Here is a 57,671-nt window from a genome sequence, read left to right as displayed (position 1 = left end):
TCCAGGTCGAGAACCCATATGTTGGCGCGGCGGTTCGAATCATGATCCGCCAGAAAATAGATTTTATGCCCGAACCACATGGGCTGTGTCGCCGTGCCGGACCAGTCCGTGACCTGCGCCATCCTGTGGCTGTTCAGGTCATAGGTGAACACATTCTGGGCCAGGCCGCCGTCATAACGCTTCCAGGTCCGGAAATCCCGCAGGATGCGGGTCAGGGCGACCGTATGCCCATCCGGCCCGTAGGTCATGAAACCACTGCGATCCAGCGGCAGCGGTGTGGGCAGGCCTCCGGTCAAAGGGACGGTGAACGGACGGTTGATCCACGAATTCCAGGCCAGGGCGCGTGAGGAAAATACGATCGAGCGCGAATCCGGCGTCCATGTCATGACCATGTTGTCCGGCGCCCAGCGATCGGGCGCCTTCGCCGCAATATCCGAATGGAAGGTCAGTCGTCGGGCCGGACCGCCGCCGGACGGCATGACGTAGACGTCCTGATTGCCCTGATAGCTTGCGGTGAACGCGATCCACTGTCCGTCCGGCGAATATCGCGGCAGAAAATCGTCTCCCGGATCGGCCGTCAGACGACGCGCCGCGCCGCCTTTGCGCGACACCTCCCAGAGGTTGCCATGCGCGACGAAAACCACCGTGTCGCCGTGCAGGTTCGGATAACGCATGAACGTGTGCAGCCCGTCCATTTCGCGAAGCGCCGTCTGTGCCCGAACCTGAGCCACGGGCATGCTGGCGGCTCCTATCAACGAGAGACCCGTCATCAGAATGGCCTGTCGAATCGGTCGGGAAATATCTCTCATGTCTTGTCCTGAATGGCGCTGGATGCTGACCTTATCATGGCGCACCGAAAGCGGATCGCGCCCTAACGTTTCCAAGAGAAGAGCGGTCGTCAAGCGGGAGCCTTGCAGGCAGAGCGCCCTTTCCGTCCGATGGCGGAGAGGCTATGTGCCCAGAAACATCGTCAGCACAGGATTTTGCGTCACATGTCCGATACGCCGCCCGATCGCCTCAGCGCCAGCCCTGACAGCCCGTTCTTCAACGAAGGCGTTCTCGAACGCGGCATTGGCGTCCGCTTCAAGGATGAAGAGCGCTTCAACGTCGAGGAATACTGCATCAGCGAAGGCTGGGTGCGCATGGCGGTCGGCCGCACCCTCGATCGCAAGGGGCGTCCCATGACCATCAAGGTGACCGGTCCGGTCGAAGTCTGGTTCAAGGACGAAGAAAAACCAGCCTGAAAGCGAGAGCAGCCCGCTTCGAGGATCATGCATGGCGCCGATTCGCATCATTATCGATACCGACCCCGGTCAGGACGATGCGGTGGCGCTCCTGCTGGCCCTCGCCTCGCCGGATGAACTGACGGTCGAAGCCGTCACGACCGTGGGCGGCAATACGGGTATCGAGAACACCACACGCAATGCCGCCGCGATCCTCGAACTGGCCGGGCGGTCGGATATCCCCCTCTATCGCGGATGCGATATCCCGCTGGTCCGGCCTCCCCTGCGGGCAGAACACGTGCATGGCGAGAGCGGCCTCGATGGCGCGGCGCTCCCTCCGCCGTCGAAACAGGCGGAAGCCACCCATGCCGTGGACTTCCTGACCGATTATCTGCGTGCTCAGCCGCAGGGCGCGATCACACTCGTGACGCTCGCCCCCATGACCAATATCGCGCTGGCCCTGCGCAAGGCGCCCGACATCGCGCCGCGCATCGCACGCATCGTCTCGATGATCGGCGCCTGTTTCGAGGGCGGCAACATCACGCCAAACGCGGAATTCAATGCCTTCGTCGACCCTGAAGCCGCGAAAATCGTGTTCGGCGCAGGCATTCCCATGGTCGTTCTGCCCCTCGACGTCACACATCAGATGGCCGCGACCGCGGCGCGCCTCGCCGCCATCCGCGCCGTCGACAATGCCGCCGCACGCTGCGTCGCGGGCATGCTGGGGTTTTCGGAACGGTTCGATCTCAAGAAGTTCGAATCTGACGGCGCGCCCCTTCACGATCCCTGCACGATCGGCTGGTTGCTGCGCCCGGACCTCTTCCAGGGGCGTGAGGTCAATATCTGCGTCGAGACGCAGGGGGAGTTCTGCGCCGGGACCACGATCGTGGATTACTGGCGCGTGACAGGACGAGCGCCCAACGCACTCTATCTCCGCGACGGGAACGCGGACGGGTTTTACGCGCTCCTGACCGAGCGGCTCGCGCGCCTGGGCTAACTCTTCCCAAGTTATGCAAATTTAGCATATCTAAAATCACAAACGGTCATATTCCCGGCATTCCTCCAAGATGTTTATGGTGAAAGCCATTCCCAAAAAGCAGAGCCGGAACCCGCGTCCATGCCTCAATCGGACATCGCCATGCTTATCGAGACGATCGCGCTGGACATGCGGTCGGCTCCGGAGCGTGGCGTCCTGCCAACGTATATTCCGCCGCTCGCAGACGTGGATCCGGACAAATTCGGCATTGCCGTACTCGAAGCCAACGGCCGCATGCATCTCACCGGAGATGCCAATGAACCCTTCTCGATCCAGAGCATTTCCAAGGTCTATGCGCTCACCATGGCGCTCGAAACCATCGGAGCACCGATCTGGTCCCGCGTGCGGCAGGAACCTTCCGGCAATCCCTTCAATTCGATCATGCAGCTTGAAAGCGAGCGCGGCATACCCCGCAACCCGTTCATCAATGCGGGCGCTCTCGTGATATCCGATATCCTGCTTTCGCATTTCGGCGCCGCCGACGCCCGCCGCGCGTTTCTCGCTTTCGTTCGCTCTCTCGTCGCCAAAACCAGTGGCGTCAGATATGACGAATCCCTGGCCCGGCAGGAATATGAAACCGGCTTTCGCAATGCGGCCCTCGCCAACGACATGCGCAATTTCGGGAATATTCAAAATCTGATCCCGAGCGTGCTTCGCCAGTATTTTCATCAATGCGCCATCACCATGACCTGCCGCCAACTCGCCGAAAGCGGGCGTTTTCTGATGATGGGCGGACGGGTCGCCACGGAAACCGCACAGTCCGTTTCCGCCCGGACGACCCAGACCGTGCTCGCGCTGATGATGCTATGCGGCCATTATGACGGGTCGGGATCTTTCGCCGTTCAGGTCGGCCTGCCGGGCAAATCAGGCGTCGGCGGGGGCATTCTCGCAATCGTCCCGGGCATCGCCTCGATCGCCGTATGGTCGCCCGGTCTGAACGCGCAGGGGAACTCTCTTCTCGGCACCGCCGCTCTGACACGCCTCGTCCACGCCACGGGATGGTCCGTCTTCACGCCTCCTCGGCACGAAGCATGATTTCGCATGCGCCGCGCCGCCATATGTCAATCATGCCATTTTCGATTAAACATGCCGGTCGAACGGCCCGTTCGGCGGACGGGCACCAATAACATGCGAGGGTTATCCCTCCTCAACCGACGGCGCGGACCATGACAAAGCCCATTTCGACCGACGCTCCCACATTTCGCGAGGCCATGTCCCTGCTGGCCAGCGCGGTGACGATCATCACAACGGATGGACCTGGCGGCCGTCACGGCTTCACGGCTTCAGCCGTGTGCAGCGTGTCCGACACCCCGCCGACGCTGCTGGTCTGCATCAATCGCGATGGCAAGACGCATCCTCATGTCATGGCGCATGGGCGCATCGCAATCAACGTTCTGGCGGAATCGCACGATTCCCTCTCCAACCAGTTCGCTGACAGCCGGCTGGATATGACCGCCCGCTTCGCGACAGGCGACTGGCAAACGGGCACGACCGGCCTGCCCATCCTGCGGGACGCATTGGCAACACTGGAATGTCGGATCAGCGAAACCCGCGACATCGGCACGCATACGGTCGTTTTCGCGGAAGTCGATGTCGTCACGCTCCCCAAAACGGCGAACCGGGGCCTCGTCTGGTTCCGACGGGGTTACGTTCCGGTCTGACACTCATATTGCCACTGTCGATCTATCGTTTTTCAGGCATCTCTCCTGAAAAACGGAAGGAGCTGGCGGCACCGTCCACTGTCCCCCCCCCCCCCGCTGATCATGCGTGCTTTACAGAGGGCCAGGCTCCAGGTTCGATTCGGCTCCGAAATCCAGAAATCATACGTCTTCGAGTCCATCGAAATCAGACGCCACGCGTGTCAAAGCCGTGCTCGCCTGCGCGAAACGCTCGACCCAGTCCGGCGCCAGTCCATCGTCGGTGATGACATGCGTCATGTCCTCCAGACGCCCTACCCGGAAGGTCGCATGCTGGCCAAATTTCGAGCTGTCCATCAGCAGGCAACGCTGGGTGGCCTGTCGGATCATCGCCGCATTCAGACTGGCCTCGTCACTATCCGGCGTCGCGATGCTCCCGTCAGGCTGGACCGCGCTGGCGCCCAGGAAAAGCCTGTCGAACCAAAGTCCTTCGATGCTTCGTTCCGCTAACGGACCAACGATGCTCCGGTTCTCGTTGCGGATACGCCCGGCGATCAGCGTGATCTGAAGCTGTGGCGTGTCGAGCAGGGTCTGCACGATGGCGATGCTGTTGGTAAAAACATTGAGCTGCATGGGATCGAGACGAAGACGCCGGGCCAACTGGAGCACCGTCGTGCCGGAATCCATGAAAACGGACTCATGCGGATGCAGTCCTTCGAAAGCGGCCTCGGCAATCGCACGCTTGAGGCCCAGGCGATGGCTTTCACGCGCCTCGAAGGCAATTTCCATGCCTCCCGAATGCACGATCTCGGCGCCGCCATGAGTACGGCGCACATAACCCTGCTCTTCGAGGCGCTGCAGATCCCTCCGGATCGTCACGACGGAACTATCCACGATCTTTGCCAACTCGTTCACGCCCGTCATGCCGTGGCGATAAAGATAATGACGAATCTGAGTCAGACGGTCGGGCTGCATCGTTCCTCCGGGGCTCGTTCCTGCATCCTTATCCTATCGCAACACGAGACCCGTGCCTATGAAGCTCTCTGGAAGGTCAATCATAATGAATATAAATTTTGTCCGGTTTTGATCGTTTTGCTTGATGAATATTTATGATCACGCTTTACTTTCCGCGCCATCCCCTCGCCGACCGACTTCACGGGCCGAGGTCGGCTGCTTCCCTTGCCGGAGAACGCTCAACAATGTTCCGATTCGTTCGCTTTCCCGTCACGCTTCTGTTGTGCTCGGCAACGTTCCTGAGTGTCGCGGCTCTCGATGCGGCAACCCCTGCCTACGCCCGGGCCGCGGAAAACACCGTTCTGGCACCCGCGGCCACGGAAACGGTTCTCAACGGCGATACGCAGCATTTCGGGAACAATGTCGCCCGGCTGACATGGACGATCGACGGCGCGCACGTCAAAAACGCAAGTTTCACGGACGTGGTCCATGACCGCACCATCCCGCTCTTCGCCCTGTTCAGCATCAATCTGAGCCATGGAGAAAAGATCCCGAGCAGTGTTCTCACGCTGACGGCTCGCCCCCAGGAGGGGCTCCTTCCGGCGCAGAAGAGCGCGGCGCGTGGCGCGGAACGCCTGGACGGACATTTCGTGACAGCCCGGTTCACCGATCCCAAGGGACGCTTCGCCGTGCTCTGGCGCGTCGAACAGCGGACCGGCTCGCCCTATCTTCGCCAGAGCATCACGTTGACTCCATCAGGCACTCCATCCGGCACCGCGCTTTCCATCAAGAACGTCGCATTGCTCGAAGCCCATACGGATGTCGGCGAGGTGCTCGGAGACGTTCAGGGGTCGCCCGTCGGCATCCAGGACGTCTATTTCGGAATCGAAAGCCCCTTAGCCGACAGCCTCGTCTTCAACGGCCGCAGCCGCCTCAGCCTGACCCAGGCCCTCCCGATCGAACCAGGTCATGACCTCACCGTCTCGGCCGTCGCGGGCGTATCGCGACATGGACAGATGCGTCGCGACTTCCAGATCTATCTCGAACGCGAGCGCACCCATCCCTATCGTCCGTTTCTCAACTACAATTCGTGGTACGATATCGGCTATTTCACGCCTTACACGCAGAAAGACGCGGAAAATCGCATCAGGACCATCGGGGACGAGCTGGTACGCAAGCGCGGCGTCCAGATCGACTCCTTTCTGTTCGACGATGGCTGGGACGATCGCAGCGGCAACTGGCGGTTCAGCCATGATTTTCCCCAGGGTTTTCGTCCCCTTTGCGCATTGGCCGCGTCGTTCGGCGCGGCTCCGGGCGTCTGGCTTTCGCCTTGGGGCGGCTACAGCACGCCCAAGGAAATCCGCGTCGCCAACGGACAGAAGCTCGGCCTCGAGACGCGCGACGGCGGCTTCGATCTTTCGGGACCGAAATATTACGCGGTCTTTCACAAGGCCGTGCTCGACATGCTGCATAACGACTGCATCAACCAGTTCAAATTCGACGGCACAGGAAACGCGGACCAGGTCGCGCCCGGCAGTGTCTTCAACAGCGACTTCGACGCTGCCATCCATCTGATCGCCGACATCTACAAGGCCAAGCCCGATACGTTCATCAACCTGACCACTGGCACCTATCCATCACCCTTCTGGCTGCGCACGGCGGACTCCATCTGGCGCGGGGGCGAAGACGACATGCTGCGCGGCGTGGGCACGAAGCGTCAGCGCTGGATCACCTATCGCGATTCCGATACCTATCGGAACATCGTGGTCAAGGCGCCGCTCTTTCCCATCAACTCGCTCATGCTGCACGGCATCATCTACGCCCAGAAGAATCAGCGCCTGAACGATGACCCCGGTCATGATTTCCCCGATGAAGTCCATTCCTTCTTCGCAACCGGCACAGATGAACAGGAACTCTACGTCACACCGGACCTCCTGAAAGACGCGGACTGGGATGTCATCGCGTCAACCGCCAGATGGGCGCGCGCCAACGCCGAAATTCTCAAGGACAGCCATTGGGTGGGAGGTGATCCGGGGCGGCTCGAACCCTACGGCTGGGCCGCATGGACGCCGCAGAGAGCCTTCCTGACGCTGCGCAATCCCGATCAGGTGTCCCGCACCATCCTGATCGAGCCACGTCGCGTGCTGGAACTGCCCGACGACGCGCCCACACATTATGGCGTGCGCACGTTGTGGGCGAAATCGGCGGCTCCCACAGCGTTCGATGCCGACCAGCCGGTCGTCATCCGTCTCGCCCCCTTCGAGGTCATGACACTTGAACTCACGCCCTGACCCACGCCGATCCGCCGTCGCCATTCTGACGGTCGTCCTCGCGATACTGCCGATCCGTCTCTCGACGGCCCATGCCGGGCCGCCGATGGGGTGGAACAGCTGGAACCATTTCTCGGACAAAGTGACCGAAACCGACATCCGCAAGGCCGCGGACGCGCTTGTCACGAGCGGCATGGCGGCCGCGGGCTATCGGTACGTCATCATCGACGACGGCTGGCAGGGCACGCGCGACGCCTCGGGAGTCCTGCATTCCAATCCTCGCAGCTTTCCCAACATGAAAGCTCTGGCCGATTACGTCCATGCCAGGGGCCTCAAATTCGGGATATACAGTTCGCCGGGTCCGAAAACCTGCGCGGGTTTTACGGGCAGCAGCGGTCATGAAACCGAAGACGCCCGCCAGTTCGCGGCTTGGGGCGTCGATTATCTGAAATACGATCTCTGCTCGCTGCGCGGCGCGCTCAATGGACGGCCGCTGGCCATCCAGAAAGAAGCGAGCATCGTCGCCTTTCAGCGCATGCACGAAGCTCTGGACGCCACCGGCCGTCCCATCGTCTATGCTCTGAGCACGTATGGATGGAACCGCGTATGGGAGTGGGGCGCGTCCGTGGGCGCCTCGACCTGGCGCACCACGACCGATATCGGCCCCTCCTACACAAGCATGATCTTCAACGCGCTCGGCACGCAGGCGATCCCGCCCCTGGACGACACGGATCACTGGAACGATCCGGACATGCTGGAGATCGGCAATGACGGTTTCGACGCGTCGGGCGAGGCACGGACCCATATGACGCTCTGGGCCATGCTGGCCGCGCCGCTGATCGCGGGAAACGACCTTTCCGCCCTGCGTCCCGAAACCCGCGAGATCCTGACCAACCGCGATCTCATCAAGGTCGATCAGGACCGGGGCAGCCGCGCCGGACGGATGATCCGCTGGGATGGCGCGATCCAGACCTGGCGACGCGACCTGAGCGACGGCAGCACCGTCATGGCCCTGGTCAACACCCTCGACCACGAGATCGACGACCGGGCGAACGACGTGCTTGCGCCGGATGTCTTGCAGCGGAAAGCGCGCGATCTCTGGACGCACCGCGACGTCGCACCCTTTTCAGGTCAGGAAAGCCTGACGATCGGCATGCGTGACGTTCTCGTTTTGCGATTCGCGCCGAAATAAGCATTTCGGGCCAGCAGCGTTCGGCGCTACGAACCGCCCGGATTCTTGCCGTAAATCACCTGCGTCGCGGGCGTCACGGAGCCCGGCGTGGACTGGGACGCGCTCGCGGAACTTCTGTCGTCCGGCGCATGATCGGTGCCATCTCCCATACCGCCGATCTGTAGTCCGGCAGGAATGGCGCTCGGCATGTACGGCGGCGCGTGATGATGACTCCGCCCCGGCGGCCCGCGCACCACCAGATCCGCTCGCGGCGGCCCGAGCATACCCCCGCCGTCGTCGCCGCCACAAGCTACGAGCGGTAGTGTCGAAACCAGCAGAAGCGTAACGTGGTGAACCCGAGCGAGCATGATGGAACAGACTACCAAGCCATGCCACGCCGCAGCAACCCGCCCCCTGAATCGCAATCGATAATTGACGCGTGCCGCCGGTTGCGACATCCACCGTCCTTCCGGACGTCCGATCAGCAAAGGAGTTCCCACGGCGTGTTCGAAGGCTCACTGGACTCTTCCGCCGCACGACGCCGCGCCTGGCTCGACAGTCTCTTTGTCGATCACGCCATTTTTCGTCTCCCATGGACGAATCTTGCGACCGTTGTGCCCGGCCGCGTCTATCGCTGCAATCACCCCACCCCGGCTCGCCTCGCGCGGCTGAAATCCAGGCTGGGATTGCAGACACTGGTCAATCTGCGCGGTCATCGTCGCTGCGGGTCCGACGCCCTGTCACGCCGCGCCGCGGAGGATCTGGGCCTGGCGCATGTCGACATGGCTTTTGAAAGCCGCGGCGCGCCGCATCGAGACCGCATCATCCGCTTCGAGGGCCTTTATCACGCGATAAAGACCCCCATGCTCATGCACTGCAAATCGGGAGCCGACCGGGCGGGTCTCGCATCCGGGCTGGTCGTGATGTTCGAGGGCGGCACGACGGCGGAAGCGCTCCGTCAGCTCCATTGGCGTTTCGGGCATTTCAACCGTGCGCGGACCGGGATTCTGGACGCGTTTTTCCTGCGTTACCGTGCTCAGGGAGAAGGTCGCCTGCCATTCATGGACTGGGTGCGAGACGAATACGACGAAACGGCATTGAAGCGCGACTTCGTCGCGGGCCGCTTGTCTTCTTTCGTCACGGACAAGGTTTTGCGACGCGAATAAACCCGAAGCCCGAGGTCCGACGCACCCTATATTGCCTTCATCATCCGGAGGCGGGATAGTCAGCCGCATTGACGCGACCATCGCCAGGAAAGATCAATCATATCATGAGTCCAAGCATGCCTCTTCTCTCGCCTCGCCGTCTTGGGGCCGTCGCCCTTGCGCTCGGCCTGACTCTTCCGGCGGCCGATGCATTTCTCCATCAGGCACGCGCGCAGGCCGTCATTACCGGTGTGCAGACCACCACGGCCACCGTCGAAACCGTCGACCATGACACTGGCACCGTGCTGCTGCGCGACGCGCATGATAACCTGATCACGGTCACGGTACCGAAAGGGACGGCGAACCTGCCCCGCCTTCAGGCCGGTGATCAACTCGGGCTGCGCTTCTTCCAGACCATGGACGCCGCCATCGCCCGTCCCGATAGTCCCATGCCGATTTCGACGCTTCAGACGAGCAAGGGCTATGTCCACCGCCATCCTCATGGAACATTGATCTCGTTCCTTCGGCAGCGGGTCACGATCGTCGCGATCGATCTCCAGACATCGACCGTGACATTCACGACGGCCGACAAGAACACCCGCACCGTGACCCTTCATACCAAGGCCATGCAGGCACTCCTGCCCGGTCTGAAAAGCGGCGATGAAGTGGACGTCACCACAATGGACGCGATCTCGTTCGTCGTCATGAACCGCACCAATACGTCGTCCGTATCCGTGACGGAGCAGAAGGGTGGTGTTACGGCGCCGAAGTAGACGGTCGCACGACCCCGAAGGGCATGGGTCTCCCACGCCCTTCGCGTTCAGTGCGCTAGAGCACCGGGCCGATCATCGCCAGCGTGTTGTTCAGCAGCACGCGATGGCGCGGCCAGGCGATGACTTCGTCGAGCGTGATTTCGATCGACGCGTCGATGTAACTCCTTTGGCGCGCGCAGACTGTTTCCGCGAAATCGCGATCCGCCAGCAGAATATTGTTCTCGAAATTGAGGTCGAAACTGCGCCGATCCAGATTGGCGGAACCCACGAGCGTCATGCCACCATCGACGGTCAGCGCTTTCGTATGGAGCAATCCGTGCGGATATTCGAAGATGCGCACACCGGCTTCCAGCAGCCCCCGATAATAACTGCGGCTCGCACCCGCCACGATCCAGGAATCGTTGCGCCGGGGCACCGTCAGGATCGTGCGCACCCCGCGCCGGGCCGCGGACGTCAACGCGAACTGTATCGGCTCGTCCGGCACGTAATAGGGTGTGGTGATTGTCAGTTCGTGTGCCGCCGCGTTCATCAGCGACACGAATGTTTCAGGCATCGCGCCATAACGCAAGGCCGCGCTCGAACCGATGACCTGCGCGACGAAACCCGGACCTGTGGGGACGACGGCTTTTTCGAGGAGAGGGCTCAGATCCTCATCCGTATGCGCCATCCAGTCGGTCGCAAACAGATGCTGGTTCTGCAAAACGACGGGGCCTTTGAAACGCACCATCAGATCAACCCATGGCGCATATTTGGCCTTCACGCGGAAAGCCGGGTCCGCGCAGTTCTGGCTGCCCGTATAGGTCACGACGTTATCGATCACGACGATCTTGCGGTGATTGCGCATATCCATCCGTCCGCGCAGGGGACGAAGAAAAATATTGCCGAGCGGCAATGAACGCACGACCTGCACGCCTGCCTCCTTCATGTCGCGCCAGTGCGGACTGTGAATAAGGCGTCGGGAACCCAGATCATCGGCCATGACACGACAGGTGACCCCGCGTCGCGCCGCCCGCTTCAGGGCTTCGACGATTTTAAGCCCGTTATTGTCTGCCAGCCAGATATAAAAGCTGACATGCACATGGTCGGTCGCCTGGTCCATGTCGGCCGCCATGGTCTGGATCGCGAGATCCGACGTTTCCATCAGGACGGCCGTGTTGTTCCCGACGGGCGGATAGCCGCTGGCCGACTGCCCCACCCGAAAGAGCGGGGCCAGTCTCGGCGGAACGGAAAACGTGGTTTCGGCGTCTACCAGCGCCTCCGAACGCTTGCCTGGCACCGGCAGAAGGCGCATCGCGTCGCGAATGCGTGCGACGCGGCGACTACCGAGATTGGCTTCCCCGAGAAGAATATACGCCAGGGTTCCCAAAAGCGGCAGCGCCGCGATGATCGCCACCCACGCGACCCGGGAAGCAGGCTGACGATGCCGTCGGAGCAAGGCCCGTACAATGAAGGTCACCTGCAAAGCGACGGTTGCAACCGCCAGAAGCTCCCGCCAGTGCATGACTCTCCTTTCCCGAAGATGACTTCGCGGAAAACGCGACGCGCGAAACTAGCGAAGGCTGTCCGGTGCGATATCGGCAGGACGAGGCACCAGTCGGAAACGCAACCGCTTCACGGACGCACCCAGATGGGCACCGTTCGTAACAAGATGCAGGTGAAGATGAACGCCGAACTGATTTTCGAGAATCGCCTCGCCGACGCCTGGTCCCGCGGCGGCATCGACACTGGCCGTCCAGTAGGTACCGTCGAAATCGCTGAGGTGAGACAGATTGGTGACCTCACCGACACCTTTGATATCGAGATAACCGAGGGAGCCGATACCGCCCCCTCCAACATGGAAATCATAGGTCCTGCCGTTGAAGCTGAGGGTGCCCTTGCCCCACTCATATCCGAAGCCGCCGCCGATTTCGCGCAGCTGAAATGACACGGTCGGCGCCAGGACGGAAGCGGCAACCGCCGCCGACTCGTCTGCGCGAGCATTGCCGAGCATGGCGCTGGCAATCAGGCCCGCAGCCGCCCCAAAACGCACGATGCGATACGCCATCATCCCGGCCCCCCAAAACGACAAAACAAAACAGCAGGTCGGCAGAACGCATGAATCGCTGATACGTTCAGTCGCATTCACGCCACACATGTCGCGCGAAACGCCTGCTGAAAATATCCTGTTCCGACGACATTGCCATGATCCTGCCTTCTGGGAGAACAGGATACAACAGCCAATCCGCCGGGGACCTCTTCGCAGAGATTTCTTTGCCAGCATAACAGGAGATCCGGAACGCCAGACCGGGGTGACATATAAAAAAAGCCCGGACGCGTCGCGACCGGGCTTTTCGTATCGAAACGACAGCGGCCGGGAACCCCGGCCCGATGCCTCAGCGCTTGGAGAACTGGAAGGAACGGCGAGCCTTGGCGCGACCGTATTTCTTACGCTCGACCACGCGGCTGTCACGGGTCAGGAAGCCCGCAACCTTCAGAATGCCGCGCAGTTCGGGCTCGTAATGGGTCAGCGCACGGGAGATGCCGTGACGGACGGCACCGGCCTGACCGGACAGTCCGCCACCCTTGACCGTGCAATACACGTCAAAGCTGTTGTAGCGATCCGTAATCAGGAACGGCTGGGTGATCAGCATACGCAGCACGGGGCGCGCGAAATACTCACCGACGGAACGACCGTTCACGATGATGTCGCCCTTGCCAGGCTTGATCCATACACGTGCCACGGCGTCCTTGCGACGGCCTGTGGCATAGGAACGGCCCTGCGCGTCGCGCTTGACTTCGTGAACCGGCTTGTCGTGCGTCGCGGGTGCGATCGCTGCCAGATCCTGCAGGGTGCCCGTGCGCTCTTGAGTTTCAGACATAGATCTCAGGCCCCGATCGGAGAGATGGTGTTCTTGCGGTTCATGGCGGCGACATCCAGCTTGACCGGCTGCTGACCGTCATGCGGGTGCTTGTCGCCGGCATAGACATACAGATGCTTCATCTGCTGACGCTGCAGCGGCCCGCGCGTGATCATGCGCTCGACAGCCTTCTCGACGACGCTGCCCGGGTTCTTGCCTTCGAGACGCTGCGTGATCGTGCGCTCCTTGATCCCGCCGGGATGACCCGTGTGATAATGGAAGAGCTTCTGGCCGACCTTGTTGCCGGTCAGCGCGATTTTTTCCGCATTGATGACGACGATGTTATCGCCACAATCGACATGCGGAGTGTACTGCGGCTTGTGCTTGCCGCGGAGGCGATGGGCGATGATCGTGGCGAGGCGCCCGAGAACGAGGCCTTCGGCATCGATCAGCACCCAGCCTTTCGTCACCTCGGCAGGCTTCAACGAAAGTGTGGTCTTCATGTTTGGCAATTCCAGCAACGAGTGTTGGCGTGTGGCGGCGGGTTATGCTCGTCGGGCGGCGACCCGTCAAGCATTTTTTGCACGTGATGAGGGCTGATTTTCGGCGGCTTTCCGGGAGTTTTTCGTGTGCGGTATATAAATACCACACGCCGCCACCGAACTTGCCCTCCTCTTTCATAATGCTACCATGCAGTCCGTTCATTTTTCATCGTACCGTTCGAGGACGCCCATCGTGAAAAGACCCCTGCTGACGTGCAGCCTCGTGATTGCTCTGGGGATCCTGGGCACTGTCGGTGTCCGTCATGAAGCTCGCATCCAACTCGATCGCGCGATATCGCGCTTCCGGGCGACCCTGCCGCCCGATGCGTCCTTCACGTACAGCTCGGCCACGCCGCATATCCTGACCCGCGGCGCCGAGTTCAGGAACGTCCGTTACATGGAAAACGGCACTGTCCTGACCGCCGCTACGCTTTATGCCCGCTCCGTCTCGGGAAACGGTGTCACGGGCACGCATCTCGGCGTCCTGCGCACGACCTCCCTGACCGTAAGCCGCAACGGCAGCAACGTGATCATCGACGACGCCCGCGTTGCTGATCTCAATCTGCCTCCAGCCCGGAACGAAGGCCCTGACGGTGAACTGTCGGTTCTATGGCTGATGCATTTCCGCAACGCAGCGATCGCTCACCTCAATCTTCAGACGGCCACTCCGGCCTGCAATGCGACCATCGCCGATATTTCAGTGGAAAATTACGGTCTGCACGAAGGATCGGATTATGCGATGAACAGCGCAGCACTTCATTGCGCTCTTCCACCCCGGACGCCGCGCCCCGGCGCACCCCCCGTGAAGCAGGCGCCGCTCGACGTCCGCCTGTCCCAGATCGGCGGTCGCAATGTCGACCTCGCCCTGACTGTGCAGCAACTCTCCGCAATCCTGACGAAGAAGGCGGAATTCGCGCCGGTCATGGACTCGTCCAAGGAGCCTGCGAAAAGCTCCATGACCGTCAGCGGTCTTGATTTCCGGCAGGGGGTCGCCGCGTTCGCGATCGCCTCCGCCAATATCGAATCCCGGCTTGAGGGCCACGAAAGCCGGGCGCACATGACGGTGCCGGATTTCCGACTTCTGATAAACGGCAAACCAGCCATGGCTCTTCTTGGCGGCGGCCTCGTCGGCTTCACGGCGGATGCCGTGAGCGACAACCGCACCGGCGCCTCCCGTAGCACTTACGACGTGACGCTGGGTTCCTACGGCAAGTTCTCCTTCCTCGTTGACCTCGTAAACGCCCCTCATGATGGTGAAAGCGCGGACCCTTCCCACCAGAATACAGCCATTGCGAAAATGACCTTCGCCTATACGGATGCGTCGTTGATCGAACGCGCTTTTCGTCAGTATGCGGAAAAGACGGGGACTCCCGAGGATCAACTCCGACAGCGCGCGACGCTGCTCCTGACGCTCACGGGCAGTCAGTATGCGGCGCTCCAACCCCTCGGAGACTATATCCAGTCGCCTTCCGGACGCGCCTTCACGCTCTCCTTTCAGCCGCCCTCGCCTCTCAAGATCGTCGATCTGGCGACGAAGATCAGTCTCCCGGATGCCGCGCTATACCTGCAACCTCCGATCCTGACGTCCTCAGTCCAATAAGCTCCCGCCTTCCTTCACCCATGTCATCGACCGTTCATGTCATCGGCGCCAACGGCCGGTCCGGTGCGGCCCTTTGCCGCGCCCTGATCAGGGAGGGGCGGACCGTCATCCCCATCGTGCGACGGGCCGGGAACCTTCCTGACGATATCGCCCGGACATGCCCGCCGCCCCGGCTGATCAACCTCGAGGACGAGACGGCCGCCATCCGGATCGCCTTGCAGGACGCGCGATGTATCGTCAACACCGCCCATGCCCGCCACACCGTGGCCATTCTCGCCGCTGCCCCTCCTCCCGCCATACTGATCGGCCTCGGCAGCACGCGTAAATTCAGTCGATGGTCGGATGTCCATGGCCATGGCGTCATCGCGGGAGAGCAGGCCCTTATGTCATGCGGCCGCGCGGGCATCATGCTGCATCCGACCATGATTTATGGTGCGTCCGGAGAAGACAACGTGCAGCGCCTAGCCCGACTGTTGCGATTTCTGCCGGTTGTGCCTCTGCCGGAAAAGGGCCGCGCGCTCGTGCAGCCGATCTACCAGGAAGACGTCACCCGCTCTCTCCTCGCCGCCGTCAGAAAAGCCATCGCCGGAGAACTCACGACGCCGCGTTCGATCGTCATCGCAGGCCCCGCGGCGATGCCCTACCGAGCCTTCGTCGCAGCCGTTTCAAAGGCCGCGGGACTTCGAGACCGTCGGGTTCTTTCCGTTCCGGCGGGCGTCCTGATGACCCTGGCGCCGATGACGGCGCATATGCCTTTCCTGCCCGATATCCGACGCGACGAGATCCGCCGTCTGCTGGAAGACAAGGCCTTCGACGTCACCCCTATGCGTCAAGAGCTGGGTGTCGCGCCCCTGTCGCTCGAAGACGGTCTTTCACGGCTTTTCAGGAGCCGATTTTTCGGGTCGCGACTTTTCCGGCATCGCGGCCACGCATAAATCCGCGCCGCCCGCAGCGCTCACATCTCCCGGCAATGACCAGTGCGCATCGCATCGTGCTTCGTAAAGCTCGTCGTCGCCGGTCTCGAGAACACAGCCGGTATCACGCTTCTTGGCCGTCCAGCGCGCTGGAGCGCCGCACACATGACAACGCGCCTGAAGACGCACACAGCAATCGGCGGCAGAGATCAGGCGTTGCGTGATCCCGAACGGCTCGCGGCGATAGTCGGTATCGAGGCTCCCGACGGCAAGATGTACCCCCTGCGCCCGCGCGTCGAGAATATCGGCGACGATATCGCCCTCATAAAACGGCGCCCCCAGAAACTGGGCTTCATCAACGACGACATGGGCATATTCGGTCGCATCCGCGGGCCAGGAAGCGATTGCACGCGCTGTCAGGGACACCCCCTCACGGCTATGAAGACATCCGCCCGAACGCGTATCGAAAACCGGTGTCAGCCGCAGCGTTCCGGCGTGGGCTTTCGCTTCAGCAATAAGATGCGCGGACTTCCCCGCGAACATGGGACCCACAAACACGACCAGGCTTCCGCGCGACATGAACACTCCTTCACAATCCTCGCGAAAAAAGCACGTTCCCGCCTTTGTGGCGACGGGTTTTCCGACTTGCCGCACCCGTGCTCACCGTGCTCCCTAGAGACCATGAAAATTCCCTCACTGGATCGCCATCTGCGCCTGCCCCTTGTGCTGGCGCTCATCATGGTCGGTGTGTTCGTCATCAACAGGATCGCGGTCAACCGCGATCACGGTTTCAGGGATTACGGCGAGCAATGCGGGATCTGCCACCATGGCGGCCGTGGACAGGTCTCGGAAACGCCGCCCCTTTTCGGTCGGATCGACCAGATCGCCAGCACGCCCGAAGGCAAGCATTACATCATTGATGTGCTGCTCAATGGCGTCAGTGGCCCCATTACCGCCAACGGGGAACATTTCGACTGGGCGATGCCCTCGTTTCGCCGTCTCAGCGACGAACAGATCGCCGGTATCCTGACCTGGGTCGCCGCACAGGGCGGCAGGAACGCAACGCGCAACACGCCCGTTTTCGAAGCTCAGGATATCGCACGGCAGCGCCTGCCAATGCATTCGGCGGTGCAGGTACGCGCCGAACGCGAAGCCCTCGATCAGAAATATGCGCTGCCCTGACCCGGCGGCGGGATCGGTTCAGGGCTGAATCGGTTCAGTGCACGAGATATCGGTCCGGTCGATGGAACGCGATCATGACCCCGCTAAGCGCCGCCGCGCTGATCGCGGAGAGAAGCACCTGTCGCCAGGGCAAGGCCACGAGAGACGTCAGGAGAATGACGGCATCGATTGCAAGCTGGGTACGACCGGCATTGAGTCCATGCGCTTTCTGAAGCCAGAGCGTGACCACGCCCGTCCCGCCGACACCGGCCTGATGCCGGGCCAGCGATAATATTCCCATGCCGATGATCGTTCCGCCAAACACGGCGGCGAAGAGCGGGTCGATGAAACTCAGGCCGATGATATGAGGCATGACAAGGGCCAGCAACGTAATCGAGATGCTGGCGATCGTGGTTTTCAGGGCGAAAACATGGCCCATGGCCCGAAACGCGAAAAGCAGGAACGGCACGTTAATGACCGAAAACAGCATGCCCGGCGAAAGCGGCACCACATAGGACAGCAGCAGCGAGATCCCGGCCACCCCACCGGTCACGAGACCGGCCCTGTGGAGACAGACAAGCCCGACGACGATCATCGAACAGCCGATGAGAAAGGCGTAAACGTCCTCGCCCCAGGTATGGCGAGGACCTGAAGGCCGGGCCTCGACGGACTGGATCAATTTCTCACTCATGGATGGGTTGGCTGCACTCGAAATCAGGGGCGTTGCTGATCCGATACCATAAACGCATCGGGCGCAACCATTGCGCCCTCATGATGATGTCACACCCTCGAAGATTTCCGCGACCATGCCAAAACCTTCATTCTGGCAGCAGCTTCAGTCGCGCCGGGATGACATGGCTTCATTTCGCAACGCTTTGTTGCAACTGACTCTCATGCGCATTATCATAACCTGAATTTCACTTCCAGGAAAGGGATTCCGGTGCCCCGCTTCACACGCGCTTTCATTACGCCACTCTCCATTGCCGGGACGCTGCTCGTCGCCACGCAGGCCCATGGATCTTCGTCACCGGAGTCCGATGAACGCGCAGACCATAAACGTCAGGGAAAACCGGAGCATCACAAACGCGCAGTCGACAAACACAAGGACGCAGCCGAAGGAACAGAGCATCTCACCGTCGTGGGACATGGCTTCAACATCATGCATCAGCCAGTCGGCCTCTCCCGGATGCCGCAGGACGTGATGCACACGCCGCAGAACATCAACGTCGTGCCTCAGGCGCTCATGCAGCAGCAAAACGTCAAATCCCTCGACGAAGCGCTGCGCAACGTCCCCGGCGTCACCACCTCCATCGGCGAAGGCGCCGGGGGCATGAACGGCGATCAGTTCCTCATCCGCGGCTTTCAGGCCCAGAACGACATTTACGAAGATGGTCTGCGGGACTTCGGCGTCTATTCCCGGGATTCGTTCAATTTCGAAACCGTGTCCGTGATCAAGGGCCCGTCTTCGGAGGTCTTCGGCAATGGGACGACCGGGGGCGCCATCAACATGGTGACCAAGACGCCGGAACTTCAGAACCACTACAAAGCCGAATTCTCAGGCGGATCGGGTCAATATTACCGCGGAACACTGGACTTCAACCAGCGTCTGGGCGATTCCACGGCCCTGCGCATCACCGGCATGGGCGACGAACACAACATCGTCGGTCGCGACTTCCTCTATTCGCACCGCTGGGGCATCGCGCCCTCACTGGCCTTCGGAATCGGACAACGCGCCACGCTGGTTCTGCAGTTCATGCACCAGCAGGAAAATTCGATCCCCGATTTCGGTGTACCCGTCGTGACCAGACCGGGCGATGCCGTCGGCAAACCCATCACGGAATATGGCATCCGCCGCACGAACTGGTACGGCACGGACAACGACCAGAACGCGACGAACGACAATATGGAAACGGCGCGTTTTTCATATAAAGTCGACGATCACATCACGATCTACGACGACCTGCGCGGCGGCGAATATTACCGGACTTTCGCCGCTTCCAAGGCCACATGCGACACGACATGCGTCAATACCTATTTCAACGGCGACCCCAACGCGGCACTCGTGGCCCGTTCCGGCCCCGTGGGCGCGGGCAAGGGAACGGGACCAGGCACGTTCATGGCGCCTCTGCCTTACCAGCAGACGAGCTGGTCCGTGCAGAATGTCGCCTCAATGGTCGCCAACTATAAAACCGGCTTCCTCAGACATCAGATCGTCGCGGGCGTCGATATCGAACGCGTCAACGACGTTCGTTCGCAGTCGACCTATCTGAAGCCCAAGCCCTACGCCAACCTCGTCAATCCCAATCCTTACGTCGGCAACCTCGATCTCGTGCCTGGAGAAAGCAATCCCGGCGGACTGGTCACTCTTGGCACGCTCGGGGCCAAACCCCATAGCAGTGGCTATGGCTTCGACACGGGGCTGTTCCTGTTCGACCAGATCTGGTTCACCAACTGGCTGTCCGTCAAAGGTGGCTTCCGATGGGATCGCTGGCAGACCGCTTACAGACTGACCGGCGGAGATGTAGCCAAAAACCCCGATCAGCATTTCCGCAATGTCAGCAGCGTTTTCAATCCGAATGTCAGCCTGATCGCGACGCCGGACGCACACCAGACCTATTATTTCACCTGGGCCAGTTCGACGACCCCGATGGGCATGTATGTGACGAACGGTTCCGTGCCGATCCGCCCCGGCACGAACTCCTTCGCGAGCCCCGAGAAAGCGCAGCTCTACGAAATCGGCGCGAAATACAGCCTGTTCCAGGACCGCATGGGATTTACGGCATCCCTGTTCCGGCTGGATAAGGGCAATGCCATGAACGCCGATCCGGTCACAGGCGAAGTTCTGGGCTCCACCGACCGGCAACGCAATCAGGGCCTCGAACTGTCGGTCGGCGGCATCATTCTCCCCGGATGGAATATCTCGGCGACCTATGCGCTGTACGACAGCGATACGACCTACTCGGCCACGAAGGCCAATCGCGGCAAGAACGTGCAGTATGTCCCGCATAACCAGGCCACGCTATGGACGGCGTATAGCGCCTTCCCGCGCACGGCTTACAACATCACGTTCGGCGGCGGCGTGACCTGGCGCGAGCATGTCTGGCTGGATGCAGCCAATACGCTGCGCGCGCCCGCCAATCTCGATTTCAGCGCGATGATCTCGCATCGCTTCAACGATCGCTGGAAGGTCTCGATGAACGGCTATAATCTCGCCAACCGTCTCAACTACCAGAGCCTGTTTTCCAATCGGGCAACGCCATCGGCGGGACGCATGTTCCTCGGCGAAGTCGCTCTCGCCTACTGAGAGTCCCGTCGGAAGAAATGCCGTATCAAGGGACGGTCGGTCGGGCCGTCCCTTTTGGCGTCGGACCACGCTCCCCGCTTCACTCCGACATCAGGTTCCGACGCAAAGCCCGCTGATAGCCGCGCTTTCCGAAAAAGGTCAGGATCGGCAGGCTGAGCCGCAACAGGCCCGGCGCGAACATGCACAGTCTTCCGAACGCGCCGTCCATCGCCGGAAAGAAACGTTCCAGTTTCGGCTTGCGCACCAGTGCCATGATTTCGCGCGCAACGGCTTCGGGTGTCGCGGGCGGACTGACGAAATTCAGGATCGAACCACCTTCAGCCATTTCCTGTCTCAGCATGTTCGTCATCACCGCGCATGGAAAAATCGAGGATACGGAGATATCGCGCGATCTGACTTCCTGCGCCAGGGAAAGCGCCATGTTGCGCAGCCCTGCTTTGGTCGCGGCATAAACGCTGCTGCCGGACAGCGGCATGGCGGCTGCCATCGAATTTACAAAGACAATACGACCGCCACGCTGGATATTCGGCAGAAATCTCGACGTCAGCACTATGGGCGCCGTCAGATTGACGGCGATCTGCCGCAGCGCCTCCTGAACGTTAAGCTCTTCGACGGATGAGGGCGCGATGACGGCGCTACAGTGAATCAGGACATGCACCGACGGACATTGCCGCGACAGATGAGCGCATATCTGCTCCAGGCCGTCGAGGTCGGCGGCGTCGAAGGCGATATGCGTGAAGGCAGGGTGCTCGATAGAGGGAACCGAGCGCGAGAGGGCGACGACACGGTACCCCCCGTCGAGGAGCAGACGCGCGACGATCACGCCGATTCCGCCCGACGCTCCCGTCAGAACCGCGGTCTGCTGAATTCCGTCTGTGGCGGCGGTCTGTTTCGCGACCATGGAGTTATTGGCAGTCATTCAGGACATAATCGCTCTATGCATCGCTCGTTGAGGATTCTCATGTGGCCTGGCCATAGCCGGGCTTCGGCCCATAGTAGAGGTTGATGATCTTCCGCAAGCAAGGTCAAGGGTAAGAAGCCTCGCGTGGATCAACCTGACCACGTTCAGGACCGGGTAAAGTTTCAGACTTATGGACACATACAGTAACATAAATTATCGTTTAATTTGAAATTACATTCTGGCAACATGACGTGTTCATGCGACCGACATCCCTTCTGACGCCGCCCAGATCCTGATACGGCATATAAAAAAAACGCGCCCTTTCAGAGGCGCGTTTTTCTCTCATGACACGAACTTTGATCCAACCCGACCCGATTATCGGACCAGGCCGGACCGCGTCAGGCCATCACTCCGCTGCCGATTTCCCGTCGATGGTGAGACCCTTGTCGTCGGTCGAAACCTTGACCGTCTCGCCATCGCGGATCGTGCCGTCGAGCAGCAATCCGGCCAGCGTGTTCTGAAGCGTCCGCTGGATGACCCGCTTCAGCGGACGTGCGCCATAAATCGGGTCGTAACCGGCTTCCGCCAGCCAGTCGACCGCCTTGCCGTCGAGGTCGAGCGTGATCTTGCGCTCCGCCAGAAGGCCCCGCAGACGGTCGAGCTGGATATCGACGATCTTGCCCATATCCGAGCGCTGGAGACGCGAGAACAGCACGATCTCGTCGAGGCGGTTGAGGAACTCCGGTCGGAAATGGTTCCGCACCACCGCCATGACCTGCGCACGGACCAGATCGACCGGCTCGCCATCCGGCAGATTGGCCAGAACGTCCGAACCGAGATTGCTGGTCAGCACGATGATCGTGTTGCGGAAATCCACGACCCGACCCTGTCCGTCCGTCAGGCGACCGTCATCGAGAACCTGAAGCAGGATGTTGAAGACATCCTCATGGGCTTTCTCGACCTCGTCGAACAGGATGACCTGATAGGGGCGACGGCGCACGGCTTCGGTCAGAACACCGCCTTCCTCATAACCGACATAGCCCGGGGGCGCGCCGATGAGGCGGGCGACGGCATGCTTCTCCATGAACTCGCTCATGTCGATGCGCAGCATGGCGCGATCGTCATCGAACAGGAACTGCGCGAGCGCCTTGACCAGTTCGGTCTTGCCGACACCGGTCGGACCAAGGAACAGGAACGAACCGATCGGGCGGTTCGGGTCCTGCAATCCGGCACGCGCACGGCGCACCGCATCGGATACCGCCTTGAGCGCCTCTTCCTGACCGACGACCCGCTTGCGCAGTTCATCTTCCATGCGCATCAGCTTGGCGCGCTCACCTTCGAGCATCCGGTCCACCGGCACGCCCGTCCAGCGCGACACCACCGACGCGATGCCCTGCTCCGTCACGGAATCCGCGAACAGGCCGGACTTGGACGCCGCGTCCTGCTCGGCTTCCTGGGCCTCGTTGATCTGCTTTTCAAGGCCCGGAATCGTCGCGTACATCAGCTCCGACGCCTTGCCGAGATCCCCCCTGCGCTGCGCGACCTCGATATCCGAACGCGCCTGATCGAGCTGCTCCTTGAGCTTCTGGATCGCATTCACGCGATCCTTCTCGGCGTGCCACGCCGCGCTCATGCTGTCGGACTGTTCCTGAAGATCGGCCAGCTCGACTTCGAGCTTCTCCAGCCGCTCGCGGCTCGCGGTGTCGTCTTCATTGCGAATGGCCTCGCGCTCGATCTTGAGCTGGATGATCCGACGATCGAGTTCGTCCAGCGCCTCGGGCTTGCTGTCGATCTGCATGCGCAGGCGGCTGGCGGCCTCATCGACGAGATCAATCGCCTTGTCGGGCAGGAAGCGGTCGGTGATATAACGGTTCGACAGCGTGGCGGCGGCGACCAGCGCGTTATCGGTGATGCGAACGCCGTGATGGAGTTCGTATTTCTCCTTGATCCCGCGCAGGATCGAAATCGTATCCGCGACCGATGGCTCGCCCACGAAAACCGGCTGGAAGCGACGTGCGAGGGCAGCATCCTTCTCGATGTACTTGCGGTATTCGTCGAGCGTGGTGGCGCCGACGCAATGCAGCACACCGCGCGCCAGTTCGGGCTTGATGAGATTGGACGCATCCATCGCCCCATCGGAGCGGCCCGCGCCGACCAGCGTGTGCATCTCGTCGATGAACAGGATCACCTGCCCCTCGGCGCTCTCGATCTCCTTGAGAACGGCCTTCAGGCGCTCCTCGAACTCGCCACGGAACTTCGCCCCGGCGACGAGCGCACCCATGTCGAGCGACAGCAGCTTCTTGTTGCGCAGCGCCTCGGGCACGTCGCCATTGACGATGCGCAGCGCCAGCCCTTCGACGATGGCGGTCTTGCCGACGCCCGGCTCACCGATCAGCACCGGGTTGTTCTTGGTGCGGCGCGCCAGAACCTGGATGGTCCGGCGGATTTCCTCGTCACGACCGATGACCGGGTCGAGCTTGCCCGCCTGCGCCACGGCCGTCACGTCGCGCGCATATTTCTTCAGCGCGTCGAACCCGGCCTCGGCATTCGCGCCATCGACCGTGCGCCCCTTGCGAATGTCCGCGACCGCGCGCTCCAGAGCCTCGGGCGTGGCCTTGCCCGCCTTGAGGGCCTGACCGGCAGCGGTATGGGAAGCCGCGATCGCGATCAGCAGCCGGTCCTGCGCGACAAAACTGTCCCCGGCGTGCTGGGCCGCCTGCTGGGCGGCGTCGAGCAGACGCACGAAATCGGGCGTCGCCTGCGGCTGGCCCGCGCCGCCGCCCTGAACTTTCGGAAGCTTTGCAAGCGCCGCGTCATTGGCGGCGCGCACCACCGCCGGATCGCCGCCAGCGGCCCGGATAAGACCCGACGCCGCGCCTTCCTCGTCATCGAGGAGCGCCTTGAGCAGATGCTCGGGTGTCAGTTGTTGATGAAAATCACGCAACGCAATGGTCTGCGCGGCCTGAAGAAAGCCCCGGCTGCGTTCCGTAAACTTTTCGATGTCCATTCTTCTTCTCCCTTCTGCCCCATTACGGCGGCAAAAACGCCCGCGACCGTCCCATCGAGGCAACGGTCCCGGCTTCATTAAAGAAGAAGATGGTATCTTGGATGTTGGCTTCAAGAGCCTTGTCATGGCGCAAACGACCCCGATCACTTTCGCACCCGCAACGGGTTTCCGGCGTCGCCCGCGCACGGCATGATGCTCCCTACATCGTCATGGGAGTTCTTATGCCTTCGGGTCTTTTCCGCCTCGCCCTCGCCGCGAGCGCCGCCTTCCTTCCCGCCGCCGCCATGGCCGCGACCTCGACTGCCCTCTCCACGGATGCCAACGCCTGTTTCGCGACGCTTGCGGTCACGCGCAGCGGCTCTCTGGGCCTGCCGAACCATGCGGAACTGACGCCCGACGGCCATTCGGTGCTGTTCCTGCGCAGCGGCCCGCGCGACACGACGCTGCATTTCTATCGGTTCGACCTGGCCGATCGGAGCACGCATGAACTCGCAGGGGGCGACGACGCGCCCGAGACCCTGTCGGTCGAGGAAAAGGCCCGTCGCGAACGCGCGCGCCTGTCGCTCTCCGGCATCACGCATTTCGACGTGACGCCGGACGGCAAGAGCGCCATCGCGGCGCGCGGCGGCCAGTTGCTGAATGTCGATCTCGCCTCCGGGACGGCCACGCCGATTCTCGGAAACTGGATCGCGCCGCGCCTCTCGCCGGACGGCAAACGCCTGCTCGCCGTCAGGGACGACGATCTCTACGCCATCGACATCTCCAGCGGCGATGCGAAACGCCTGACGAAGGGCGGCTCGACCGACTTCACGCACGGGCTTGCGGAATTCGCCGCCGCCGAGGAACTCCAGCGCGCGGATGGTGCATGGTGGTCGCCTGACGGCAAGACCGTTCTGTTCGAGGAGGCCGACAGCCGTGACGTGGAGATGCACTACATCTCCAATCCCGAAACCCCGCAGGTGCCCCCCGTCTCGTTCCGCTATCCGCGCGCGGGCACCAACAATGCGAAGCTGCGCCTGGGTCTGGTTTCGTCCTCCGGCGGCAGTCCGCGCTGGGTCGCGTGGGACTCGGTCGCCTATCCCTATCTGGGCCGCGTCGTCTGGCGGAAAGATGGCGGGCTGTTCCTCGTCGTCCTCAACCGCGCCCAGACGGAAGAGAAACTGCTTTCGATCGATCCCCGGACCGGCAAAAGCCGCGTGGTCCTGACCGAAACCGATCCGGCCTGGCTTGATCTCACGCCGATCGAACGTTCCGGCGGTTTCGAATTGCCTTATGCCCTGCCCGACGGGTCCTTTCTCTGGGCCGCGCAGCGCGGCGCCCAGTGGCAGCTTGAACGGCATCGCGCCGACGGCGCGCTGGACCGCGTCCTGACGACGCAAACCACGCCGTTCCTCGCACTGCATGACGTCGATCCGACCACCCACACCGCCGTCATCGCGACGAACCCCACGCGCATCGATTCGGGGCTCGTGCGCGTCGATCTCCTCACGGGCCAGACGACGCCCGTGACGACCGAACCCGGCCAGCACGGCGCGCATTTCACCAGGGATCTTCACAGCGCCTATATCCAGTCCGACAGCAACGCCGACGGCAGCCGGGCCACGCGCGTCATGAACGCCGCGGGACAGCCTCTCGCGACCCTGCCGAGCGTCGCCGAGCCTCTGCCCTTCAGCGTGCATGCGGAGTTCACGAAGGCAGGGCCGCTCGACATGGACGCGCTGATCGTGCGGCCCGACAATTTCCGCAAGGGCGCGCGCTATCCGGTCATTCTTTCGGTCTATGCCGGTCCGGGCTTCAAGACGGTCTATCGCACGCCCGCGAGCTACGCGGCCGACCAGTGTCTCGCCAATCATGGCTATGTCGTCGTCAGCTTCGACGGTCGCGGCACGCCGGGGCGCGATCATGACTTCGAGCGCGCCACGAAGAACAATCTGATCGACCTGCCGCTTCAGGATCAGGTCGACGGCATCCAGTCTCTCGGCAAGCGCTATCGCGAACTCGATCTGAGGCATGTCGGCGTCTATGGCTGGTCGTTCGGCGGTTATTTCACGCTCATGGCGACCTCACGTCGTCCGGACGTGTTCAGCGTCGGCGTCGCAGGCGCGCCACCTGTCGATTTCGCGGATTACGACACCGCCTACACCGAGCGTTATCTCGGCACGCCGCAGGATGACCCGGAAGGCTATCGCAAAAGCAACGTGCTGACCTATGCCCCGCAGCTATCGGTGCCCCTGCTCATCATGCACGGCCTGACGGACGACAACGTCTATTTCGAGAACACCATGAAGCTGACGCAGAGTCTCCTGCGCGCGGGCAAGCCCTATGATCTCATGCTGCTGCCCGGCACACACATGTTGACCGATCCGGTCCTGCGCGCGCGGGTCGATGCGGCGCGCGAGGCCTATTTCGCCAGGACCCTGAAAAACACACGCTGACGTTCAGCAGAGAAAGATTGGGGCGGAGGCGCGCGCATGCCTCCCGTCAGATTCTGCGGACCGGGGCGGTCATGGCCGCCCCGTCATGCCGCCCGAACAGAAGCTTCGCCGCCCTGCCGCCGAGGAGCCCGAACAGGATCATGGAGGCCACGACCGATCCGATCGCCGCGCCGTCGATCCCCCATAAATACATCGCCGCGAAGAGCAGCGGCACGTCGATGACGAGCGTTGCGACCTTGCAGCGCAGAACATAACCCACGTGACCGATCACGGTCAGAAGCGGTTCGAACGGAATGATCGAAATATCGATCATCGCACTCAGCGCAAGAATTCCGATCAGCACGCCACCGCCCGCGGAATGGCGGTGCAGCATGAAGTCCAGGATCGGGCCGCCAAACAGAAGCGCCACGAGGATGACGGCCACTGAAAACAGCCCGACCGCCTTGAGAATGCGAAAGATCGTCGCGCGCAGGCCGCTCCAGTCCTCCTCGTCACGCAGCCTCACGAACTCCGGATACATGGCAGGCAGAAGCACGGTCGCGGGTTTGGCCAGCGCGCTGGTCACCTGCATGGCAACCCTGAAAATCGCGGCATCGGCGGCCCCGAGCCTGGCACCGACGATCAGCGTCGAAATCGGGCGCAGCAGCGAGACGATCGCCTGACTGGCGCTCGTGCCGAGCATCAGCTTCCAGGCTCCCGGAATGGGCGCGGATGGCAGGAAAAGCTCTTTCCATGGAAAGGGCGAACTGACATTCCGGCGCACGAGGATGATGCCCATTGTCGTATTGCAGATGAACTGCACGACCTGGCTGACACACCACATCACGATGAAGAATTTCACCCCGCAATGCAGCTCGTAACCGATGAAGCTCCCCAGCGTCCGTACCATCGTCGCCACGAACTCGAATGTCGTCGAAAGTTTGAAGCGATTGAGCAGCCTCATGACGCCGATCGACCAGCTCATATTCATGAACAGCAGGGTGATCATGCACCACGCCGCCGTCGGACGGATCTCGCGCGGCCAGCCCATCATGTCGCCAAATGCGAAAATACCGACCAGACCGATGACGAGGCCCAGAATTCCGCTGAGATAATCGGCACGCACCGCAAAGGCGAGCACGTTGTAGAAGAACCGGTCCCTGCCCTGACGAAACGACGACGTGCCGTAATGCAGAAGCGGTTGCCAGGACTGGAGATGCGTCAGATCCGCGATCAGCGTCGCATAGACCGTCACCAGCAGCATGACACCGAAACCATCGAGGCCAAGCGTGCGCACGGTCCACGGAATATAGATGAAACTGCATATCGCATTGAGAATACGACCGGTCAGAAGGACCGACGTATTCCCGATAATCCGTGAAAACGGCGTTTTGGCACGGTTTTTCACAATGCAATCAGCCAAGCTACGTTACGTCGGCAGGGCCGCACGGAACATTCCGACGTCGCCTCGCCATAGCCGACATGCACGGACCGGCTTTCTCTCATCGTCATGCGGCGGGTATAAACTCTGGCTCGCCGTTCTTCAATTGAGCCCTCGTTCTGGTAGGGGCTTAGCCTGGAATGTCCGCTTTGAGGGGAAACTGCCGCTCCTGCTCTTTTGGAAAACGATCGGATATCGGGAGAGCGCCCACTTTTCCAGGAGCCGTTGCGAGCCGATTATGGAACGTCCTGAACGGCATAGCGCACCCGTGCTTCAGGCAGCAGGAACATAGGCACCGGCTTGCCGTGGGTCACCAGCACTTGATCCACTGGGATCGCGTCATCGCCCTCGGAAGCAATGAATGCCTGAACAAGTCGTGTGCCGGAGGGCCGTAAAAGTCCAGGCGGAATGGAGGCAGGGTGGCGCGCCATACCAGCCAGCCAATCCGGTCGCCCTTGGACCAGGCGGACGGGCGGGTGAATAACTTGCAGGTCAACCGATCCGGCGAGCAATCCGACTGTCACTGGCCGCCCGTGCCTCATCAGCACAACGGACCCGCCAACGGCTTTCGGGGCGGCGATCTTATAAAGATCGGTATCCGGGCGGTTCATGGGAACCGGGGAAAGTCCCGCCTGATCGATCGTCAGCGGATCGATGCCGGTCGCGCGCTTTAGAAGGCCAGCCATCATCGGCAGCGCTCCACCCTCGGCCGCGATCGGTCGCTCCGCCGCATGATGCTCGCCGACATAGATCAGGATCTTGGCGTCAGGAAATGCCCGGACGGCACGATCGACAATGTTATCCGCCTGATCCTGTTCACGCTGTTCCTGCGCCACCTTGGCGTCCTTCGAATAGTCCGCTCTGATCTTTTCGTAGGTGACGGGCCGATACCCCAAGGCAATGGATTGCCTGATGAAATCAGCGAACACGGGATCATCAAAATAATAGCCACTCGACTGACGGGGATACCCGTCGGCTACGAGCTGCGCCGTCTTCTGACGCGCATCATCATCGTCGGGCACGCGCTTCAGGGCTTCGACGGCCAGTACGGTATAGCCTAGCGGGCGAAGCGCGCGTGCGACCTCCAGACCGAATGCCCTGCCGCGTGGATCGAGGTGGTTTTCATCGAGAATGACGATACGCGTATTACGAGCGCGCCTGACAATTTCCCGAATAGCCGGCTCACCACTCGATGCTTCAAGCTTCGCGACCTGATCTTGCGGAACATGGAAATCCGAGCCTTTAGCGGTGTTGAAGGTGGGAACGCCCGTCATTGTGGACATGACCTGCGCCCACTGATCGACAATATCGGGATCGGCGGTTTCGTCCGCGCGCTCGACCCCCAGCTTTCGCAGGAGACCATAGGACGCATCGATATAGCGACCGTGAGATGCGTCGCTGATCGACTGCTTGTACGCTTCGATCAACTTGTCGTTGTCGAACTGCCTGACCGGCTGCGCAAGGGCCGCCTGTCGAGGGCCGGAGGCCATCGTGCTGGTCGGCACGAAGAGAATGCCTAAGGCAGCAGCGATGATAGAGCTATAGCGCATCTGATCACTTCACGGTACGATTTGTACGATCATGGTCGTTCAGGAGAATGGCAACGGATGTCGAGGCACGTGGCCTCACCGAACTTGAAGGCGCGAGATCACGTTTGAGGGCGCTCCTCGCAGGAGCATTGACGCCCGGCGGAATTCCTAGAAACTGCGCGAGATCGCACCGCGCTTCATCCGCCCGATCCTGAGCCCCCGGCAGTCGACGATCCCCCCTGCCCCGACGCTCCCGACCCCAAGCGATCGAAGCCATAAGGCACTGCTCCATGTCCGGCTTCGCAGCTTTCAAGAAATTGCACCTCTTCGTATCTGTTTCCGCCCTGGTCCTGTCGCTCGGGGGCTGCGCCGCCATGCCATCCGGTCCGATTTTTGGCGACTGGTACGGCTATCAGCCCCTGCCCGTGCCCCAGTCGCAACTGGCCGTCGAACTCGTCCTTCACGGAGCGGCTGATGCGCGCACCGGCACCTATCGCATCCATTACCAGACGCTCTGGGGCCAGGGATCGGTCTTCACCCGCTCGGACTATCTCAACGGAGCATGGGCCCGCACCCCGATGACGATCGACGGCGTGCCCTGCGCGCTGATTGTCCTGTCTCCAGACGGTGTCGGTCCGAGCTGGGGCGCGATGGTCACGCGCTACATCGAACTGCCCAATCGGCTCCTGATCCGCGCGACGGACCATGATCGTCCGGACCTCACGCAGGACGGCCTCCTCTATCGTCTCGCACCGCGCAAACCAACGGATTTCGGTTACGGTCGCGTCTGAAGGTCAGGCACGAACGGCTCAGGCATGTCTGGGTCGAGTTCGTCCGATACCGACACGTTGCGCAGGGCACCGCGCGTCTGGCCGACTTTCAGCAATGCCGCATTGAACCCCACGGCCGGGAACACCGCCGGACGATACGCCACGATCGCCGCTTTGATCTGTTCGAGTGTCGCGACCTGCCCCCATGGGAGATCGCCCCATGGAAAATCGAAGCATGCCCATTTCCGCCCCCGGTCGCTCGGCAGTTCACAGATGAGCATGTCGAAGCGACCTGATGGAAAATCTCATGAACCGGAGCGTCTCACGATGCTCCGCAACCCCGCGTCGTCAGCGCGGGGAATAGATGGCGTCCAGACGATCCGGCGTGCCGGGAATACGCTCGAGATGCGGATAACGCATGCCGCCGTGATAGGGGATCTTCACCGTGCGGACATGAGCGCCGGAACGGATCAGCAGTTCGATCGGGGCCGCCGTCGGTTTGGTGGCATCCTTGATCGCGGCGGTCAGGAGTTCGGGCGTATAGCTCTCGCCGTTCACGGCCACGATCTCGTCATGCGCGACCAGCCCCGCGTTATAGGCGGGACCTTCCCAGTGAACGGCCCCGAGAGTGCCCTTCTTCGTCACGCTCATGCCCAGCGAGAACATGAGGTTGAGCTGGTGACGGTTCTTCGCGGCCTGTTCCATGAACGCGTTGGGCTTATCGCTATAGACGAGGCGGTAACCGCCCTGCTCCAGCCCGGCGACCGGCGGCTGCGGATGCACGGAGTAGATGCGATCGCGCAGGAATTTCGCCCAGTCGTAAGGCGCCACGCCATTCAACGTCCTCACGACGTCGTCGAATGTATAAGTGCTCGTCACGTAGCTGCCGTCATTCGTTCCGAAGAACGCCTTGGCGAAATCGTCGAGCGACTTGCTTTCATGGGTGAGCTTGCGGATCAGCGTGTCGGCTTCCAGCCATACGAGCTGGCCTTCCACATAATAGTCTTCCGAACGCTGATAATCGCGCCACGATTTCGGACGACGCTGCGATATCGTCGGATCGTTGGTCGTGTCCACGACCGCGCGCCATTCGCGCCCGGCCTGCTGGCTGTAGGTCGCGGCCATCAGACCCAGGGCGTCGAGGCCCTGCTCCTTGCTGACCAGCCCCGAGCGCGCGGCCAGCACATTGCCCCAGTACTGCGTCTGTCCTTCATAAACCCAGAGAAGAGAACCACGCTGGACGTCATTGAAAGTCGGGCCATACAGATCGGCAGGGCGGCGATATTTTCCGTTCCACGAATGGGTGTATTCATGCGCCAGCAGGTCCCGCTGCGGGAAGGAATGCGCCCAGTCCGTGAAATAGTCCTCGGAAACGCTGTCTTCGGAGGAGCGGTGATGCTCCAGCCCGATACCGCCCAGCTCGTCGGTCAGGGCCATCAGGAAGTCGTAATGGTCGTAATGCTGGGAGCCGAACGTCTTGATGGCCTGCGTTACGAGATTGCGATGCGCCTGAAGCTCGGCCTCGCTGTATTCGAGATCAGCGGGCTTGTCGGCCACCATGTTCAACGTCACGGGCGTGGCACCCTGCGCGGAAATCAGCGTCTTGCGGACATATTCGCCCGCCAGAACCGGTGAATCCACCAGCGTGTTGAACGTGACGGTCCCGAACGTCGTCGAACCGCTGGTGACGACACCGACCGGACGCAGGGCCGTGGCGGCCTGCCATCCAGGCGGAAGCTTCAGGGTCGCATCGATCTTGATGTCGCGCGCATAATAACCCGCCGGGTAGAGCGCGACCTGGTTCCACTGCACATTGGCCATGTGCGGCGTCATGACGACGCGCCCTTCTTCGGACGTGACCGGGGAGAGCAACTTGAAATCGACGTCGATGGAAGCCTGGGTCTTGGTCACCGGAATATGGAAAGCGAACACATCGACCGGGTCGCGCATCCATTCGATGACCTTGCCGCCGGACTTGACCACGAGACCGCCGAATTCCGAAATCGAACCGCTCGGCGAGTGATTGCCGGGCAGCCATTTCGGATAGAGCACGATGAACTGGCCATTGGCGCGCGCCTCTTCCGGCACGGGGATCGTCTCATGAACCGACATGACATGATGAACGAGGTCGGTCGCGTCCACGGCGAGCTTCAGGGCGCCGGGAAACGGCTTGTCCAGCGGCTTCGGGATGGCGGGAGGGAGCGCCTCGGCCTCCGGCTGGGGCTGACCCGGCGCCGGGACCGCCGTTTCGGCGTGGGCGACGCCGATGGAGAGCGACGCGAAGCCGGACATGGCGACGAGCGCCGTGCACGCCAGAAGGTGAAGATGGAAATGCTTGATCACGCTGCTACGGGTCTCCGAATGAACGGATCCCGACCGCGACCTGCGCCGCGTCGGGACCCCTCGATATGCCGGTAAAGTTATAACTCCGATTTCATTTCGGATGCGATGGGTTCTCCGAAGGATTTTTCGTCGGGGATTTCCGAAGATCCGGACGATCGAGGTCCACATCGGACGACGCCATGACCACGAGTTCCGGATGCATCCTGCGCAGGGCTGGCAGAAACTGGCGCGCGTCTCCCACCACGGCCAGATCCGTCCCTCTGGCATCGAAATGCGCGCGGGCATAAGCCGTCACGTCGCCAATCGTCACGGCCTGGATCGCAGGCACGTATCGCGTGATCTCCGACAGATCGAGCCCATACAGAACCAGCGGCGCCACGCGCGAGGCGAGTCCCTCGGTCGTCTCGAACGAACGTCCATAGTTGCCGACAAGCGTGGCCTTGCGGGCCGCCAGTTCGTTCTCCGAAGGAGGACGACTGACCAGCCCGTCGAATTCTCCCAGTGTCAGTGACGATACCTCCGCCGCGGAAGGATTCTTCGTCTGGATCGCAGCGCTCAAAAGACCCGCGTCGCGTGACGCCATGAAATGGCTGGAAGCCCCGTAGGAGAGGCCGCGCTTGATACGGATCTCCTCGTTCAGACGCGACGAATAGAAGCTGCCGAGCACCGCGTTCGCGACGACGCCGCCGTAATAGCCCGCATCATTGCGCCTGGGCACCAGATGCGCCACGGCGACCCCCGCCTGTCCCGTGCCCGGCTGATCGACCACGACGACACGCCCCAGCGCCGAAGGCTGCACAGGCGCCGGAACCGCCGGAACCACGCTGCTCGGTCTGGTCCATGTTCCGAAGAGGCCCGACGCCAGGCGCTCGGCGTCCGCGCGCGAAATATCGCCCGTCAGGACGAGCACCGCGTTGTCGGGACGATAATAGGTATCATGGAACTGCTTCAGCGCAGCGACCGTCATACGCGCCAGGGAGGTCGGCGTGCCATGCTCCGGATGCCCATAGGAACCACTCCCGAATGCCTGCCGCCCCACAACCGCCGCGGCCATGGCGCCCGGACGGCTCAGGCGCATGCGCACGCTGTCCGAAGCCTCGCCCCTCACGCGCTGCAACTCGCTCCCGGCGAAATCCGGAGAGAGGGCCACCCGTCCGATCATGTCCAGCGCCTTGCCCAGATTGGGCGTGAGCACGGTCATGCTGATGGTGCTGCTGTCCTCGTCGGCCTCCGTCGAGAGCGAACTTCCGAGGGCTTCGGCCGCCGAGACGAGATCGACGGCGCTCATCCCGCCCGCGCCGTGCGTCAGCATCTGCGCCGTGATGTCGGCAAGACCGGCCAGTCCTTCGGGATCGGCGGACGAGCCGGATTTTATGACGAGCTCCGCCGTCACGAGCGGCAGCTTGTCGCGCCGCGCAAAAACGACCTCCAGACCGTTCGCAAGCGTGAAGCGTTCAGGAGTCGGAAACGACAGAACCGGCGCGGGTCCCGGCGGCGGCGGCGTGGTCGGGAAACTGTCCGCATGCGCCAGGGGCGTGGCGGCAAGCGTCAGGACCGGCAGGCTGGCGACCATGAGAAAACGCCGGAAAGGCAGAGAAGAGCGGGTCATCGTGCGGCTCCCTTGACGGTCTTGCCGTGCGCTTTGGAGGCGACCGCGTCATGCTGCGGCAGATAGTCGATCGTGACGGCATGGGCGTCGACGAGATAGCGGCGCACGACACGCCGCACGTCCTCCGCGCTCACGGCCTGAAGCGCTTCAAGATCGGAATTCGCCCGCGCGATGCTCCCTTCCGTCACCAGCGCATTGCCCAGAATGAAGCCGAGATTTTCCGCTTTCTGGCGCTCGGATACGGCCTGGGTCAGCAGCCCGGTCTTGACCTTGTCCAGTTCGGCGGCGGGCACGGCCTTGCTGGCCAGCGCGGCGATCTGCCGACGCACGACCGCTTCGGCCTCGCCCGGCTGATGACCCGTCGCCAGAAACGCCGTCACCATGAACAGGCCCGGTCCCGCCCGGCCATCGGCCTCGGTTTCGACCTCCGTGGCGATGCCGGAATCCTGCACCAGCGCCTGGTGCAGGCGCGACGATTCACCCGTCCCGAGCAGGGCCGCCGCAACCTCGAGCGCCACGAGATCCTTCTGCTCCTTCGCGGGCGGAATCAGCCAGGTCATTCCGAGGGCCGGCAGCGGCGCTGTCGGAGACGTCACCGTCACTGTCCGATCCGCCCTGCGGGCGGGCTCGGTATTATCGACCACCGGCACCGGCGTGTCCGGATGCGGGATATCGCCGAAATACTTCTCGACCGTCGCCTCCAGAGCCTTCGGATCGAAATCGCCCATCACCATGAGGGTCGCGTTGTCCGGACGATAGAACGTGTTGTGAAACGCGATCACATCCGGAAGCGTCGAGGCTTCCAGCTCGGCGATATTGCCGATCGTCGGGCGGCGATAGGGGTGAACGGCGTAGGATTCAGCATCCATCGCGTTGAACAGCAGACCGTATGGATTGCTCAGCACGCTCTGGCGATATTCTTCCTCGACGACGGCACGCTCGGAATGAAAATTCGCCTCATCGACCTTGAGGTTCGCCATCCGGTCCGCCTCCGCCCAGAGAAGCGTATTCAGATAATTCGACGGCACGACCTCGAAATAATGCGTGAAGTCGTTGCTGGTCTCCGCATTGTTCTGACCGCCGACATCCTCCGTCAGCCGGTCCATCTGCTCCGCCGGCATGTGCAGCGTGCTCTTGAACATCAGATGCTCGAAGAGATGCGCAAAGCCGCTGCGCTCCTGGGGATCATTGCGTGAACCCACGTGATACCAGACCTGTACGGCCACCGTCGGGCTCGAATGATCCACGACGCTGACGACATGCAGGCCGTTCTTCAGGACGTGCTCCTGATAGGCGATCGGCGGCACATGCACGCTTTGCGCGGATGCAGACCCCGCCAGCAGCGCCAGCATGCTTGCCGCCGCGAGCACGGCCGATTTCCCGAACCGGGACGTGTATCGCACGCCGCCCCATCCCCATTGACGCGCCATGCGCTCTCCTCTGTCATGCCCGACCGGACCATGAAAATCCGGCGTTTCGAATAAGGCGATCTGATCGTCGCGTAACGAATGTGTCAATGCAACGAGATGACATCGCATGGCTCCTGACGACCGAACGGGTCACGGACCTGATCGTTCAGGCGCCTCGAAACAGGAAGTTTTCGATTTGGTCATGGATCAATGCCCAAGGTTGAGATAGAGCGTTCGACCCGGTTGATCCCTGAATGTGAGTTTCGGAATTTCATGGCCCCTACGTTTCGCACGACGCCTGCTGCCCTTCGCATCCAGACCGACGCCGCGCGCCACGACCCCGAGGGCTTCTGGCTCGACCAGGCGCGCCGCCTGGAATGGGCGACGATGCCCACGCGCGCCGACGATAAGGATGCGGGCTGGTTCCCGGACGGCGCCCTGAATGCGAGCGTCAACTGCCTCGACCGCCACCTCGAAACGCGCGGCGATCACGTCGCCGTCATCTGGCAGCGCGAAAACGCCGACGACGTGGTGCGTCTTACCTATCGCGAGATGCATAACCGCGTGTGCCGTCTGGCCAACGTCCTGCGCGATCATGGCATACGCCGTGGCGATCGCGTGGCGATCCACCTACCCGGCGTGATCGAAGGCATTATCGGCATGCTGGCATGCGCGCGCATCGGCGCGATGCATGTGGTTCTGTTCGGCGGTTTTTCGGCCGAGGCCATCGCCGACCGGCTGCATGACAGTGGCGCGCAACTCGTCATCACCGCCAATGTCGGACTGCGCGGCGCGAAACACATCCCGTTCAAGACGACCATGGACGCGGCGCTCAGGCTGCACGTCGGCAAACTGGCGGTCCGCAACGTGCTGGTCGTCCACGTCACACAGGACGACGTGCCTCTCGAGGCCGGTCGCGATTTCTGGCTTGCCCCCTTGCTGGAGGCCGCTTCCAGCGCGTGCGAGCCGGAAATCATGCGCGCCACCGACCCGCTCTTCCTGCTGTACACCTCCGGCAGCACCGGCAAACCCAAGGGCATCGTCCATGGCACGGGCGGGTATCTGCTGTGGGCCGCCTACACGCATGATCTCGTTTTCGACCATCGCGCAGATGACGTGTTCTGGTGCACGGCCGATATCGGCTGGATCACCGGCCACACTTACGTAACCTACGGGCCGCTTTGTAACGGCGGCACGGTGCTGCTGTTCGAAGGCATGCCTTCCCATCCGGCTCCGGGTCGCTGGTGGGAGGTCGCGCAGGCGCATGGCGTCACGACGTTCTATACGTCCCCGACCGCGATCCGCGCCTTGATGCGCGAAGGAGATGACGTTCCGGGACGCTATGACCTGTCACGCCTGCGCGTGATCGGCACGGTCGGCGAGCCGATCAACAACGAGGCCTGGCAGTGGTTCGCCGACGTCATCGGCCAGCGTCGCTGCCCCGTCGTCGATACATGGTGGCAGACGGAAACCGGCGGCATCATGATCGCACCGGTTCCGGGCGCCGTGACGCCGCGCCCGGCCTCGGCGACCCTGCCACTGCCCGGCGTCCATGCCGTGCTTCTCGACGAAAAAGGCCGGAAAATCGACGCGCACCGGGCAGAGGGCGTCCTGTGCCTCGACGGCTCGTGGCCCGGTCGCGCGCTGACGATCTGGCGTGACGATGCGGTGTTCGACACCACCTATCTCAAGCCCTATCCCGGCCATTACTTCACCGGAGACGGCGCTTACCGCGACGAAGACGACTATTACTGGATTACCGGACGCGTGGACGACGTCATCAACGTCTCGGGGCACCGCATAGGCTCCGCCGAAATCGAGGATGCGATCGCCGCCGACCGCGACATCGCGGAATGCGCCGCCATCGGCGTGCCGCACGCGCTCAAGGGACAGAGCATCGTCGTCTTCGCGGTACCTCGCGACCTCGCGGGCGGCAACGCCCGGAAACTCGTCGACGGTATTCTGAAGACGGTCGCCACGCAGGTCGGGCGCTATGCCGTGCCCGAAACCGTTCATCTCGTCGCGGATCTGCCGAAAACGCGCTCGGGCAAGAGCGTGCGACGGCTTCTGCGCAAAATCGCCTGTGGGGAAACCGACGGTCTCGGCGACCTCTCGACATTGATGGACCCCGGCGTCGTTCCCGCGCTGATCGAGGCCGTGCAGTCCGAAAGCTGACCGTGCCGGGTCGGCGCATAACGGCCCGTCGCATGAATGATTTGTGACATCGCCGATGAGCCGCTTCGTTATTCGCGCAAGAGTGCGAAACTCCCTGGATCGTGCAGACGAACCCGGGGATATCCCTCTCATGTTTCAGATCAATCGACGGTCTTTTCTCTCCCTCACAGGGGGCATCGCGCTATCGGGCGCCGCCGGAGCCCGCGCGGCCGTTCCCGACCGCCCGCCGATGCGCACTCACGAGCCGTTTACCTTCCTGTTCATCACTGACACGCATCTCCAGCCTGAGTTGAACGCACGCAGCGGATGTCACGCGGCTTTCGTCAAGGCGCGGGGCGTGGCCGCCGATTTCGCCATCCAGGGCGGCGACCATGTTTTTGACGCGCTCGGCGTCAATGCCGGTCGCGCCACGAAACTCGTGGAGCTTTACAAACGCACCGCCGAAGACCTGACGCTGCCGGTTCATCACACGATCGGCAATCACGACTGCTTCGGGGTCTATACGAAAAGCGGCGCGGAGCCGACCGATCCGATGTACGGCAAAAAATATTTCGAGGATAATTTCGGGCGGCTTTATTATTCATTCGACCACAAGGGCGTGCATGTCGTCGTGCTGGATTCCATCGGCATCACGCCGGACCGGCTGTATGAAGGACGCATCGACGCGCCACAGATCGCATGGCTTTCACAGGATCTCGCGGCGCAGCCCGCGGGCACGCCGATCATCGTCGTGACGCATATTCCTCTCGTCACCGCGATAGAGGACTACGCCGCCCCGCCAGCGACACCGCCACGGCATCATGCCCTGAGCGTCGCGAACGCCTACGAGATTCTGCCTCTCTTCGACCACTACAACGTCATCGGCGTGTTCCAGGGGCATACGCATATTCTTGAGCGCGTCGACTGGCATGGCGTGCCCTACATCACGGGCGGCGCCGTCTGCGGCAACTGGTGGCACGGCACACGCTTCGGCACGCCGGAAGGATTTATGGTGGTGGATGTCGCGAACGGAGTGGTGACGACACGATACGAGACCTACGGCTTCAAGAGCGTCGATCCCCAGAATACGTGACACGCCGGACCTTCCGGCGGCGTATCGCTGCCGGAACAGGAAGGCGGCTGGCCATAGAAATGGCGTCATTCTGATCTTTTGCCCATCAGTCCCATCCCCGAAAACACGTCAGTCTGACATTAACGGCAATAAATCGAACAAGATTTGTTATATAAAAAGACCTTACTTGCAATTGACACTAATTCTCAATTTTGAGACATGGCCTCTCCAGCACAATCCTATGGTTTGGCGAGTTCATAATGTCTTTTTCGCGTGTGGTCGGTGGCCTTCTGCCTATTGTGGCGATCATCAGCGGGGATATTTCGAAAGCTCACGCCGATACGACGAAAAAAAATCCGCCCCGTCCATCCCCGGTTCAGATGCGCGGCTCGAACCACAGCCCCCAAACAGGGACAGGCAAGCCTTCCCGGTCGTCGTCCGTTCCCGACAAGGCGGAAGTCATCGTGGTCACGGCGACCGGCCTCTCAAGCGCGTCTTCGTCGACCAAAACCCGCACGCCCATCATCGAATCAATCCAGACCATTTCGATCGTCAATCGTGACGAAATCGAGCTGCGCGCCTCTCCGACCATCGCGGACGCCCTCTCCTACACCGCCGGTGTTCAGGCCGAGCCCTCGGGTATCGACAGTCGCGTGGACGAGGTCTCCGTTCGTGGTTTCGGGGCGGGCGGCTTCTCATCCAACAACAATTTCGTCGACGGTCTTCGCCTGCCTTCAGGGGGCCAGTGGACACGAACATCCTTCGACCCCTTCGCCCTTCAGCAGATCGAGGTGCTCAAAGGACCATCGGGCGCCCTGTATGGCCAGACGGCTCCCGGAGGCGTGGTCAATCTCGTAACCAAGCGCCCGACCGCCAAAAGCGAAGGGGAATTTTTCCTGCAGGGCACAGGCTATACCGATCTCGCCAACTGGCAGGGCCAGGCATCAGGCGACGTTTCGGGCGCGCTGAACAAAAGCGGCAGCCTTCTCGGGCGGGTGGTCGCTCTGGCCAAATACGGCGGCACGCAGGTCAATGACGTGACGCTGGGCCGTTATTATTTCTCACCCAGCATGACATGGCAGTATGCGCCGCGCTCGACTTGGACGCTGCTTGCGCAATATCAGCGCGATCAGGGCGGATCGACCTTCCAGTTTCTTCCCGCGACCGGAACCCTCTACGCGTCGAAAGGTCGTCACATTCCCAATGACGCCAATATCGGCGAGCCGGACTGGGATACGTTCGATCGTAACCAGGCTTCGATCGGCTCGTTCCTCGAGCACCGTTTCAGCCGCTTCCTGACCCTGCGCAACAATACCCGCTACACCTATCTCGACACGCTCTACCGCGCGACGGTCCTCTCCGGCGACACACTGGCCAGATGCGCGCCGGCCATTGCCGGTTGCGTCGCCGGTGAGACGGTCGCGCGACGGGCTGTCGAAGGTCGCGGCCGCTCCCAGGGCGTCGCTACCGACACGCAGCTCGAAGGGCACGTCAGGACTGGCCCCGTGCGGCATCTGCTGCTCGCGGGCACGGATTATTTCTACACGGACTGGAATCACTCCCGCGACCTCGTGAACGCTTCTCTCGTTCTGCCGATCCTGAACATTTTCGATCCGATCAGCCGTGGATCGCGAGGCTACGCCGCCGGACTGGCGCCCCAGGTCTACACGGCCACGGTCAGCCAGCAGAACGGCATCTATTTCCAGGACCAGCTTAAATTCGAGCGTCTGCGCGTGACCATCGGCGGCCGACAGGACTGGGCTCGCGACGATACGCTGAACGTCCTGACCCACAAACGTTACCTCACCCGATCGAGCGCCTTCACATGGCGGGCGGGCGGCGTCTACCTGTTCGATAACGGGCTTGCACCCTATTTCAGCTATGCCCAGTCCTTCCAGCCTCAGGTCTCCGACCCGTCCACCTCCCTGACGGGCGAGCCGTTCAAACCCACCACGGGCGACCAGTACGAAGCCGGGTTGCGTTACCAGTACGGCAAGAGCATCTACATCACCTTCGGCGGCTACCAGATCACCCAGAAAAATATGACGACGCCCGACCCTGGCCAGGCCATGTGCGGCACGGCGACCTGTCTGGTGCAAACCGGAAAGGGACGCGTCCGCGGACTGGAGCTTGAGGGCCGCGCGACCCTGCCATGGGACATGGCCGTGATCTTCACCGGAACCCGTAGCGATGCGCGCGTCACGGAATCCAACACTCCCGGCCAGGTTGGAAACTACCTGCCCCAGGCCCCGAAATGGATGGCGTCCCTGTTCGTGGACCAGCGCATCCGGCATGGCGTCTTCAAGGGCGTCGGCGTGGGCGGGGGCGTCCGCTATACGGGTCATAGCTATGGTGATACGGCCAACAGGCTTTCCATCCCCGGCTACACGCTGTTCGACATGTTCCTGCGTTACGACGTCGCCGACGCTCATCCGGCCTATAAGGGCCTCTCCTTCTCGCTCAACATGCGCAACATCGCCAACAAACGCTTCGTTGCGACCTGCACGGCCGCTTCCGCCTGCTATTATGGACAGGGCCGGAGCCTGACGGCACGCCTGGAATATCGCTGGTGACCGAAACAGGACTTTTGTGGGTTTCGACCCTGCTCGCCTTCACCGGAAGCGCGCTCATCCATCTCGCCTCCCGGCACCAGCGCCTTCTGCCGCGTCCCTTGCCCCGCAAGGGCGCAATGGCGGCAGGCTTCGCGCTCGAAGCCACGGCGTTCCTCGTCGTGCTGCAATGCCGCAGCCCGGCGACATCCGCGTTCATGCTGGTGACGTTCCTCATGGCCGCATGGTCCCTCACGCCGCTTTTCATAGCCCTCGCCACGATGCGCCGGAAAACGCCGTGAAACCGGCGCTCACCAGCCGGGACTGGTTCCCGAAAGTCGCCGCCGCGACCCTTCCGGGCGCCGGGCTGACGCTCGGTGTCATCGGCGTTCTGGGATGCGTGTCCCATGGCGACGTCACGCCGCGCGACGCAAGCGGTCAGTTTCTGATGTGGCTGGCCGCCCTGATCTGGGTCGTTTTGCTGGGGACGTGCTTCCTTTTCCGCTCCGGACGGCAGGCATGGCTGTCTCTCGTCGCGGCCAACATCATCGTCTGGAGCGCCTATGGACTGACGCGGATGCTCCTTTCATGAAAATCCGCGGCGACATCGTCCAGACCTATCGCGACGTCCATAGCTGGGTCGGCATCATCAGCGCCCTCTTCCTGTTCGTGGCTTTTTATGCCGGTGCGATCAGCATGCTCGAGCAGCCGCTTCAGGACTGGCTATCACCCGCTGTCCATCTTCCGGCGCCCGTTCCGCTGGCGCGGACGCCCGAACTTCTCGCCAGGATTTTCGCGGACTATCCGGAAGCCCGTGAGAATTACACGATCGTTCTGGCAGACGACGCGGCGGCGCGCGGTCGTGTGATCTGGTCGCCTTCGAGAGGTCAGGCTCGCGGTCCTGTTCCCGTGAGGGCCGCCGGTCTGGACGCGGATGGCGCACTGGTCACGTCAAAGCCCGCAACGTCGCAGACGGCCCGCTTCATCGACGTGCTGCATCAGCAGGTGGGACTTCCACTGCCCCATGAGACGGCGATGATCGTCATGGGCGTGGTGGCGCTGCTCTATGCGATCGCGCTGATCTCGGGAGTCATCGCCTATCTGCCAAGCCTTGCGAAAACACTCTTCGCCGTCCGCATCGACGGCGGCGCCCGCAAGCGCTGGCTGGATTTTCACAACCTGCTCGGTATTTTTTCGCTTCCCTTTCATATCGTGATGGCACTCACCTCGGTCGTGTTCGCGTTTCACGAACAGATCTTCAGTCTCGAGCACATGCTCATCTCGCCGACACGGCCTGCGGGACTGCATCAGGGGCCACGCCCTATGCCGATGCCGCATCGGGAAAGGCCTTCGCCCACGCCCGTGCTCCCACCAATGGCCATTCTGGAAGCCCTGACGCGCCAGGCTCCGGGCTTCGTGCCCGAGACCCTGAACTACACGCGGATGCACGACCGGATGACGCTGCGCGTGACAGGCCATGACGACCGCTACAGTCTGCGCGGCCCGACGGAAGGCTTCGCCAATCTCGATCCGTCCACGGGCCGCATCATTTCGGCGGACTACATGCCCGGCCACCAACCCGCCGCTTTCGCGATCCTCACGACGTTCTTCGCCCTGCATTTCGGAAGTTTCGGGGGCGTATGGGTGCGCTGGGGTTACGTCGTGCTCGGTTTCGGAGGCGCTTTCCTGTTCTACACCGGCAATCGCCTCTGGATCGTTTCCCGACGACGACGCGAACGCCGGAGCGGCCTGATGCGCGATACACGCGGCACCCGTTTCCTCGAAGCGCTCACTTCCGGCTGCACGCTCGGGTGCATCGCCGGCATATCCGCCATCTTCTGCGCCTCGCCGTATCTGACGTCCGGCGGCGAATACGGCTCCGTATCGATGCTTTATTACAGCGTGTTCGCCATTTTCGTGACGTCGGGATTTATCCTGCCGCCGCCCGTTGCCCATCGGCTGCATCTGGCTATTGCGGGAATCATCACCCTGGGCATACCCGTCGCCCTTGCCATCGCCCCGCAGACCAGCCTGCTCTCGCCCATCGGCGGCAGCCTCACCCTTTGCACCGTTCTGATCGGTTTTACGCTGCTGTTCGCAAGCCGACGGCCCTTCCGGGCGACACTTCCCCCACAAGGTTAGCGTCTGTATTCAGGCACAGGAATGACCACGTCGCGACGCGGCCATGGGAAAAACCACCGACGCGCCGCAGCCGTGGACTGACGGAGTTCCACCCCGCGCCGCTCATCGAGCGTCAACATCGCGTCCATTGATAGCGGTCCGCTGGTGTTCCATGCTGCTTTTGTCGCGCGACGCAACATCAGAGGACAGGATTAGTCATGGAACATCAGGTCAACTCGCTATGGACCCAATTGAACGGCCTGCTGCCGGTCATTCTCGGCTATGTCGGTCAGTTCGTTCTGGCGATCATCGTGCTGCTGATTGGCTGGTCCATCATCAACATGGTGACGCGGGGCATGGGCCGGATGATGGCCGCGAGCCATATCGAGCCGACGTTGCGCGGCTTTCTGCTCAGCGTGGTGGGGCTGCTGCTGAAGGCGCTGCTTCTGATCAGCGTGGCTTCGATGGTGGGGATCGCCACGACATCCTTCGTCGCCGTTCTCGGCGCCGCCGGTCTCGCGGTCGGCATGGCGTTGCAGGGCAGCCTTGCCAACTTCGCGGGCGGCGTTCTGATCCTGCTCTTCCGTCCCTTCAAGGTCGGCGATTCGATTTCGGCGGGCGGCAGTGCGGGGACCGTGACGTCCATCGAGATGTTTCGCACCATCCTGCGTGACGCCAGCAACGAGGTGATCTATGTGCCGAACGGCACGCTGTCGAACAACGTGGTGGTGAACAGCTCCCAGACCGACCGGCTGCTGGCCTCCGTTTCGCTGCTGATCGATTACAATGACGATCTCGACAAGGCGCGGGCGCTGCTGCTGGACCTGGTGGCGCATGACGAGCTGGTGCTGAAGACCCCGGCGCCCGGCGTTTCCTTCCTGCCGCAGCCCGCCAATATCGCGGTGTCCATGACCTTCTGGTGCGCGCCGGGCAATGTCGCGCCCCTGGTCGGAAAATACTCGGAAGCCGCGATCAAGACGCTTAAGAACGAAGGATATCGCCTCGGAGTCAATGCCCGCGCTGCCGCATGACCGGACGCGACCATCGGGCGGGGCTGGCAGGAGTTTCGCCCCGTCATATGGTTCCCTTCGATGAAAAGGGCCTCGGCTTCGCCTCCCCGATAGTCCCCCGCCGCGCTTCATGCTAAGGGGGCCGATCATGACCGTCCGCACGCGATTTGCCCCCTCCCCGACCGGCTTGCTGCATATCGGCAATGCCCGCGCGGCCCTGTTCAATTTCCTCTTCGCACGCCATCACGGCGGCAAGTTCCTCCTTCGCATCGAGGATACCGACAAGGAACGCTCCACACAGAAAGCCGTGGACGTGATCTTCGACGGCCTGTCCTGGATGGGCATCACGCCCGACGAGGAGCCCGTGTTCCAGTCGACGCGCGAGCCGCGTCACAAGGACGTGGCCGAGGATCTTCTGGCCCGAGGGCTGGCCTATCGCTGCTACTGCACGCCACAGGAATTGCAGGCGATGCGCGAGGAGGCCCAGGCCAAGGGCCTGCCGCCGCGCTATAATGGCTACTGGCGCGACCGCGATCCGTCCGAGGCGCCGCCCGGCGCGCCCTTCGCCGTGCGCCTCAAGGCGCCGCGCGAGGGCGAGACGATCATCAGGGATCTGGTGCAGGGCGAAGTCCGCGTCGCCAATGCCGAGATGGATGACCTCATCATCCTGCGCTCGGACGGTTCGCCGACCTATCTGCACGCCGTCGTCGTGGACGATCACGACATGGCCATCACCCACGTCATCCGTGGCGACGACCACCTGACCAACACTTTCCGCCAGGCGATGATCTATCGCGCCATGGGCTGGGACCTGCCGCAATTCGCGCATCTCCCGTTGATCCATGGCCCGGACGGGGCGAAGCTGTCCAAGCGGCATGGCGCGCAGTCAGTCGTCGAATTCCGCGACGAGGGCTTCCTGCCCGAGGCGCTGTGCAACTACCTGCTCCGTCTCGGCTGGGGGCATGGCGATGCCGAAATCCTGTCGCGCGACGAGCAGATCCGCCTGTTCGACCTCGACGGCGTCGGTCGTTCACCGTCCCGCATGGATTATGTCAAGCTGACGCATCTCAACGGCGTCTATCTGCGTGAAGCCGATGATGCGCGCCTGACCGATGACGTCCTGACACGTCTCGCCGGGCGCGAAGGCGTGAAAACGGACGAGACGGTGCGCCAGCGCGTGCTCGCCGCCATGCCGGGGCTGAAGGAGCGCGCCAAACTGCTGACGGACCTCGCCGACAGCGCCGCATTTTTCGGACGCTCCGTGCCGCTGGACTATGACGCCAAGGCGCTCAAGCAGCTCGATGAGAAGGGCAAGGAGACGCTCAAGGGCGTCGCGCATGTGCTGGCGCTCGTCGAGCCGTTTGACGCCGCCGCCGTCGATGCCGCCCTTCGCGCGTTTGCCGAGAAACACGAACTCAAGCTCGGGCAGGTCGCCCAGCCACTGCGCGCGGCCATGACGGGCAGTTCGGTGTCGCCGGGCATCGATCTCACCCTCGCCGCCCTTGGTCGCGACGAGGTCCTCGCCCGGATCGGAGCCGCGATCGCCCATGGCTGAGCCTGCATCCGTGAACGCCCCGCACCACCTTCTCGCGCTTGAGGGCATGAGCGCCGCCGAAATCGAGCCTTTTCTCGATCTCGCCGCCAGCTATGCCCTTCTTTCGCGGTCCCGGAAGGCGCCCCGCGAGGCGTTGCGCGGACGCACGCTCATCAATCTCTTTTTCGAGGACAGCACCCGCACGCGCACGAGTTTCGAGCTTGCGGGCAAGCGCCTCGGCGCGGACGTCATCAACATGTCCGTCGCCAATTCCTCCGTGAACAAGGGCGAGACGCTCCTCGACACGGCGGCCACCCTCAACGCCATGCGCTGCGACCTGCTGGTCGTGCGTCACGCGGCCTCGGGAGCGCCCGCGCTTCTGGCGCGCAAGGTCGATGCCTGCGTGGTCAATGCGGGCGACGGGATGCACGAACACCCGACGCAGGCGCTCCTCGACGCGCTGACGATGCGCCGTCATCTCGGTACCCTCTCGGGGCTTACAGTCGCGATCTGCGGCGATGTGGGGCACAGCCGTGTGGTGCGCTCGAACATCCACCTCCTGACGGCCATGGGCAGCACGATCCGCGTCGTCGGACCGCCGACGCTCGTGCCCTCTTCCATCGCCTCGCTGGGCAATGTCGAAGTCCATCACAACATGGAAGACGGGCTCGCGGGCGCGGATGTCGTCATGATGCTGCGGCTCCAGAAGGAGCGCATGGGGGCCGGCCTCGTTCCGAGCGCCCGCGAATTCTTCCGCTTTTACGGGCTGGATCAGCGCCGCCTCGCCCTCGCCAGATCCGGCGCGCTGGTCATGCATCCTGGTCCGATGAATCGCGGTGTCGAAATCGCCTCCGACGTCGCCGACTCGGTGCAGAGCGTCATTCAGGAGCAGGTCGAGATGGGCGTCGCCGTACGCATGGCGGTGCTGGAGCGACTGTCACGCATGCGGGTGCCAACATGAGCACGATTCTTTTCGAAAACGTCCGGCTGTTCGACCCTGAAACGGAAAGCCTGACGCCGGGACGCCTGCTCGTGCGCGACGGTCACATTGCCGCTCGTGATGCTGTCGGCGCGGAAGGCACGCCCGAAGGCACGCGGACGATCGAGGGCAACGGGGCCGTGCTGACCCCGGGCTTCGTGGACATGCGCGTCTCGATCGGCGAGCCGGGCTTCGAATATCGCGAGACGATCGCCTCCTGCGCGCGCGCGGCCGCCGCGGGCGGCGTGACCACGATCGCCGTCCTGCCGAACTCGCGCCCTGCCATTGACGATCCCTCGCTCGTTCGTCTGCTCCGCACGCGCGGCGAAGAGACGGGCCTTGTCAGCATTCTGCCGTACGGGGCGCTGACCAAGGGCTGTGACGGAGAAGAGATGGCCGAAATGGCCATGCTACGCGAAGCCGGGGCGGTGGCGTTTACGGACGGCACGCGGGCCATCGCGGACACGAAGCGCATGCGCCTCCTTCTGTCTTACGCCCAAGGCATCGACGCCCTGATCGTTCAGCATCCGGAAGATCCGTCTCTGGCGCGGGGCGGCTGCGCGACCGCCGGAGCGCTGGCGACCAAACTGGGCCTGCCACAGATTCCGGCGGCGGCTGAAGCCATCCTGATCGCCCGTGACATTCGCCTCGCCGAGATGACGGGCGGGCGTCTGCATTTCGGCCATGTCTCGACCTCGGAAGGCCTCGATCTCATCCGCCGCGCCAAGGCGCGCGGCCTGCTCGTCACCTGCGATACGGCCCCGCCCTATTTCGCCCTCGAAGAGAGCGCCATTCGGGACTACCGGACCTACGCGAAGCTCTCCCCGCCCCTGCGCGCCGAGGCCGATCGGCAGGCCATTGGCATGGGGCTCGCCGACGGCACGATCGACGCCATCGCGTCCGATCACATGCCATGGGATGCGGACGACAAGCGCCTGCCCTTCGCGCAGGCGGCCGCCGGAGGCACGGGCCTTGTCACGCTGCTGGGCGTGACGCTCGGACAGGTGCAGACCGGGGCCCTGTCGCTCGAACGCGCCCTGTCGCTTCTGACTCTCGGTCCCGCGCGCCTTCTGGGCAGCAGCGCGGGGACACTGGCCCCGGGCGCGAGCGCCGATCTGTGCCTTTTCGACCCGGGAGCGGCGTGGGTGGTCGAATCGGGCAAACTGCCGGGGCGCGCCCAGAACACGCCCTTCGATCACCACGAGCTGCGTGGGGCCGTTCTGGGCACGTGGAAGAATGGCGTTCCGGTTTTCGAGGCCGGACGTTCATGACCGCCACCCTGGGAGTCGCCGCCGCCATCGCCTATCTGTTCGGCAGCATCCCCTTTGGCCTGTTGCTGAGTCGCGCGGCGGGGGTTGGCGACATCCGCAAGATCGGTTCAGGCAATATCGGCGCGACCAACGTCCTGCGAACCGGACGCAAGGGTCTCGCTGCGGCCACCCTGCTTCTGGACGCGCTGAAGGGTGCCGCGGCGGTCTTGGCCGCGCGCGTGATATGCGGCGGAGAGGATATCGATACAGGCATGGCCGTCGCCGCCATTGCCGTGGTGATCGGCCATTGTTTTCCGATCTGGCTCGGCTTCCGGGGCGGCAAGGGCGTGGCGACAGGGCTTGGCGTTATCTGGGCGCTTTGCTGGCCAGCGGGCGCTCTGTGCTGCCTCGTCTGGCTGCTGGTCGCGCGTCTCAGCCGGATTTCCTCGGCAGGCGCATTGGCGGCGTTCTGCTTCGCACCGGTGTTCGTGACGCTGCTGACTCACAGGCCCTTCGCAACGCCTGTTCCCATCGCCACGACGCTGCTGACCTTGCTGATTCTCGTGCGCCATCAGGGCAATATCGCTCGCCTGATTTCGGGGCAGGAATCACACATCCAGCTTACAGACAGCAAAAAAAACGACACGAAAGATACTCGTTAACCACACCTTTACCATCATGACCGCAGTCTCCGGCCATGACCCGCATGACGTCCGACCGCATTGATCTCATCCGTCTCGCCCGAACCGATGGAATCGGCCCCGTCAATTTCAGGCGGCTCCTGGCTCGCCACGGAAATGCACGCGCCGCACTTGACGCCTTGCCTCATGATGTCGCGCGCGCCGGACGTCAGGCCCTTCATGTTCCGACCATCGTTCATATCGAGGACGAGATCGCTGCGACCGCCCGCCTGGGCGGACGCCTGATCGTGTGGGGCGACCCGGATTATCCGGCCCTGTTATCGGATATCAACGATGCGCCACCCGTTCTCTCCGTCATGGGGAACGCTGCGCTTCTATCGACCCCCGGCATCGGAATTGTCGGCGCACGCAATGCGTCGGCCGCCGGTATCCGGATGTCGGAAGCCCTCGCTGCCGGGCTCGCGGGCGCGGGATTATGCGTGGTCTCGGGCCTTGCACGCGGAATTGATGCCGCGGCGCATCGGGCCTCCCTGCATGCCGGATTGACCGTCGCCGCGATCGCGGGGGGCCTGGACCGTGTCTACCCTTCCGAACATGCCGCGCTTCAGGCGGAGATTGCGGAAAAAGGCTGCCTCGTCACCGAAGCACCGCTCGGGACGACGCCGCAAAGTCGGCACTTTCCCCGTCGCAACCGCCTGATCGCCGGGATCACGCTGGGTTCCGTCATCGTGGAAGCTGCGTTTCACTCCGGCACATTGATCACCGCGCGTCTGGCCCAGTCCTATGGGCGCGAACTTTTCGCCGTGCCCGGATCGCCTCTGGACCCGCGATCCCGCGGAAGCAACGCCCTGCTGCGTGACGGCGCCATCCTGACCGAAACAGTCAGTGACATTCTGGCGCATCTTCCAGGTCATGGCGTTTCAGGACTTTCTCGCCCCTCGAACGGACCCGCTCCACACGCTCCTTATACGGTGGCGTCTCTAACACCGGCCCGAAAACCGCCGCCCGACAGACCTCCGCCGAGCGAAAAAGCACTCGAACATGTCAGAGAACTGCTCTCGCCGACGCCTATACCAGTTGACGATATCGTAAGCCGCTGCCAGTTCTCCGTATCGGTGGTCGTCGCCGCGTTGTCGGAACTTGAGCTTGGCGGCTTTGCCGCGTTGCTGCCCGGCGGACAAGTGGTGTCGTTGCCGCAGGAGCGCCAGTAGAACGACGCCCCGAGGAGAACCGGAGTAAAGATGACGGACGTCGTAGTGGTCGAAAGCCCGGCCAAGGCAAAGACCATCAACAAATATCTTGGCGACGGCTATACGGTCATCGCTTCCTTCGGTCACGTGCGGGACCTGCCTCCCAAGGATGGCAGCGTACGTCCGGACGAAAATTTCGCGATGGACTGGCAGACCGATGAGCGCGGCGCCAAGCAGATTGCGACGATCGCCAAGGCGCTCAAAGGCGCCAAGCATCTCTATCTGGCCACTGACCCGGACCGTGAAGGCGAGGCGATCTCATGGCATGTGCGGGCCGCGTTGCAGGAAAAGAACCTGCTCAAGAACATCGACGTCCAGCGCGTCACGTTCAACGAAATCACCAAGAGCGCCATCAAGACCGCGATGGCGCATCCCCGGGATCTCGACCTGCCGCTGATCGAGGCCTATCTCGCGCGCCGTGCGCTGGATTATCTCGTGGGCTTCACGCTCTCACCCGTTTTATGGCGCAAGCTGCCGGGCAGCCGGAGCGCGGGGCGCGTGCAGTCCGTTTCGCTACGCCTCATCTGCGAGCGCGAAGCCGAGATCGAAGTCTTCAAGACGCGCGAATACTGGACCGTCACGGGGGACTTCGAGACCCCCGGCCACGCGAAATTCACGGCGCGCCTGACGCAGCTTCAGGGCAGGAAGCTCGAACAGTTCGACCTGCCGAACGAAGATCTGGCGCATGCGGCACGCGATGCCGTGTCGTCGGGGCAGTTCACGGTCCAGTCGGTCGAGCGCCGCAAGGTCAAGCGCAATCCGCCCCCGCCCTTTACGACGTCGACGCTCCAGCAGGAGGCTTCGCGCAAGCTCGGCATGAGCGCGCAGACGACCATGCGGGCCGCCCAGCAGCTCTACGAAGGCGTTGATATCGGTGGTGAGACGTTCGGCCTCATCACCTATATGCGAACCGACGGCGTTCAGATGGCCAATGAAGCCATCACCGCCATCCGCGCCCATATCGGTCAGGCCATCGGGGCCGCGTTCGTGCCCGAAAAGCCCCGCTTCTATTCGTCCAAGGCCAAGAACGCCCAGGAAGCGCATGAGGCCGTCCGGCCGACCGACGTGACCCGTTCTCCAGCCGAAGTCGCGCGTTATCTGACGGACGAGCAGCGCCGCCTCTACGAACTCGTCTGGAAGCGCGCCGTCGCATCGCAGATGCAGTCAGCGGAACTCGACCAGGTCATCGTGGAGCTGGCCGACGCCACGAAACAGACCATTCTGCGCGCCACCGGCTCGATCATCGCCTTCGAGGGCTTTCTCAAGCTCTATATCGAAGGTCGCGACGACTCGAAGACCGATGACGATGAGGGTCGTGTTCTGCCCGCCATGCAGGACGGCGACAGGCTGAAAAATCTGGGCGCGCTGGCCGAACAGCATTTTACCCAGCCGCCGCCGCGGTACTCCGAAGCGAGCCTCGTCAAGCGCATGGAAGAGATCGGCATTGGCCGCCCCTCGACCTATGCCTCGATTCTCAGCGTATTGCGCGACCGCACTTATGTCCGCCTCGAGAACCGCCGCTTCATTCCCGAGGATCGTGGACGGCTCGTCACGGCGTTCCTCGTGTCGTTCTTCGAACGCTATGTCGATACGAATTTCACAGCGAGTCTCGAAGAGCAGCTGGACGACATCTCAGGCGGACGCGCGGACTGGCATGACGTCATGCGCGCTTTCTGGGGCGACTTTTCGCACGCCGTAGAACAGACGAAAGATCTCAAGATCTCGGATGTCATCGACGCGCTCGATGAGGATCTCGGCGCCTATTTCTTTCCGGCCCGTGAAGACGGTTCCGATCCGCGCCAGTGCACGGCCTGCGGTACCGGACGCCTGGGCCTGCGTCTGGGAAAATTCGGGGCGTTCATAGGCTGCTCCAACTACCCGACATGCCAGTTCACCCGTCGGCTCATCGCCGACGATGCGGATGATGGCGGCGCGCTCAAGGATGGCATGAAAATCCTCGGGCAGGACCCCGCGACGGGTCAGGACGTCACAGTCCGGCGCGGGCCTTACGGCCTCTATATCCAGCAGGGCGAGGCGGACCCCGAGAACAAGAAGATTAAGCCCAAGCGGACGACCATTCCCAAAGGGCTGGAAGGCGACAAGCTGACGCTCGATCAGGCGCTGGGCCTCCTGTCGCTGCCGCGTCTGATCGGGGTCCATCCCGACCTGGGCGAGCCGATCGAAGCCGGGTTGGGACGCTTTGGACCCTATGTGAAGATGGGTGCGATCTATGGCTCTCTCGACGCGGACGATGACGTTCTCACGATCGGCCTCAACAGGGCGGTGGACTGCCTCGCGAAGAAACTGGCCTCAATCCGCAATCTCGGTCCGCATCCCGCGGACAAGGAACCGGTCATGGTCCGCAAGGGCCGCTTCGGCCCGTACGTTCAGCATGGCCAGCTCATCGCCAACCTGCCCAAGGGTCAGGACATGGATGATGTGACGATGGAAGAGGCGGTCGCGCTTCTGGCCGAAAAGGGCAAGCCACTGAAGGCCAAGGGCCGCGTTACCCGCAAACCGGCGGCAAAGGCTGCGACGGGCGAGTCGAAGAAACAGCCTGCGAAAAAGAAGCCGACGACCGCCAAAACCAAAACATCCGTCAAGACGACGAAAACGGCCAAAGCAGCAAAAGCCAAGGTACCATCAGGAAAAACGTCCTGACGGACGCGTGTTTTCCGCCACACATTCGGGCAAAAATGCGGCAGACAGGTGGAAGTATCCTGCCGCGCGCCCCATTTAGTCGTATGGCGTCCAACTATCGTCATTTCAGTTGGGGCGCGCCATTCTGTGGACCGACCCGGTTATTCGTAAAACGGCATGTTTTTTCCTCTGCGCGGCCTGCATGTAAATGGCGTCCCTCGGCGTCGATCGGGCGTATTCGCCCGGTTGGACACACGCGCTCTTCCCATTCGGTGCTTTGTCGCCACAATATCGGGACTGTCACTGGCCGCCGCTCCCGCGCCTGATGCGACAGCTCCGAAAGCCGCCTCGAGCCTGACAGCGCCCGTCGGCGATGCGAAGGGCGCCGCGAACGCCGACCCTCTTCCCGGCGCGCCGTCGGCCGTAACTGCCACATCGGCTACGGAATCTCCGTCATCTGTTTCGGCTCCTTTCGACGGAGCGATGATCGGCGCCGTCCTGACCAGTGCGTTGCGTTTCATAGAGCCTCGCACTCTCGACCCTCACAGCGCGCATCGCCTGTGCTGGTGGGGGCTGGACGGGCTGACCGCCATAGACCCTGCTCTGGCGATCACCGAGGTGCCTGCCAAATCACCGCACGAGCCCGCCATCGTCCAGCTGATCAATAGCCAGACGGTCATCGGCAGCTATCCGATGCCGCAGGAAAACGACGTGCCGGGCTGGGTCTCTCTGGTGGTCCATGCCGCACAGGATGCATGGTCGCATTCCGACGCCGTGCGAAGCAGTGGCGATGGCGCCATTCTCCAGAGTTTCTTCGACGAACTCTTCAACCATCTGGATCCTTACTCGCGCTATATCGCCCCGACGCCCGCCGTTCAGGACAGAACGAACCGGATCGGCGGATCGGCAGGAATCGGCATCTCGCTCAAACGCGACGGGAAGGGTCTTTATATCGCGTCGGTCAACGCAACCGGCCCCGCATGGGCCGCGGGCGTCAACACGGGCCAGCGTCTCTATGCCGTCAATGGTCATACTGTGCGCGACGCCACTCCGGAGGCGGTCATGCAGTGGCTGTCCGGTGAGGCGGACAGCGCCGTCTCCATCACGATCGCCGATCCGGGGCGCCGACGTGCAACCGTATCGATGCGGCGCGACACGGTCCCGCCCCAAACCGTTTTCGTTCAGACACGCGGTCACGTCGCCATCCTTCGCATCGCGGCTTTTTCGACCAATACGGCCGATGAACTCAGCCAGTATCTCGACCAGATCACACAGAACGCCCGGCTGGACGGTTTGATCCTCGATCTTCGGGGCGACCGGGGCGGTGTGCTCCAGCAGGCTGTGACGGCCGCCTCTCTGCTGCTGGACAAGGGTGTGGCGGTCATCACGAAGGGGCGCGATCCCCAGGCCAATCACGTCTGGGCCGTGCGCGGCGGAGACATGACCAAAGGCGCCCCCATCGCCATCATGGTGGATGGGCGTACGGCCAGCGCCGCCGAGATTCTCGCGGCGGCGCTGGCGGACCATCGCCGTGCCGTGGTCATCGGCAGCGCCACGCTCGGCAAAGGACTTGTCCAGACCATCGGCCAGATGCCCGATGGCGGCGAGCTTTTCGTGACGTGGAGCCGGGTTCTGGCGCCCCTCGGATGGCCGCTACAGGGGCTGGGTGTCATGCCGCAGATATGCACGTCGCGCGGAAGCGCAGATACGGATCGGCAACTCCGGGCATTGCGCGGCGGCACATCGAGCGAAGCCGCCACGGTCAAGGCGAGCCGCGCGGCGCGCTATCCGCTCTCCGTCGCCAATATTCTCGATATTCGTCGCGATTGTCCGGCGGCTCTGGGAACGGATGCCGATCTGGACGCCGCGTTCGCGCTTCTGAACTCGAAAGAGGCTTACCGCGCCGCCGTCACCGCCATTCCGGATGATCTCGCGGATGCTCCGAAATGACGTCGCGGCTGAAAAGCGGGCTCTGGGTACGCGCCCTGCTCCGTCGCACGGCCCTGCACGGCCATTCGGCCATGGTGCTTCATCGTGGTGATGAGGACGCCGGAGCGGTCATAGTGGTCCTGATGGATCGCAGGCGCCAGATCGCGGTCCTGCGTGAAGCCCCGTCATTTGCGGACAATGAACCGGACTGGGCGCGAATCGCCGTCAGTGACCCGGCCGAACTCGACTCCTATCTGGAAAGACAAAGGCGATACGATCCCGATTTATGGGTTATCGAGCTGGAAGTTACCGACGTGAAAAGCCCGGTTGAAGACGATCTGGGAACACGCCGCGCGGAAATGTGACCACGCCGAAGCGCTCGCCGCACTGTTGCATGAGTCCCACACCTCACTGACGATTACGTGTCAGGGCAAACGCGCATCTGCACCTCGCCCGCTTCCACGCGTTGCGCTCGGGCAGCGTTTCAGCAAGAAAGCAGGACTCAGGTTTCGCTGCGGCACGTGGATTGAGTTTATCCCGCGCCGGACTATAGACTGCGTGTGATGGATGGAGATGACGAAATGACGCTGCGACAGCGATTGGCCGGCCACACCCGGTTCCGCACCTCGCATGCCATCGGACGCATGACCCTTACGGTATTTTCCGCGGTTGGATTGGGTTGTGTCGGGCATGCCTCGGCTCAGCCGGTGAAAGGCCTCTACGTCTCCGGCGAAGGGGGCGCCACCTTCAACCAGGATCAGACGATCCGCCTGTCGCCGGTCATGCCGAGCGGGCGCGATCACTATCAGGCGGGCGTGACCGGAATCGGCGCGGTGGGATGGGGTCTTGGAAACGGTTTCCGTGTCGAAGTCGAAGGTAACTACCGCAACAACCGGTTGCAGCAGTTCAAAACCAGTTCCTTCCCGTCGTCCACGGGAGGTCGCCAGCAGAAATATGGCGTAATGGCCAATGCGCTGTTCGATCTCGATATCGGCAAAAGCTGGCTGTATCCCTATTTCGGCGCCGGTGTCGGCTATGGCTGGCAGCAGATGAACACCTATGTGTATGCGCCGAACAACTTCTTTACGCAGCACACAACCGGAACCGCCGGCAACTTCGCCTATCAGGGTATTTTCGGCCTTTCGTTCCCCGTTCCACAGGTCGTGGGCCTGTCGTTTACCGCCGAATACCGTTTCTACACGATGCTCGGTCCCCAGGGGCACCACGCGACCGCGACCGGCAGCATTGGTGGCTACGACAAGTCGCGCCCCTACGGCACGATGGTCGGCAATCGTGACAGCCGCACCGACTTCAACCACTCCCTGATGCTGGGCCTGCGCTACGAGTTCAGCCCCGAGCCGCCCCCGCCGCCGCCTGTCGTGGCGCCGGTGGGCCCCGCCATGCGCGCCGACGTCACCTATATCGTCTTCTTCGACTGGGATCGCAGCGATCTGAGCGACAGGGCGCGCGCCATCGTCGCAACCGCCGCGCAGACCTCCACGAGCCAGCATACGACGCATATCCAGGTCAACGGCTACACGGACAATACGGCGGCGCATCCCGGTGCGCGAGGCGCGGCGTATAATATGAAACTGTCCCGGCAACGTGCCGACTCCGTGCGCGCCGAGCTGATCCGCGACGGCGTCGCGGGCGGGCTAATCGTTACTCAGGGCTTTGGCGAAGATCATCCGCTGGTTGCCACAGGGCCGAACACGCGCGAACCGCAAAACCGCCGTGTCGTGATCGAACTGACGCCTCAGGCACAGACTCAGGCCATGGTCCAGCCTGTCAGCGTCAGGACAGCATCGCCCTCCAAAACACTCTGATCGGTTACTCGGGACCTTTCACGCGCTGAAGCGTCCCGTATTGACGGCTCCCTTCGCCTCCACACGATGCGCGACTGCAATATGTCTATGCCACGCAAGATCATCGTGTTATGGAGATGCTGTTACTAGCTTAGGGATAAAGCCGCATGTATCTTCGCCGTGACCGTGCCATGATCGCCGTAACCATCATGGTGGATGTGGCGTTCTACGCAGGCCGGTCGGGCCTTGTCAGCGGTTCGGATATTGCCGAGCGCGCGGGGCTGGCGCGACGTGGGATCGAACCTCTGCTTCAGGCCCTGTCCCGCTCAGGCGTTCTGGACAGCGTACGCGGCCCGCGTGGCGGCTATCGCCTTGGCCGGCCTCAGCGTGATATTTCACTCGATGAAATCGTAAGGACGGTCGCGAACGACGACGCTTCCGGCGAGGGCGGCCCGATTGGCGCGCTCTTCGAGCGCGTGGTTTCGCCGTGCTGGCATCAACTCGATAGCGTCGTATGTCAGCAGATGATCTCGCTGACGCTGGAAGACATGGTCCGCCGGGCAGAAGCGGCCGGGCTGCGTCGTCCGCTTCACGAACCCATCACCTTCTCGATCTGAAGGCCGGACGGTCTCGCATACCGGGCGTTCACGCCCTGAAGACCGCGCGCGGTGTAGCGCCGCGTTCTCGCGATCCCTTTCGCTGGGAGCACGAGAACGCGGGAAGCAGTTTTATTTATGTGAAGATTTC

50 protein-coding genes (2 of these 50 cut by a window edge) are annotated in these 57,671 nt (G+C 62.5%); 31 read left to right on the top strand and 19 right to left on the bottom strand.

The window, feature by feature from the left end:
• Positions 1-809: the beginning of a S41 family peptidase gene (locus tag PWM43_RS01995; RefSeq protein WP_289840887.1), read on the bottom strand. It extends 2,575 nt beyond the left edge of the window; only the first 809 of its 3,384 coding nucleotides appear in the window; its start codon is at positions 807-809; the stop codon falls past the left edge of the window.
• A gap of 183 nt (positions 810-992) precedes the next feature.
• Here PWM43_RS01995 and PWM43_RS01990 point away from each other — a divergent pair, with 183 nt between their 5' ends.
• From PWM43_RS01990 to PWM43_RS01975, 4 genes are all read left to right on the top strand, one after another.
• Positions 993-1,244, top strand: a complete 252-nt coding sequence (locus PWM43_RS01990; protein ID WP_289840886.1) for a DUF3297 family protein — start codon at positions 993-995, stop codon at positions 1,242-1,244.
• A gap of 31 nt (positions 1,245-1,275) precedes the next feature.
• Complete coding sequence (locus PWM43_RS01985) at positions 1,276-2,220, top strand: nucleoside hydrolase (RefSeq protein ID WP_289840885.1); 945 nt, start codon at positions 1,276-1,278, stop codon at positions 2,218-2,220.
• Between the two features lie 120 nt (positions 2,221-2,340).
• Positions 2,341-3,294, top strand: coding sequence for a glutaminase (locus PWM43_RS01980; RefSeq protein WP_289840884.1), 954 nt, complete (start codon positions 2,341-2,343; stop codon positions 3,292-3,294).
• A gap of 131 nt (positions 3,295-3,425) precedes the next feature.
• The gene (locus PWM43_RS01975; RefSeq protein ID WP_289840883.1) at positions 3,426-3,920 is read left to right on the top strand and encodes a flavin reductase; all 495 of its coding nucleotides are present in this window, start codon (positions 3,426-3,428) and stop codon (positions 3,918-3,920) included.
• 159 nt (positions 3,921-4,079) lie between these two features.
• On the opposite strand, the gene PWM43_RS01970 is transcribed toward PWM43_RS01975, so the two are convergent.
• A complete protein-coding gene (locus tag PWM43_RS01970; protein ID WP_289840882.1) occupies positions 4,080-4,871 on the bottom strand; it encodes a DeoR/GlpR family DNA-binding transcription regulator in 792 nt (263 codons plus the stop codon).
• Positions 4,872-5,095: 224 nt separating this feature from the next.
• On the opposite strand from PWM43_RS01970, the gene PWM43_RS01965 reads away from it, so the two are divergent.
• Together PWM43_RS01965 and PWM43_RS01960 are read left to right on the top strand one after the other, a co-directional pair.
• Positions 5,096-7,141, top strand: coding sequence for an alpha-galactosidase (locus tag PWM43_RS01965; RefSeq protein WP_289840881.1), 2,046 nt, complete (start codon positions 5,096-5,098; stop codon positions 7,139-7,141).
• On the top strand, positions 7,125-8,312 hold the full coding sequence (locus PWM43_RS01960; RefSeq protein WP_289840880.1) for a glycoside hydrolase family 27 protein: 1,188 nt from the start codon (positions 7,125-7,127) through the stop codon (positions 8,310-8,312). Before PWM43_RS01965 ends, PWM43_RS01960 begins: the two co-directional genes overlap by 17 nt.
• Positions 8,313-8,338: 26 nt before the next feature.
• Here the strand turns inward: PWM43_RS01960 and PWM43_RS01955 are convergent, their stop codons facing one another.
• Positions 8,339-8,749 carry a hypothetical protein gene (locus PWM43_RS01955; RefSeq protein WP_289840879.1) on the bottom strand — a complete coding sequence of 137 codons (411 nt, stop codon included), beginning with the start codon at positions 8,747-8,749 and terminating at the stop codon, positions 8,339-8,341.
• Positions 8,750-8,794: 45 nt separating this feature from the next.
• Between PWM43_RS01955 and PWM43_RS01950 the strand changes: the two genes are divergently transcribed.
• Positions 8,795-9,457: a protein-tyrosine phosphatase family protein gene (locus PWM43_RS01950; protein ID WP_289840878.1), complete on the top strand. Its 663-nt coding sequence runs from the start codon at positions 8,795-8,797 to the stop codon at positions 9,455-9,457.
• A gap of 104 nt (positions 9,458-9,561) precedes the next feature.
• Complete coding sequence (locus PWM43_RS01945; RefSeq protein WP_289840877.1) at positions 9,562-10,209, top strand: preprotein translocase subunit YajC; 648 nt, start codon at positions 9,562-9,564, stop codon at positions 10,207-10,209.
• A 55-nt stretch (positions 10,210-10,264) separates the two neighbouring features.
• On the opposite strand, the gene cls is transcribed toward PWM43_RS01945, so the two are convergent.
• From cls to rplM, 4 genes are all read right to left on the bottom strand, one after another.
• Entirely contained in the window at positions 10,265-11,710 is a 1,446-nt protein-coding gene (cls, locus tag PWM43_RS01940; RefSeq protein ID WP_289840876.1) for a cardiolipin synthase, read from the bottom strand.
• Positions 11,711-11,758: 48 nt separating this feature from the next.
• Complete coding sequence (locus tag PWM43_RS01935; RefSeq protein ID WP_289840875.1) at positions 11,759-12,256, bottom strand: hypothetical protein; 498 nt, start codon at positions 12,254-12,256, stop codon at positions 11,759-11,761.
• Between the two features lie 325 nt (positions 12,257-12,581).
• Entirely contained in the window at positions 12,582-13,067 is a 486-nt protein-coding gene (gene rpsI / locus PWM43_RS01930; RefSeq protein ID WP_289840874.1) for a 30S ribosomal protein S9, read from the bottom strand.
• A gap of 5 nt (positions 13,068-13,072) precedes the next feature.
• A complete protein-coding gene (gene rplM / locus PWM43_RS01925; RefSeq protein WP_289840873.1) occupies positions 13,073-13,549 on the bottom strand; it encodes a 50S ribosomal protein L13 in 477 nt (158 codons plus the stop codon).
• Between the two features lie 232 nt (positions 13,550-13,781).
• On the opposite strand from rplM, the gene PWM43_RS01920 reads away from it, so the two are divergent.
• Positions 13,782-15,188 (top strand): hypothetical protein, encoded by a 1,407-nt coding sequence (locus PWM43_RS01920; RefSeq protein ID WP_289840872.1) that lies wholly within the window; start codon positions 13,782-13,784, stop codon positions 15,186-15,188.
• Between the two features lie 20 nt (positions 15,189-15,208).
• Entirely contained in the window at positions 15,209-16,123 is a 915-nt protein-coding gene (locus PWM43_RS01915; RefSeq protein WP_289840871.1) for an SDR family oxidoreductase, read from the top strand.
• Here the strand turns inward: PWM43_RS01915 and PWM43_RS01910 are convergent.
• Positions 16,061-16,681, bottom strand: a complete 621-nt coding sequence (locus PWM43_RS01910) for a thymidine kinase (protein ID WP_289840870.1) — start codon at positions 16,679-16,681, stop codon at positions 16,061-16,063. The genes PWM43_RS01915 and PWM43_RS01910 overlap by 63 nt on opposite strands.
• Positions 16,682-16,783: 102 nt before the next feature.
• On the opposite strand from PWM43_RS01910, the gene PWM43_RS01905 reads away from it, so the two are divergent.
• Positions 16,784-17,284, top strand: coding sequence for a c-type cytochrome (locus tag PWM43_RS01905; protein WP_289840869.1), 501 nt, complete (start codon positions 16,784-16,786; stop codon positions 17,282-17,284).
• A gap of 34 nt (positions 17,285-17,318) precedes the next feature.
• Here PWM43_RS01905 and PWM43_RS01900 read toward each other — a convergent pair whose 3' ends face one another.
• Positions 17,319-17,954, bottom strand: coding sequence for a YitT family protein (locus PWM43_RS01900; RefSeq protein ID WP_289840868.1), 636 nt, complete (start codon positions 17,952-17,954; stop codon positions 17,319-17,321).
• 447 nt (positions 17,955-18,401) lie between these two features.
• Between PWM43_RS01900 and PWM43_RS01895 the strand changes: the two genes are divergently transcribed.
• Entirely contained in the window at positions 18,402-20,567 is a 2,166-nt protein-coding gene (locus PWM43_RS01895; protein ID WP_394356020.1) for a TonB-dependent receptor, read from the top strand.
• 79 nt (positions 20,568-20,646) lie between these two features.
• Here the strand turns inward: PWM43_RS01895 and PWM43_RS01890 are convergent, their stop codons facing one another.
• Both PWM43_RS01890 and clpB read right to left on the bottom strand, forming a co-directional pair.
• A complete protein-coding gene (locus PWM43_RS01890; protein WP_289840866.1) occupies positions 20,647-21,486 on the bottom strand; it encodes an SDR family NAD(P)-dependent oxidoreductase in 840 nt (279 codons plus the stop codon).
• Positions 21,487-21,874: 388 nt separating this feature from the next.
• Positions 21,875-24,475 carry an ATP-dependent chaperone ClpB gene (clpB, locus tag PWM43_RS01885; protein ID WP_289840865.1) on the bottom strand — a complete coding sequence of 867 codons (2,601 nt, stop codon included), beginning with the start codon at positions 24,473-24,475 and terminating at the stop codon, positions 21,875-21,877.
• A gap of 221 nt (positions 24,476-24,696) precedes the next feature.
• Here clpB and PWM43_RS01880 point away from each other — a divergent pair, with 221 nt between their 5' ends.
• The gene (locus PWM43_RS01880; protein ID WP_289840864.1) at positions 24,697-26,910 is read left to right on the top strand and encodes a S9 family peptidase; all 2,214 of its coding nucleotides are present in this window, start codon (positions 24,697-24,699) and stop codon (positions 26,908-26,910) included.
• Between the two features lie 46 nt (positions 26,911-26,956).
• Here PWM43_RS01880 and PWM43_RS01875 read toward each other — a convergent pair whose 3' ends face one another.
• From PWM43_RS01875 to PWM43_RS01865, 3 genes are all read right to left on the bottom strand, one after another.
• Positions 26,957-28,297, bottom strand: a complete 1,341-nt coding sequence (locus PWM43_RS01875; protein WP_289840863.1) for a lipopolysaccharide biosynthesis protein — start codon at positions 28,295-28,297, stop codon at positions 26,957-26,959.
• Between the two features lie 269 nt (positions 28,298-28,566).
• The gene (locus PWM43_RS01870) at positions 28,567-29,880 is read right to left on the bottom strand and encodes a hypothetical protein (protein ID WP_289840862.1); all 1,314 of its coding nucleotides are present in this window, start codon (positions 29,878-29,880) and stop codon (positions 28,567-28,569) included.
• A 4-nt stretch (positions 29,881-29,884) separates the two neighbouring features.
• Entirely contained in the window at positions 29,885-30,136 is a 252-nt protein-coding gene (locus PWM43_RS01865; protein WP_289840861.1) for a hypothetical protein, read from the bottom strand.
• Positions 30,137-30,149: 13 nt separating this feature from the next.
• On the opposite strand from PWM43_RS01865, the gene PWM43_RS01860 reads away from it, so the two are divergent.
• Positions 30,150-30,650 (top strand): hypothetical protein, encoded by a 501-nt coding sequence (locus PWM43_RS01860; RefSeq protein WP_289840860.1) that lies wholly within the window; start codon positions 30,150-30,152, stop codon positions 30,648-30,650.
• Here the strand turns inward: PWM43_RS01860 and PWM43_RS01855 are convergent.
• The 4 genes from PWM43_RS01855 to PWM43_RS01840 all read right to left on the bottom strand — a co-directional run bounded on the left by PWM43_RS01855 (position 30,635) and on the right by PWM43_RS01840 (position 36,011).
• Positions 30,635-30,910 carry a hypothetical protein gene (locus tag PWM43_RS01855; protein ID WP_289840859.1) on the bottom strand — a complete coding sequence of 92 codons (276 nt, stop codon included), beginning with the start codon at positions 30,908-30,910 and terminating at the stop codon, positions 30,635-30,637. The two genes, PWM43_RS01860 and PWM43_RS01855, sit on opposite strands and share 16 nt — an antisense overlap.
• Before the next feature lie 67 nt (positions 30,911-30,977).
• Entirely contained in the window at positions 30,978-32,972 is a 1,995-nt protein-coding gene (locus PWM43_RS01850) for a M61 family metallopeptidase (RefSeq protein WP_289840858.1), read from the bottom strand.
• Positions 32,973-33,063: 91 nt separating this feature from the next.
• A complete protein-coding gene (locus PWM43_RS01845) occupies positions 33,064-34,581 on the bottom strand; it encodes a M16 family metallopeptidase (RefSeq protein ID WP_289840857.1) in 1,518 nt (505 codons plus the stop codon).
• Positions 34,578-36,011, bottom strand: coding sequence for a M16 family metallopeptidase (locus PWM43_RS01840; RefSeq protein ID WP_289840856.1), 1,434 nt, complete (start codon positions 36,009-36,011; stop codon positions 34,578-34,580). The genes PWM43_RS01845 and PWM43_RS01840 overlap by 4 nt, the downstream gene beginning before the upstream one ends.
• 252 nt (positions 36,012-36,263) lie before the next feature.
• Here PWM43_RS01840 and acs point away from each other — a divergent pair, with 252 nt between their 5' ends.
• The 17 genes from acs (at position 36,264) to PWM43_RS01755 (ending at position 57,541) form a co-directional block, all read left to right on the top strand.
• Positions 36,264-38,165 carry an acetate--CoA ligase gene (acs, locus tag PWM43_RS01835; protein ID WP_289840855.1) on the top strand — a complete coding sequence of 634 codons (1,902 nt, stop codon included), beginning with the start codon at positions 36,264-36,266 and terminating at the stop codon, positions 38,163-38,165.
• Positions 38,166-38,295: 130 nt separating this feature from the next.
• On the top strand, positions 38,296-39,237 hold the full coding sequence (locus PWM43_RS01830) for a metallophosphoesterase family protein (RefSeq protein ID WP_289840854.1): 942 nt from the start codon (positions 38,296-38,298) through the stop codon (positions 39,235-39,237).
• 239 nt (positions 39,238-39,476) lie between these two features.
• Positions 39,477-41,789: a TonB-dependent siderophore receptor gene (locus PWM43_RS01825; RefSeq protein ID WP_289840853.1), complete on the top strand. Its 2,313-nt coding sequence runs from the start codon at positions 39,477-39,479 to the stop codon at positions 41,787-41,789.
• Positions 41,786-42,067, top strand: a complete 282-nt coding sequence (locus tag PWM43_RS01820) for a hypothetical protein (protein ID WP_289840852.1) — start codon at positions 41,786-41,788, stop codon at positions 42,065-42,067. The genes PWM43_RS01825 and PWM43_RS01820 overlap by 4 nt, the downstream gene beginning before the upstream one ends.
• Positions 42,064-42,357 (top strand): hypothetical protein, encoded by a 294-nt coding sequence (locus PWM43_RS01815; protein WP_289840851.1) that lies wholly within the window; start codon positions 42,064-42,066, stop codon positions 42,355-42,357. The genes PWM43_RS01820 and PWM43_RS01815 overlap by 4 nt, the downstream gene beginning before the upstream one ends.
• Positions 42,354-43,907, top strand: coding sequence for a PepSY-associated TM helix domain-containing protein (locus tag PWM43_RS01810; protein ID WP_289840850.1), 1,554 nt, complete (start codon positions 42,354-42,356; stop codon positions 43,905-43,907). Before PWM43_RS01815 ends, PWM43_RS01810 begins: the two co-directional genes overlap by 4 nt.
• A 197-nt stretch (positions 43,908-44,104) precedes the next feature.
• A complete protein-coding gene (locus PWM43_RS01805; RefSeq protein WP_289840849.1) occupies positions 44,105-44,917 on the top strand; it encodes a mechanosensitive ion channel family protein in 813 nt (270 codons plus the stop codon).
• A 127-nt stretch (positions 44,918-45,044) separates the two neighbouring features.
• Positions 45,045-46,451, top strand: a complete 1,407-nt coding sequence (gene gltX / locus PWM43_RS01800) for a glutamate--tRNA ligase (protein ID WP_289840848.1) — start codon at positions 45,045-45,047, stop codon at positions 46,449-46,451.
• Positions 46,444-47,391, top strand: a complete 948-nt coding sequence (locus tag PWM43_RS01795) for an aspartate carbamoyltransferase catalytic subunit (RefSeq protein ID WP_289840847.1) — start codon at positions 46,444-46,446, stop codon at positions 47,389-47,391. The genes gltX and PWM43_RS01795 overlap by 8 nt, the downstream gene beginning before the upstream one ends.
• A complete protein-coding gene (locus tag PWM43_RS01790; RefSeq protein WP_289840846.1) occupies positions 47,388-48,680 on the top strand; it encodes a dihydroorotase in 1,293 nt (430 codons plus the stop codon). The genes PWM43_RS01795 and PWM43_RS01790 overlap by 4 nt, the downstream gene beginning before the upstream one ends.
• Positions 48,677-49,321 (top strand): glycerol-3-phosphate 1-O-acyltransferase PlsY, encoded by a 645-nt coding sequence (plsY, locus tag PWM43_RS01785; RefSeq protein WP_289840845.1) that lies wholly within the window; start codon positions 48,677-48,679, stop codon positions 49,319-49,321. The genes PWM43_RS01790 and plsY overlap by 4 nt, the downstream gene beginning before the upstream one ends.
• A gap of 35 nt (positions 49,322-49,356) precedes the next feature.
• Positions 49,357-50,511: a DNA-processing protein DprA gene (gene dprA, locus PWM43_RS01780; RefSeq protein WP_394356009.1), complete on the top strand. Its 1,155-nt coding sequence runs from the start codon at positions 49,357-49,359 to the stop codon at positions 50,509-50,511.
• Between the two features lie 30 nt (positions 50,512-50,541).
• Positions 50,542-53,211: a type I DNA topoisomerase gene (topA, locus tag PWM43_RS01775; RefSeq protein WP_289840844.1), complete on the top strand. Its 2,670-nt coding sequence runs from the start codon at positions 50,542-50,544 to the stop codon at positions 53,209-53,211.
• Between the two features lie 225 nt (positions 53,212-53,436).
• A complete protein-coding gene (locus PWM43_RS01770) occupies positions 53,437-55,140 on the top strand; it encodes a S41 family peptidase (protein WP_289840843.1) in 1,704 nt (567 codons plus the stop codon).
• A complete protein-coding gene (locus PWM43_RS01765; RefSeq protein ID WP_289840842.1) occupies positions 55,137-55,484 on the top strand; it encodes a DUF1491 family protein in 348 nt (115 codons plus the stop codon). The genes PWM43_RS01770 and PWM43_RS01765 overlap by 4 nt, the downstream gene beginning before the upstream one ends.
• A gap of 279 nt (positions 55,485-55,763) precedes the next feature.
• Positions 55,764-56,945 (top strand): OmpA family protein, encoded by a 1,182-nt coding sequence (locus PWM43_RS01760; protein ID WP_289841154.1) that lies wholly within the window; start codon positions 55,764-55,766, stop codon positions 56,943-56,945.
• 146 nt (positions 56,946-57,091) lie between these two features.
• Positions 57,092-57,541: an RrF2 family transcriptional regulator gene (locus PWM43_RS01755; protein ID WP_289840841.1), complete on the top strand. Its 450-nt coding sequence runs from the start codon at positions 57,092-57,094 to the stop codon at positions 57,539-57,541.
• A 111-nt stretch (positions 57,542-57,652) separates the two neighbouring features.
• Here PWM43_RS01755 and PWM43_RS01750 read toward each other — a convergent pair whose 3' ends face one another.
• Positions 57,653-57,671: the final stretch of a hypothetical protein gene (locus PWM43_RS01750; protein ID WP_394356019.1), read on the bottom strand. The gene runs 536 nt beyond the window's last position; 19 of the gene's 555 nt are visible here — the last part of the coding sequence; the start codon falls outside the window, past its right edge; it ends in the stop codon at positions 57,653-57,655.

Origin of the sequence: Brytella acorum (genome assembly GCF_029309905.1) — a bacterium.
GTDB lineage: Bacteria > Pseudomonadota > Alphaproteobacteria > Acetobacterales > Acetobacteraceae > Brytella > Brytella acorum.
The sequence above is the reverse complement of the archived record's forward strand: the minus strand, read 5'-3'. Positions and strand labels throughout refer to the sequence as shown.

Coding starts and splice junctions, on each gene's coding strand:
- PWM43_RS01990 (WP_289840886.1), top strand. CDS start 993: ATGTCCGATACGCCGCCCGATCGCCTCAGCGCCAGCCCTGACAGCCCG.
- PWM43_RS01985 (WP_289840885.1), top strand. CDS start 1,276: ATGGCGCCGATTCGCATCATTATCGATACCGACCCCGGTCAGGACGAT.
- PWM43_RS01980 (WP_289840884.1), top strand. CDS start 2,341: ATGCCTCAATCGGACATCGCCATGCTTATCGAGACGATCGCGCTGGAC.
- PWM43_RS01975 (WP_289840883.1), top strand. CDS start 3,426: ATGACAAAGCCCATTTCGACCGACGCTCCCACATTTCGCGAGGCCATG.
- PWM43_RS01970 (WP_289840882.1), bottom strand. CDS start 4,871: ATGCAGCCCGACCGTCTGACTCAGATTCGTCATTATCTTTATCGCCAC.
- PWM43_RS01965 (WP_289840881.1), top strand. CDS start 5,096: ATGTTCCGATTCGTTCGCTTTCCCGTCACGCTTCTGTTGTGCTCGGCA.
- PWM43_RS01955 (WP_289840879.1), bottom strand. CDS start 8,749: ATGTCGCAACCGGCGGCACGCGTCAATTATCGATTGCGATTCAGGGGG.
- PWM43_RS01945 (WP_289840877.1), top strand. CDS start 9,562: ATGAGTCCAAGCATGCCTCTTCTCTCGCCTCGCCGTCTTGGGGCCGTC.
- cls (WP_289840876.1), bottom strand. CDS start 11,710: ATGCACTGGCGGGAGCTTCTGGCGGTTGCAACCGTCGCTTTGCAGGTG.
- PWM43_RS01935 (WP_289840875.1), bottom strand. CDS start 12,256: ATGATGGCGTATCGCATCGTGCGTTTTGGGGCGGCTGCGGGCCTGATT.
- rpsI (WP_289840874.1), bottom strand. CDS start 13,067: ATGTCTGAAACTCAAGAGCGCACGGGCACCCTGCAGGATCTGGCAGCG.
- rplM (WP_289840873.1), bottom strand. CDS start 13,549: ATGAAGACCACACTTTCGTTGAAGCCTGCCGAGGTGACGAAAGGCTGG.
- PWM43_RS01915 (WP_289840871.1), top strand. CDS start 15,209: ATGTCATCGACCGTTCATGTCATCGGCGCCAACGGCCGGTCCGGTGCG.
- PWM43_RS01910 (WP_289840870.1), bottom strand. CDS start 16,681: ATGTCGCGCGGAAGCCTGGTCGTGTTTGTGGGTCCCATGTTCGCGGGG.
- PWM43_RS01905 (WP_289840869.1), top strand. CDS start 16,784: ATGAAAATTCCCTCACTGGATCGCCATCTGCGCCTGCCCCTTGTGCTG.
- PWM43_RS01900 (WP_289840868.1), bottom strand. CDS start 17,954: ATGAGTGAGAAATTGATCCAGTCCGTCGAGGCCCGGCCTTCAGGTCCT.
- PWM43_RS01890 (WP_289840866.1), bottom strand. CDS start 21,486: ATGACTGCCAATAACTCCATGGTCGCGAAACAGACCGCCGCCACAGAC.
- clpB (WP_289840865.1), bottom strand. CDS start 24,475: ATGGACATCGAAAAGTTTACGGAACGCAGCCGGGGCTTTCTTCAGGCC.
- PWM43_RS01880 (WP_289840864.1), top strand. CDS start 24,697: ATGCCTTCGGGTCTTTTCCGCCTCGCCCTCGCCGCGAGCGCCGCCTTC.
- PWM43_RS01870 (WP_289840862.1), bottom strand. CDS start 29,880: ATGCGCTATAGCTCTATCATCGCTGCTGCCTTAGGCATTCTCTTCGTG.
- PWM43_RS01865 (WP_289840861.1), bottom strand. CDS start 30,136: ATGGCTTCGATCGCTTGGGGTCGGGAGCGTCGGGGCAGGGGGGATCGT.
- PWM43_RS01860 (WP_289840860.1), top strand. CDS start 30,150: ATGTCCGGCTTCGCAGCTTTCAAGAAATTGCACCTCTTCGTATCTGTT.
- PWM43_RS01855 (WP_289840859.1), bottom strand. CDS start 30,910: ATGCTCATCTGTGAACTGCCGAGCGACCGGGGGCGGAAATGGGCATGC.
- PWM43_RS01845 (WP_289840857.1), bottom strand. CDS start 34,581: ATGACCCGCTCTTCTCTGCCTTTCCGGCGTTTTCTCATGGTCGCCAGC.
- PWM43_RS01840 (WP_289840856.1), bottom strand. CDS start 36,011: ATGGCGCGTCAATGGGGATGGGGCGGCGTGCGATACACGTCCCGGTTC.
- acs (WP_289840855.1), top strand. CDS start 36,264: ATGGCCCCTACGTTTCGCACGACGCCTGCTGCCCTTCGCATCCAGACC.
- PWM43_RS01830 (WP_289840854.1), top strand. CDS start 38,296: ATGTTTCAGATCAATCGACGGTCTTTTCTCTCCCTCACAGGGGGCATC.
- PWM43_RS01825 (WP_289840853.1), top strand. CDS start 39,477: ATGTCTTTTTCGCGTGTGGTCGGTGGCCTTCTGCCTATTGTGGCGATC.
- PWM43_RS01810 (WP_289840850.1), top strand. CDS start 42,354: ATGAAAATCCGCGGCGACATCGTCCAGACCTATCGCGACGTCCATAGC.
- PWM43_RS01805 (WP_289840849.1), top strand. CDS start 44,105: ATGGAACATCAGGTCAACTCGCTATGGACCCAATTGAACGGCCTGCTG.
- gltX (WP_289840848.1), top strand. CDS start 45,045: ATGACCGTCCGCACGCGATTTGCCCCCTCCCCGACCGGCTTGCTGCAT.
- PWM43_RS01795 (WP_289840847.1), top strand. CDS start 46,444: ATGGCTGAGCCTGCATCCGTGAACGCCCCGCACCACCTTCTCGCGCTT.
- PWM43_RS01790 (WP_289840846.1), top strand. CDS start 47,388: ATGAGCACGATTCTTTTCGAAAACGTCCGGCTGTTCGACCCTGAAACG.
- plsY (WP_289840845.1), top strand. CDS start 48,677: ATGACCGCCACCCTGGGAGTCGCCGCCGCCATCGCCTATCTGTTCGGC.
- dprA (WP_394356009.1), top strand. CDS start 49,357: ATGACCCGCATGACGTCCGACCGCATTGATCTCATCCGTCTCGCCCGA.
- topA (WP_289840844.1), top strand. CDS start 50,542: ATGACGGACGTCGTAGTGGTCGAAAGCCCGGCCAAGGCAAAGACCATC.
- PWM43_RS01765 (WP_289840842.1), top strand. CDS start 55,137: ATGACGTCGCGGCTGAAAAGCGGGCTCTGGGTACGCGCCCTGCTCCGT.
- PWM43_RS01760 (WP_289841154.1), top strand. CDS start 55,764: ATGACCCTTACGGTATTTTCCGCGGTTGGATTGGGTTGTGTCGGGCAT.
- PWM43_RS01755 (WP_289840841.1), top strand. CDS start 57,092: ATGTATCTTCGCCGTGACCGTGCCATGATCGCCGTAACCATCATGGTG.